Source organism: Streptococcus sp. SP1 (genome assembly GCF_030440005.1).
Classification (GTDB): domain Bacteria; phylum Bacillota; class Bacilli; order Lactobacillales; family Streptococcaceae; genus Streptococcus; species Streptococcus parasanguinis.
This window is the reverse complement of sequence record NZ_JAQFJJ010000008.1, coordinates 57,672-104,519: the sequence shown is the minus strand read 5'-3', so window position 1 is coordinate 104,519 and position 46,848 is coordinate 57,672. Positions and strand designations below refer to the sequence as shown.

Genomic DNA, 46,848 nt, shown 5'->3' with positions numbered 1-46,848 from the left:
TGTATTAGGCACGCCGCCAGCGTTCATCCTGAGCCAGGATCAAACTCTCATTAAAATAATTGTTTGTCTTAAACTCATTCTGTCACTGACAGATTTATTGTTTTTTATTGTTCAGTTACTACAACTTTCATTGTAGCGCCCTGCACATTGGTTCGTCTTGTTCAGTTTTCAAAGGTCTTTGTCGCTCTCTCGCGACAACTATATTAGTATATCATGACCTCTCTTTACTGTCAACACTTTTTTTAATTTTTTTTTATTTTTTTTGAAAGTTTTTTACTTCCCAATTGTCAAGTCAAGTACAACAAAGGTGTCCCTCTGATTAAGTGAGTTTTTCTCAAGCTGTTTGATTTAGCTCAAACAGCTTTTTTGCAGACTGATAACCAAGGATTCGTCTCGGTCTTTCATTGATGCCCTTTGAAATGAACTCTCTTAGTAGTCCATTGAAATGTTCATTTGTACCTTGGTCATAAGATGAATAGGCATGAGCAAAATAAACATCTAAGCCCTCTATCTCACCCAATGAAGAAAATTTGTTTCCATTATCCTTAATGATGGACTTAATCGGGTAAAGCTTCATAGACTCTAATACGGCTTGATTGACATACTCTGTCTTCTTCTCTACGAGTTTCTTTGTGATAGCATAACGTGTTTGTCATTCTACCAAGGTCAGAATAGAAGGTTCTCCTACTGTCTTCCCCCCCAGAACAGAATCGATTTACCAATCTCCAAAACGGGAACGATTATTGATTTCTTCTGGTCTTTCTTTAATTGACTTTCCTAGATGTTTCTTGGTAAAGGGGCGCTTGCTAAATTTCTTACGGATCCGCACTGCTCTTGGCAAATCAATAACCATAATCTCTAACAATCCATGATGGATATAGATATAGAGCGTCTTGGTTGAAGGTACAACTACATCTACATGTTTTAATTTATAGGTGTGAACAAATGTATCCACGCTATGTATTCTTGGTTTCTCTTTCATAGCTTCTGTAAATTCTATCAGAAAGTCGTCTGAAACACGATCCAGTTTCAGATAATAACTGGCTTCTCTAGCATAACGATAACGATTTTGGACAGCATCTGCATAACAGTGTTGATAGTAAACCTTCTGCCCATTTACTTTTTTCACTTGTGTTATGGAACCTTTATTAATTTCACAAGTAATAGTAGAGCGATTTTTCCCCAGTCGACGAGCAATTTCCGCAGGTTTGATTCCTGAGCATAAATAAGCCTCAATTTTTCCTCGTTCAGCTTCAGATAAGTGTTTGTAGGCTTGATTTGTGGTAGAATAATTTGTGGACACGTTCATTTTCCTTTATACTGTTTTTCGCAACTCTAGTATGTCAGATGAACATGTCTTTTTTGTTGCACTTCATTTTACAACAGGGCAAGTTTTTTTAACTCTTTTAACTTTTTGTTTTTAAATAGAATTTTTAAAATCTTTTAGATAGTTTTCTAATTTCTTTTTCATTTTTGTTTTTCCTAGACACCTTCTGTTTGTTAGTAATGCTTCATATTGTTCTTTTTCTTTTACTGTTAATTTTTCTTTAAAACGTTTTAAAGAATCTCTTAGTACAACCAACTCATCTAAATATATTTCTCTTGATGAAATTCTGTGGCTAATTTCTCCTATTTCAACATAGGGAAGTCTATTTATTTTTCTTTTATCACTTTCCTGTTGTCTTATTTTATCTTTAATATGATTTCTAAATTTCGTTTTAAAGTATTTATAAAGTAATTCTTCATTTGTTTCAATTTCAGGATTTTTTTGATAAAGTTCAAAGAGAGTTAGCTGTCCTTCTTGTTCCCAATCATCCTTTTCCCATAACTGAATATAATATTCCTTTTCACATTTTCTTACGATATATTTTACTTTTTGATACATTTTATTAAATTCCATAAGCTCTCCTTTACTTTTATCTGTATTTTATAAAAATAAAGAAGCCCAATGGACTTTTTTTCTATTCTGCACGTTTTTTCAACTATTTGGTCATTATTTTAACTATTTTGTCCAAATACAAAGAAAAACTGCCACTTGGTGACAGTTTTTCAATAGTCCGTACGGGATTCGAACCCGTGTTACCGCCGTGAAAAGGCGGTGTCTTAACCCCTTGACCAACGGACCATTTTTACAACATATTCTATTATACAGAATATTTTTACTCTGTCAACACTTTTTTAATAAAAAAGAAGGAAAAGTCCATTTTGGACGATTTTCTTCAGTCTTTTTTAAAAAATAGAGAAAGTAAAAAACTCTTAAGAATAGCGCGATATCAGCATTCCTAAGAGTTTTCACTATATGGTACCCAACCTACAAAATAGCAATGTTTCTATTGCTGGTAGGGTTTGTCTACGTTCTGAAAGAAGGAAATATTTTCCTTCTATTAAATTAGTTGTTTTCTTCTAATTTTGACTTAATCTCATCATATGATAGAGGTTTTGCTTCTTCTTCTAATTCATGCTCTGAATTTTCAGGCATTTTTCCTGTTTCATATAATGATTTAATTTGAACACTATCCAAGGTTTCATATTTTAATAGAGCTTCAGCAATCAGTTTGTGTGTTTCTCGATTTCCTTGAATAATTTCCGCAGCTTTATTACGGGCTTCATTCAACAGATTACGAACTTCTTCATCAATTTCGTAAGCTGTTCTTTCTGAAATCATTTTTTGTGGGCTTTGGGCACCAAACATCGCATGATTTCCTTCATATTGAACAGGTCCAAGTTTTTCACTCATACCATATTCTGTCACCATTGCACGCGCCATTTGGGTTGCTTGTTCAAAGTCATTTGAAGCACCTGTTGTTTGCGAATTGAAAATAATTTCTTCGGCAACACGTCCTCCCATGAGCCCTGCTAATTGTTCTTTCATGTCCTCTTTAGAAAGTAACATTTGATCTTCTTTTGGAAGGGCAATCATGTAACCACCTGCGCGACCACGTGGAACAATGGTAACTTTATGAACCACACGAGCATTTGATAAGACCAAACCAACAATTGTATGACCAGCTTCGTGATAAGCAACCATTTCTCGTTCTTTTTGTGAAATCGTCCGATCTTTCTTAGATGGACCTGCAATAACACGATCTTCTGCTTCATCGATGTCAGCAGCATCAATTACTTTTTTATTTCGACGAGCTGCAACCAAGGCTGCTTCATTCAAAACATTTTCGAGATCAGCACCGACAAATCCTGGTGTCTGTTGAGCAACCAATTTTAAGTCCACATCTTGAGCAAGTGGCTTATTCTTAGCATGAACACGAAGAATTGCCTCACGACCCTTCACATCTGGACGTCCAACTAATACTTTACGGTCAAAACGGCCAGGACGAAGAAGGGCAGGGTCAAGGACATCAGAACGGTTAGTTGCTGCGATAACAATGATTCCTTCGTTGCCTTCAAAACCATCCATCTCAATCAAAAGTTGGTTGAGGGTTTGTTCACGTTCATCATTTCCGCCACCAAGACCTACACCACGTTGGCGCCCAACAGCATCAATTTCATCGATAAAGATAATGGCTGGTGCTGCTTTTTTAGCATCTTCAAAAAGTGAACGAACCCGGCTAGCACCGACTCCGACAAACATTTCAACGAAGTCAGAACCAGAGATACTGAAGAATGGCACCCCAGCTTCACCAGCTACTGCTTTTGCTAAAAGGGTTTTACCAGTTCCCGGAGGGCCTTCAAGAAGAACACCTGCTGGAATCCTTGCTCCCAATTTAGTAAAGCGTTTTGGATCTTTCAAAAACTCAACTACTTCAACAAGTTCTTGTTTTTCTTCTTCAGCTCCTGCCACATCTGAAAAACGAACTTTAATATCTTCTTTATTAGCAGCACGGGCTTTATTGCGACCAAAGTTCATTGCGCCTCTGGCACCTCCGCCACCGCCTTGGTTCATCATAGAGAAGAAGAAGAACATGACGATAACAAATGGAACAATTGAAGTGAGAATTGTTATCCACATGCCACTTGAGCTCTCACGCTTGATGGTGATTTCTGCTTTGTGGTCAGCTGCTAATTTTTGTAATTCATTGACGGTGATATCAGATGGAAGGATGACACTAGTAAAGCGAGATACTTTTTGAACACTTGGGGTAAAAAATTGAATTCCTGTATCTTCTTTTGATTCTTTTGCTTTATTATAGGTCCCTGCAATTTCAATCACACTACCATTCGGTTGGTAACTAATCGTCTTTACATTGTCATTTTTAATTTCCTTGACCAATTCTGTGTAGTTGATTTGCTGACTTTGACCAACTCCATTACCCGCAAAAAAGTACTGGAATCCTGTCACAGCCGCTACAATAATCAACAAATACAGAAAAGGATTTCGAACAAAACCGTTGTTTTTTCTGTTATTCATCTAGTCTCCTCTATTTTGAGTACACTTCTTCTTTTAATACACCAACATATGGTAAGTTACGATAATTTTCATCATAGTCTAAACCATATCCGACAACAAACTCATTTGGAATCGTAAAGCAAGTGTAATCTGCTTCAATCTCAACCAAACGTCCCTCAGGTTTATCCAGTAAGGTAGCAATCTTTACAGATGCTGCATTTCGTTCTTCAAAGAGTTCTTTCAAACTCTTGAGGGTTTTGCCTGTATCGATAATATCTTCTACAAATAAAATATCTCTACCAGTAATATCTTGGTCGATATCCTTGATAATATTAATAATACCTGAGCTTGCTGTACCACCATGATAACTTGAAACCAGCATAAAATCCAATTCAATATGTGTATCTACGTGGTTGATCAACTCTGCCATAAATGGAACAGAGCCTTTCAAAATTCCAACAAAAATTGGATTTTTTCCTTGGTACTCTTTTGTTAGGGTTTCACCCAATTTCTTTGCTGCTTCTACAATTTCATCATGTGAAACCAATACTTTTTTTATATCTTTTTCTAACATGTTTTTACCTATCTATTTTTTGAATATAAAGACTATCTTTCATTATACCACTTTTTGAGGGCTGACTCAAATCACTCGTTACCAATCCCACTACAGAAAGAATATTATGATTTTGTTCTATAATGAGAGCCTTTTGCCGAAGAGAAATTGGAATTTTATGGTTGATGAACCACCGTCTTAATTTTTGATGGTGGCCATTAACAAGCAGCTGATCTCCTTCCTTTCTCCTTCTAATTAAGATGGGAGTTTCGCGTGAAACAGAAAGAATTTCTACATTTTCCCCTACTAATGGTTGTCCAAAAGATAGTTTATAATTTGCAATTTCAAAGATATTCCCAAATTCTAACAAAAATGGGAGGGGGTGGTCATCCGACTTTTGACTGATTTTTTGTATTTTAAAGAAATCATATTCTTGATGTAGTTCATAATTCGACTTTAAATAATGAACGCAATTTCTTTTTTTTCGCAGTAAATCTAATAATTCTTGAAACTGTACCCTACCAAGTTGCAAATCTGGAAATTGTGCCAGATACTCTTCTAATAAGAATGATTGTACAGAATGAGAATACGTTCTAAAAGAAGATAAATCTTGAATGGTTAACTCGCTAGTCAATTCTTTCAGTGCTTGGTGCCAATGAGTCACTTCCTCTGCTAAATAACGAAGACTTACTTGCATTTGGGGATTTTCTTTTTCAAATTCAGGAAGGTATTGATGGCGTACACGATTTCGAAAATAATCCTGTGAGTCATTGCTACTGTCTTCAAAGTGAGGGATTTCCATCAACTCATCTTTGGTAAAAGTTAACAAAGGACGGATTAACTCACCCTTGCCAAATGGTTGGCGTACAGAAATACCACTTAAATGGCGTAATTTTGTTCCTCGTATCAAGCGCATGAAAGTTGTTTCAGCTTGATCATTTGCATGATGACCCGTTACTAAAGCGGTGCAATCCTCTTTCTCCATAATCTGTTTAAAAAAATCATAACGAAAGGTACGAGCTTTTGCTTCCGTAAAATCACCCGAATAGTGAGCCACATGAATACGTGTCTCTCGCCTATCAGCTAGCGTTCGAAGTTCCCTTTCTTCTAAATCCGATTCTGGTCTTTGTCCATGATTGACATGAGCGAGTACCAGATGGATTTTCAATCGTTCTTTATTCTTATATAAAAGTTCATACAGATTCATTGAATCCAATCCACCAGATAAGGCAACCAAAACACGGCGATGGGGAGTAAATAGATCTTGTTTTTCACAAAACTCTAAAAATCGCTTTTCCATTATTTCAATACCTCATAGATATCTTTTGAAATGTTGGAAATCGTATCATAATTCGAATGATCTGTAAAAATGGCTATTACATAGGGTGAATTTGTGTATACAATCGCAACATCATGTCTAAAATCATAGGCATCTCCAATTTTATGAGCAACCTTTACTGGAAGGTCACGCGCAATCCGTTGATCATCATATTTTGTAGAGGAGAGCGCATCAATAATAGGGCCATTCTGTTGATAAACAGCTTCCATGACATTGCCAGCCATTTCAGCGGATGCTTCTCTTTTTTCAACATCCCAATGTTTTTTTGCAATTTTATCCAAAGTTTTTTGGAAATCTTGATCTGATTGATGAGTGACATAATAATTCAAGATATTATGTCCAACATTATCTGATTCTTTTGCAATTTTATCTACCAACTCTTGAACACTATATTCTTTTCCATCTGGTGTTTTTGAAAGACTACCACTTCCTTCTGGTTCATAGCCTCCTTTGAAATCATTTACTTCTGGAATATACTTGTAGGTTGTAGATGGAGAAATGGCTTTTTTATTGAGTTGTTCTTGGACGTAGTACAAGTATGGTAATTTCGTTACACTGGCAGAATACATTTCTTTTTGCGGATTGATTCCAGCAGTATTTCCAGTCTCTAATTGTTTCACATAGATTCCATACGCAGAAGAATTGTATTTACTATTTAACAAGTTCTGGACTTTTTCCATTCGATTATCTTTTTCAGTGACGAATGCTTTGTTCACCCAGCCCTGACCTTCAATCTCCACAAACTCATCTCGTAAAGTCTTAGCTGTACGTAAGACTGTCACTTTTGTATAAGGAGAAAGAGGTGTATTTTTTTCTTGTGCACCATTTATTAAGGGTCGGTCGTACACTTTAAAACCAGGTTTTAGCCACATGGCTTGTTTTTTTTCTTGTGTTTCTTGTACAACATCAGAAAAAATGACAGAAGAATCTGCTAATACATATCCTTTATCTGCTATTTTAAATACAGCTTTCCTTTCATCATTTACAAAGAGTTGTTCGATTGTAAACGGTGTGTTGGGAAGAATTTCTCCTTTTGCTTTTTTCAACTGAGGATCAGAAAAAACAGAAATTTTGCGATAGACATTAGGGTTCGCTGGAATTGAAGAAAAATAAATTTCTGATGGATGAGCCATTGTCTGAGAAGACTCAGACTGCTCTACACTCGCTGCTTGAGACCCAATAAATAAAATTGGAACTAACAATAGGAGCAGAAATCGTTTAGACACTTGTATTCCTTTCCTTTTCATCCTTTTGAAGTTTGACCATTTGATTTTTCTTTTTTAATTCCTCTAATTTTTCATCCGAAAATTCAAGAAATTGTTTAACTGTTTGTAAGATATTTTCCATCGGTTATTGGGGGAGTAAATCTGGGATGGTATAAACATATTCACCATCTTTTGAAAAAGAATACTTTGCGCGTGCATATTTTGTTGCATAATCATCGTCTTTTAATTTTTTAGCGATGTCTTGTTGGTATTCTTTTTGTTCACTTGTTTCTTTATACTCTTTTTCCAACTGTTTATATTGTTCTTTTTTATCTTGTAGCGATTGATAGCTCTGGGCTAAATTATAAGTTGGAAGAATAAATAATAACATGACCAATATCAAAACGATCCCTAGAAAACGATTACGTTTTTTTCTTTCTTCTTCTAAAAAACGTTTTCGCTGACTTTCGTCTTTGATATATTTATTGTTCATTTGAACGATATTTTTAGGCATCTTCTTCTATCCTTGTTTCACTAATTATTTCGTACATTTTGGATGCATCTTCTTTTTTTGTACTATCCAACATTTCCAAGACTTTAACCGTCAATACTTTATTTCCAAAACGAACTTCAATTTGATCATTCACTTTCAAATCCGTTGAACTTTTAGCTAATACTCCATTGACTTTGATTCGCCCTTTATCTGCAACTTCCTTTGCAACAGGACGACGCTTAATAATGCGAGAAACTTTTAAATATTTATCTAATCTCATACTGTCACCTCTAACATAGTATTGTATCATTTTTTATACATAAAATGCGAAAAATGAGCTAAGAACTGCTAGTCCTTTTCTTTTTCCTGTTTAATTTCCAATAAGGTTTGACCAAATTGCTTCAGAGCTTCTAAAATTTCAAAATCTTTCTTATTTCGAATATCGAAGATCACTTCAATCAATCCCTTTTCTTCTGCAATCTGTGCCTTCAACTGTGTCATTGACAGAGCTTTGAAATAATCCTGTGTTAAAAACAGTTGTTTGGCAATAGGTTCAAATTTCACTGTCACTTTTTGTTGTTTTCTCTCAACAAGACGGACAAAGACTTGATCCAAGTATGCTTTCACTAAACCAATTTCAAGTAGGTAGGCCACAACATCTGGGTATTCTCCAAAACGATCGATCAATTCATCTTGCAAATATTCATAGTCCGTCGCAGAATTCATTTCACGAATTTGTTTGTAAATTTCAATTTTTTGACGTTGATCTGAAATATATTCATTAGGTAAATACGCATCTATTTGAAGGTTCAACTCTGCATTACTCTTTTGCCTGCGATGCTCTTGGCCTTGTTTTTTAGCAATAGCTTCTTCTAACAATTGGGAATACATTTCAAAACCAACTGAATCGATGAAACCAGATTGAGAAGCTCCAAGGATATTCCCTGCTCCACGGATCGATAGATCTCGCATAGCAATTTTAAATCCAGACCCCAACTCAGTAAAACCCTTAATAGCTTCTAAACGTTTTTCAGACACTTCTGTAAGAGATTTGTCTGGACGATACATCAAATAAGCATAAGCAATTCGATTGCTTCGTCCCACACGACCTCTTAGTTGATAAAGAGTCGAAAGTCCCATATGATCCGCATTTTCAATAAAGAGTGTATTGGCATTTGGAATATCCACACCTGTCTCAATAATGGTTGTCGTCACTAAGACATCGTATTCGCCATTAATGAAATCCAACAGGGTATTTTCTAAGCGAATTTCACTCATCTGACCATGAACAAAGCCAATCGAAGCCTCTGGAATCAACTCTTTTAATTCAGACACCTTTTGTTCAATTGTATCTACCTTATTGTAAAGATAATAGGCCTGTCCTCCACGATCCATCTCCCGCAACACAGCATCTCGAATAATGGTTGGATTGGTCTCTAATACAAAAGTTTGCACAGGATACCGATTGGTCGGAGGTGTTTCGATGACAGACAAATCTCGAATTCCTAGCATAGACATATGAAGAGTTCGAGGTATAGGGGTAGCTGTCAAGGTAAGCACATCCACCTTTTTTTTCAATTCTTTCAAGGTTTCTTTGTGCTTCACTCCAAAACGTTGTTCTTCATCGATCACGATTAAGCCTAAGTCTGAAAAAACAACATCTTTGGACAAGAGCCGGTGAGTTCCAATAATAATATCCACTCGTCCTTTTTTCAACTTTTCAAGCGTTTCTTTCTGCTCTGCCTTACTCTGGAAACGACTTAAAACAGCAACCTCTACTGCAAAAGATTCAAAACGTTCCTTAAAATTGGCATAATGTTGTTGGGCAAGCACAGTGGTAGGAACCAGCACTGCTACTTGTTTATGATCATTTACTGCCTTAAAGGCTGCTCGCATAGCGACCTCTGTTTTCCCAAAACCGACGTCTCCAACCAGCAATCGGTCCATCGGACGATTCGATTCCATATCTTTTTTGATTTCTTCAATGGAACGTAATTGATCATCTGTTTCAATATATGGAAAATCTTGTTCAAAAGCCTCTTGATTTTCATCATCTTTGGAATAGGCAAATCCTTCTAATTGACTACGCTCAGCATAAAGTTTTATCAAATCATCTGCAATGTCCTCCACCTGGGTCTGAACCTTTTGCTTCGTTTTTTGGAAACGCCCATCATTTAACTTGTTAATTTTTGGCGCTTTTCCATCACTTGCAACGTATTTGGACAACATCTGAATCTGATCGACAGGAATCGAGATGCGATCTCCATTTTGATATTGAATTGAAACATAATCACGATGGACACCCGAAATTTCAATCGTTTCAATTCCCAAATATTGACCAATACCATGAACTTGGTGAACAACATAGTCCCCTTTTTCTAATTCATTATAATTTTTTAGGCGTTCTGCATTGGAAATATTTTGCCTGCGAATCTTTCGTTTGATCTTTTTCTGATAAATCTCTGATTCTGTAATGTAGACAATTTTTTCATCAACAAATTGAAAACCGTGAGCTAATTCTCCAACGACTAATTGACTAGCTTGAGGAATGATCGTATCCCCATCAATATAATCTAATCGAATCCCATACTCTTCTAAATTTTTATGGAGCTGTTGAAGATTGTGATGAGAAGTTGCTTGGACAATAACAGTATAGTTTGATTTTCGATACCGTTCAATTTCCTCTTTTAGTAAATCAAATTGTCCAAAAAACTCCTGCATGGGATATTGATTGAATTGATACAAATGATCAAACTTCAGATTTCCCAATCCTTTTTGAAAGTTTGAAAAATAAGTTGCAGGCGTATATTTTCGTAATGTTGTACTGGTGTCTGCAAAATACACTTGGCGAGAAGAAGCTCTATTTTTATGTAAATCTTCCGTCAAGAGATTAGCTGTATCTAGTTCAAATCTCGCTATTTGATCTGCTATTTTTTGATAATCATCCAGAAAGACTGGAGTATGTTTAGGGAGATAATCGAATAGGGTATATTGCTTCTCGTAAAAGAAACTAATAAATTTTCTAAGATCCGGATGGAGTTTCCTTTGAGAAATATCTCCCAGAATTTCTGCTAGATAAGATTTAAATTCTTCATTCGCGCTCTGTTCTTGCAATTGTTCTATTTGCTTCTGACCACGGATAAAATCTTCCTCTTGCAACAATAGATCACTCACTGCCTTCAGTTGAACTTCTTCAACATTTTCAACAGAACGCTGACTTTCTGGGTCAAAGATTCGGATTCCATCAATCTCATCTCCGAAAAATTCAATCCGATAGGGTTGGAGTTGTTCGATCTCAAAGATATCTAAAATATCTCCTCGTAGACTGAACTCTCCCTGCTGCAAAACTTGGCTCACCTTTTGATAGCCAATTTTCTGTAATGTTTCACTCAGAGTAGTTAAGTCTATTTCTTGACCAACCTTCAATTGAAAAATATTAGATGAAAAAACTTTAGGAGAAGGTAATAGTAGTTTTATACCACTCACATTTGTCACAAGGATGCCTTGACGATCTTCTTGACATAAAAAGTTCAAAGCCTCTAATCGTGCAAATTGCCTTTCTTGTGAAGCAAAAACAAATTCTGCTAAAGGGTTATCATCTCCCAAAAATGTATGGACTTTGTCTTCTCCAAGTAAGGCAATAAAATCACTGGCCAATCGTTCTGCTTCGTTATAACTGGAAGTGATGAGGACTGCTTTTTCAATAGAATCAAAGGCTGAAGCCATTACAATAGCCTTTGTGGTCGCAGACAATCCTAAGATCAATTCCCTATTATTTTTTTGCAAACCTTGTTGCCAGGATAGAAGGTTGGAGTTTTGACTCACTAAATCAATTACATTCATCTACTTACCCGTTGTATTTCTGCATGCTTCTTTCAAAATTTTCTTCTACCAAGTAATCGTTAACCGCTTCTTCTACTCGATCGATTGTTTGTAGAATGGTGATGTAATCGTCTTTATCAAATTTTCCTAAGACATGATGAACAACTGTCCTGCCCGGCTTAGGTCTTCCAATTCCAATCTTAATTCGATAAAAAGTCTGAGTTCCAATATGATTAATAATCGATTTAATTCCGTTATGACCTCCAGCTGATCCTTTAGCTCGAAGACGAATCTTGCCAACTTCCATATCTAAATCATCGTAAATAACCAAAAGATCTTCAATATCCAGACCATAATAAGTCAGAAGGGCATGAACTGCTTTTCCACTATCATTCATAAAAGTGGTTGGCTTTACAAAATAGACCTTTTCTCTATTCAAAAATGTTGAGGCGATATCAGCTTGAAAAATCTTATCATGGGAGAAAGTAAGATTTAAAGACTTTGCCATTTGATCAACTAACATAAAGCCTACATTGTGTTTCGTTTCAAAATACTTATCACCTGGATTTCCCAATCCAACAATTAATTTCGTCATCTCTTTCCTTTCAAAACACTAAAAGGGTTGGAAATATTTTTTCCAACCTTTACATTTTTTTAACTCTCTTATACATTAAAACGGAATTCCATGATGTCCCCATCTTGGACAACATATTCTTTTCCTTCTTCGCGCAAGCGTCCTGCTTCTTTAACAGCCTTTTCAGAACCGTATTTGACCAAATCATCATAGGACATGGTCACGGCACGAATAAATCCTTTTTCAAAATCAGAGTGGATGATTCCAGCTGCTTGAGGAGCTTTCATGCCACGTTTGAAGGTCCAAGCACGCACTTCTTTTTCACCAGCTGTGAAATAAGTGCCAAGTCCCAACAAGTGATAAGCTGCACGCGTAAGTTTATCAACTCCAGACTCTGTTAGGCCAATCGCCTCTAAAAATTCTTGTTTATCTGCATCATCTAGCTCAGAAATTTCTTCCTCAGCACGCGCAGAAATCACCACTACTTCCGCATTCTCTGTTGCCGCAAAGTCACGAATTTGCTTCACATAGTCAATAGAGTCTGGATCTGCAACAACATCTTCATCCACATTTGCTACATAAAGAACTGGTTTGGTAGTCAAAAGGAAAAGTCCTTTCACCACTTTTTGTTCTTCCTCCGTGAATTCAATGGTCCGAGCTGATTTTCCATCTTCAAGAACTGGTTTGATTTTTTGTAGAACATTAAATTCCGCAACAGAATCCTTATCTTTTTGTGTGCGAGCAATTTTTTCTACACGCGCATAGCGTTTATTGACAGACTCTAAGTCGGCTAAAATTAATTCTAAATTGATGGTATCAATATCTGCCAGTGGATCGACAAAGGCATCTTCACGACCTTGCTCCCGCATGACATTTTCATCATCAAAAGCACGTACCACATGGACAATGGCATCTACTTCACGGATGTTAGCCAAGAATTTATTACCAAGTCCTTCTCCTTTAGAAGCCCCTTTAACGATCCCCGCAATATCTGTAAATTCAAATGTTGTAGGAACCGTCTTCTTAGGAGTAATCATTTCAGTTAATTTTTGAAGTCGTTCATCTGGAACTTCTACCATCCCGACATTAGGATCAATAGTTGCAAAGGGATAGTTTGCGGCCTCTGCTCCTGCTTTTGTAATTGCGTTAAATAGGGTTGATTTACCAACATTTGGTAAGCCAACGATACCTGCTGTTAATGCCATTTTTCTTTTTTCTCCGTTCAAATTTCAATCTCTTTCATTATAACATAATTCAAAAGACAAGTGATGAAAAATGAAATATTTCATGACCTTTGAAACTAGATTTTTCATCAAACTGTAACGTTCTAAAAAGATAAATATGGTATACTCTATTTAACAATGAACAAAGGAGTTTTTCAGATGAAAAAACAAACATGGAAATCTATTTTTCTTTCTTTAATTGCTATCTTTACTCTCTTTCTTCTTGGAGCTTGTGGACAACAATCTGTTCAAAAATCCTATCTTCAGGGAATCAGCCAAGAAAAGAAAACAGATGTTCGTATTACAATAGAACATAAAGGAGATAAAGCGATCAGTAACCAAACCACCACTACTATTTATTACAAAGAAGCGGGAGTTACGAAAGATCAATTAAAGGAAATGATCGATAAATATGATGAAGAATACAAGGATGTCAAAGGATTCACACATTCTGCTGAATACAAAGACGATTATATGGTTGAAAAAACAACACTAAATTATGAAAAGGCAGACTTAGATCAACTAATTGAAAAGAAATTAGTAACAACACAACAAGATAAAAAAGTCGACTATATCAGCTACAAATCAACTGTAGATCTGATGAAACAAAGTGGTTTCAAAGAAGTTAAAAATGGAAAATTTGAAGAATTAAAATAATCGAAAAGGTTCGGTCACATAAGTGACCGAACCTTTCATAATACTCTCTTCATTTTCTGTTCAAAATCATGGCGACTCATCATGACCACATGATCACAATTGCTACACTTAATTTTTATGTCTGCACCAAGTCGCGTAATTTCCCAACGATTTGCCTTCTTGCCTGTTTCTTTTATCACACAAGCGTGTGGCTTTTTCATTTCTACAAAATCACCTAACGTATACATGATTCACCTTTGTTAATTTGTGCGAACTGGCGTAATTAATTGAATGAACCCTTGTTCATTTCCTTCTGGAACCAATGTAAACGGTCTAACAGAAGAAATAAAGCGAATAACAACTTGTTCACTGTCAATAGCTTTGAGCGCCTCAATCAAATAAGTTGGATTAAAGCTAATGGACAAATCCTCTCCTGAAACGGCGCTAGTATCGATCTCTTCATTTACTCGTCCAACTTCTGGTGAATGAACATGGGAAGAAACCACCCCATTTTTGAATTCTAATTTAACCGTTCCGTTTTGAGTCGCATTTGAAAGAAGACGAGCACGCTCCATTGCAAATCGAAGGTTAGCCACATTGAAGGTTGCCTCTGTATTGAACTCTGTTGGAATCAGACGGTCTGTGTCAGGGTAATTTCCTTCTAGCAAACGGGTATAGAAACTAATGTGTTCACTTCTAAAGAGAATTTGATTGTTAGCAAAGAAAACTTCAACTGTTTCAATATCATCAGAAAAGACAGAGGTGAATTCACGAAGAGAACGACTTGGGATGACAACATCAAAGTTGTCTCCATTTTTCTCCAGTGTAATCACTTTTTGACTCATACGGTGAGAATCAGTTGCCACTGTTTTTAAATCTTTATTATCTGATAAAACAAAGTGAACACCTGTCAAAATTGGACGACTTTCTTGTACACTTGCTGCAAATGCCGTTTCATTAATTAATTGTTTTAATAATTTTGTTTCCAAAACTAATGGATTACTTGCAACAATTTCTTGAATACGTGGATATTGATCTGCATCTTTTCCTTTAAGTGTAATTTCTGATTTTCCACTTGTTAAAAGAACCTGTTTTTGTTCAATCTCTTTAAAATCTAAAGTAACATCTGGTAAACTTGAAACCACATTAATAAAGAAAGTTGCTTCCAATAAAATAGAACCTGGAGAAGTCACCAATAAACCAGCATTTTCATCTTTGATAGAAATAAAGTTTTCAATCGAAATTTGGCCATTCGATCCAGATAAGGCAACTCCTTCTGGAGTTACATCAATTTTAATCGTGGAGAGGATTGGAATAGCATTTTTTGAACTGATAGCTCTTTTTGTAGTATTTAGTGCTTGTAAAAATAAAGTTTTATTAATAGAGAAATTTATCATGGTCTTTCCTTTTTATTATTTTATTATTAGTAAGTTAATAGTAATAGTAGGTTGTGTGAAAATTGTGGAAAACTCTCGGAACCCTATATACGAATTGAATAGTTACTTGTTAAAAAAATGTGAATAACCCCTAGAGGTTTAGAGAAAGTTATCCACAGATTAATTTAATTTTTTCTTGATACTTTGGATTTCAAGTCGTAGATTATCATCCGTGTCTACCATACTTTTAATTTTTTCATAGGCATGAATCACAGTTGTGTGGTCTTTTCCTCCAAATTCTTTTCCGATTCGAGGAAGTGAGTTGTCCGTCATCTCTCTTGAAAGATACATGGCTACTTGTCGTGCTAGGACAATATTCTGAACTCTTCGAGAACCTTTGATTTCTTTTACACTGACTCCATAGAAAGCCCCTACAGCTTCTTGAATTTTTTCAATGGGGATGACAAGCATCTGGCTACTGTCGTTTTTACGAGCTCGAATAGCTTCAGCTGCAACATCGATCGTAATTTCTTTTAGTTTTTTCACCTTTGCCATTAAGGAAATATCATTTAAGGCACCCTCTAAGTCTCGGACATTTGAATCAAACTGACCAGCTAGATATTCAAGTGTGTCATTAGGAAAAATATAGTCTAGATCTTCAATTTTATTCCGTAAGATGGCAATTCGAGTTTCAAAATCAGGTGGTGTTATATTTTGCGTTAATCCCCATTTGAAACGAGTAACCAACCGCTCTTCGAGACTATCTAAATGATCTGGACTTCGATCGCTTGTTAGAACAATCTGTTTGTTGTCGCTATGGAGGGCATTAAAAGTATTAAAGAATTCCTCTTGAGTGGTTACTTTTTTCCCACCAAGTGACTGGATATCATCGATTAATAAAAGATCAAGACTTCGATAGGTATTCTTGAAAGTCTTCATTTCTCCTAATCGAAGGTGCTCTAAAAATTCATTAATAAAGGTTTCTGCTGGGACATACTTGACCCGTGCATTGGGAATATTTTCTAGGATTTGATTTCCAATTGCATTCAGTAAGTGAGTCTTTCCAAGCCCTGGTCCACCATAGATAAAGAGAGGGTTGTAAGTTGTTGCAAGATTTTCAGAAACTGCAAGCGCTGCTGCTTTAGCCCAAATATTTCCATCTCCTTGCACAAAATTATCAAAGGTATACTTCGATTTCAGACCTGTATCAATTTTAGGCAACGGTTCGGTTGTCAAGCTACCTGAAGATAGTCTCCTATTCTCACTGCTATGACTGTTAGGAAGTTCTTCGAGATCTTCAAAAATAAACTGGAATTTTAAATCTGTATTGTAGACTTCAAAACTGGCTGTGATCAAAGCGTTTTTTAGATTTGTTTCCCAAAATAATTCTTTATAATTACCATCAAGATAAATGGTAGCTGTCTCTCCATCGATTTTAACTAATTTTGAATCGGCGACAAAAAAGTCATACGCACTATCTTTTAGTTGTAATTGGGCTAATTCTAAAAAACGAGTCCAAAATTGCTCTTCTTGTGACACTATAAGACTCCCCTCCTTTTCTGGAATTGTATCAAATCGTACTTACTCCTATTCTACCACAAACGAAAATAGTTTTCCACAGGCTAAATTTTTAGGAAGTAAATTATATTTTAAAACTTTTCCACAAGTTGTGGATTTGAATTCACATTGTTTTTAAAAGTTATCCACAAAGTGGGGATAACTAGAGAATATCCCTGTTCTTCTACTATTTGTAAAAGATTTTTATGGTGGAAAAGCTTGTCGATACAAAAATAAAAATAACAGCCTTATTTGAGGCTGTTGATAATTCGTTGGTATTCATCAAGACTTGAAAAAGAAATTTGGATAGTTCCTTTATTTTGAGAAGAGGAGTGTATCGTCACATCTGTTCCTAATATTTTTTTCAATCGTTGTTCCTCTTCTAGTAGGAAGTTTTCTTTTACTCTTTTATTTTTCTGTTTTCTTTTTGAACTGATCTTGTTTTCTAATGTTCGAACATTTAAATGATCCTGTTTGATTCGCTCCAACCAAAAGCATTGCTCTTTTTCATCAAGAGGAACAAGAACACGAGCGTGAGCCGAAGAAATATCATTTTGAATGACTGCTTCTTGAACAGAGGGAGCTAGATGTAACAAGCGAAGCATATTGCTGATATAGGGTCTAGATTTTCCCATAAATTGAGCGATTTGGTCGTGCTTATAGCCATGATCAACTAGTTTCTGGTAGGATATAGCTTCTTCGATTGGATTGAGATCTTCTCGTTGAAGATTTTCGATAATGGCTTGTCGCATCATTTCTTGATCCGTTAACTCTTTAATAATCGCAGGAACAAGCTCTAATCCAGCAATTTTTGAAGCTCTAAAACGTCTTTCACCTGCAAGCAATTCAAAACCAATTATTGGAGATTTTCTGACAATAATGGGTTGAATTAAGCCATTTTCTTTGATTGACTGAGCCAGTTCTTCTAATTTTTCTTGATCAAATACTTTTCTTGGTTGGAAAGGATTAGTTCGAATGTCCTTTACCGCTATCTTTTCTAATTTTTCCATCTTATGAATAGAATAACACACCTTTACAAATTCGTAAAGGTGTGTTTACAAGTATGTCAAGAGGATAAGAATTACTCACTAAGATCCTCAGTTGATTTTGTTAACTTGATAGAAGTTGTTTGTTGTTTTCCATCACGATAGAATGTGACCTTGATCGTATCATTGATTTGGTGAGAATAGAGGGCAGATTGTAAATCTGCAGTTGACTCGATATCTGTATCGTCGATCTTTGTGATCACATCGTAGCGTTGCAATTTATCTGAAGCAGGCATATTTTCAAGTGTTGAACGAACCAGTACTCCTCCAGAGATTTTTTCAGGTAGTTTTAATTGGCTTAAATCAGAAGTTGAAAGGTTGGATAAATCCATCATTTGGATTCCAAGAGCTGGTCGAACTACTTTTCCTTTTTCTTCTAGTTGCTTGATAATATTGACAACATCATTTGCAGGAATTGCAAATCCCATTCCTTCTACTGAAGTTTGTCCGTTATTTGAAATTTTACTTGAGGTAATCCCAATGACTTGTCCTTGAATATTGATTAATGGACCTCCAGAGTTTCCTGGGTTGATGGCTGCGTCTGTTTGTAGGGCGCGTGTAGAGATATTTTGTCCATTATCGGCTTTCAATTTCACATTGCGGCCTTGGCTGGAAATAATTCCTTGGGTAACAGAATTAGCATAATCTGTTCCAAGAGGGCTACCAATTGCAATTGCAGTCTCACCGACTGTTAATTGGTTTGAATCTCCGAATTCAGCTACTGCTTTTGCTTTATCCGCACTAATACGAACGACTGCAATATCAGAATAGACATCTGACCCAACTACTTCTCCGGGGACTTTATTCCCATCTGCTAAAAGAATATCTACTTTTTTAGCACCATTGATTACATGGGTGTTGGTAACAAGGTAGGCATATTTTCCTTCTTTTTTATAAATGACCCCAGAACCTTCACTAGAAATTTGTGAATCAGAGTTTTCTTCTTTTTCAAATAACCCTTGATTCGAAGAATCAGAATAAGTAATCACAGAAACTACAGCATTTTTCACCTTATCGACGGCCTCACTAGTTGAGGTTGTGTTTTTATAAGCTGTTTTAACAGTGGTTGAGTGGACTTGCTTACTTTCAGTATTTGAAGTAGAAGAATGAGATGTTTTTAAGGTTAAAAAGGTTCCAAGAATCCCACCTAGAAAACCTACAACAAAAATGAGGGCTATGTTCCCAACTTTTTTCAGTAAATTAGATGAAGATTTCATATTTTCCTCCTAAGGCTATCAAATTGTCTAAAGTATAGACAAACTTTCTTAATTATATCTTAAATAACTAAAGTTATCCACAATTTGTGGATAACTTGTAGAAATTAGTTGAGAAATGGCTTTAAAAAGGACTTTATAGAATAGATTTCCTTTCTATAGCTGTGGATTATTTGTGGAATTGAAGAATTATGCTACAATAGGGGAATGAAAATAAAATTGATAACCGTTGGAAAATTAAAAGAAAAATACTTAAAAGATGGGATCGCGGAGTATATTAAAAGGCTTGGTCGATTTGCAAAAGTAGAACAGGTTGAGTTAGTTGATGAAAAAACTCCAGATCGTGCTAGTCAACTCGAAAATCAACAAATTCTTGAAAAAGAGGGGGAACGAATTCTCTCTAAAATTTCAGATAAGGAATATGTGATTGTATTGGCCATCGAAGGAAAACAATTTCCTTCAGAGAAATTTAGTCAAACGATTGACCAGATTATGACATCTGGTTATTCAAACCTTACTTTTGTTATTGGAGGCAGTCTTGGTCTGTCTCCTGAAGTGAAAAAAAGAGGAAATCTATTAATGAGCTTTGGTCAATTAACTCTTCCTCATCAGTTGATGAAATTAGTGTTGGTGGAACAAATCTATCGTGCTTTCATGATTCAACAGGGGAGTCCTTACCATAAATAACCTTGACGCTCCTTCCTTTTTCTGCTAAAATGAAGTAAGTTCGGTCTCATAGCTCAGCTGGATAGAGCATTCGCCTTCTAAGCGAACGGTCGCAGGTTCGAATCCTGCTGGGATCAAATAAAAAACGTGGTTTGTACTACGTTTTTTTTTTACAAAATGTATATTATTTCATCATTGCTTATTTTTTGTAAAAATGGAATAGAAAGATAAAAATTTTTAAAAAAACAAGTCATAATTTTCTTAAAAATAGTTAAAATCCCTAGATAGTAATGATTTTAAATTATAAAAATCATGTAAAGTAGTTTTCAATCGTGTAACAAATTCATTAAAAACATTACAATTTCATCTGATCCCTTTAATTTTATTCTATTTTATATTATAATTTTTGTATATAAAAATTTATTTTTTTATAATAATACCAGAGTATAATAAAATAGAAAAACAGAGTGGGAGAGTTTGTGTGTTTCAGTCATTAGTCTTGTCCTTTATTTTAGGGGGGATCATTGTTCTGACGTTTGCATTAGTAGACGAAAAAATATATCAAGAACATCGATTTCCGTATATCTTTCTTCTGAGTACCTTTGTTTTACTCTTTGAGAGCCTTTTAGTATTTTTAGACATGACTTTATTTTCAAATATTCAACTTTCCGATTTGAATATGCTCTTGTGGCCGGTTTATTTATACCCTTATTATCATTATGCAAATCGAACGAATCGTTTGTGTTCTATTTTTTATTCTTTTTTTACTTATTTAGCGGTTGAAGGAACAGCAACATTTCTGACGATTATTGTCTCTTCAGTAATAGGAGATGCTTTTGTAGCAGCTCATTCGATTGTTTATAATATGTTTATTCGTTTGGTTTCTTTAGGAATCATTTTGAAGTTAATTGACTTATTTGAATTTGATTTCACTCCTTTTTATGAAGAAGAATTTGAAAAGTATTTAAAGATATTGATTTCTGTCTATTTTGCTATATTTGTAGTGATCAATTTTGCTTTATGGATTAGTGAACAAGCGCAATTTAAAAATTTTGGAAGTATGTTGGCAACGATTTGTTTTTTCACTTTTGTAGTCAGCCTATTCCACATGAAAATTGAGCGAGATCAGTATCGAAAAAATTTGGAACTGGAGTATAAAGAATTTTCTGAGCAACAAATGAGTCGTTATATGGCTGAGATTCAAAGTCTCTATTCTATTGTAAGGGGTTTTCGTCATGATTTAGGAAATTTAGTTATTTCTATGTCACTAGCCATTGAGGAAGAAAATATTCCAGAAATTCGAAGAATCCATAGAGAAGTATTGGAAAAAAGTTATAAAAAAATTAACGCAGAAGAATTATCAGGATTTAATTTAGTCAATATAAGAGATTCTGCTTTACGAAGTATTTTGATTCGAGGTTGGTTGGATGCAAGAGATGCTGGGGTAGAAATGACCTTTGAAACAAGTGAACCAATTGAGCAACTACCAGTCGATTTATTGGATATCGTGAGAATTGTTGGGATTCTAGTGACGAATGCTTTGGAAGCTTCAAAAGAAGCAGAAGAAAAGAAGGTTCATATTGCTATTTTCTCCATTTCAAAAATTGTTTACTTAGTGATTCATAATACGACAAACGAAATCACTTTTGATATAAGAAAAATATATGAAGAAGGGTATTCGACAAAAGGAGAAAACAGAGGACTAGGATTAAATAATGTGAGAAAAATCTTAGCAAATTATGGAACGATGTTTTTAGAAACGGAATTGCAAGGAAATCGTTTTTTACAAGTTTTGAAGATTGGAGGATATGAACAAGAATGAAGATTTTTTTATTAGAAGATGAGCTCTCTCAACAGATACGGGTAGAAAAACATATTGCAGAAATTGCTAAGGAATTAGAAATTAAACTTGAAGTGATTTCTACCGGTAAAATTACGGAATTTGAAAATTATATCCAGCATTCTGAGATCCACCAATTATATTTTCTAGATATTCACATCCAAGACAATGAGTATTGTGGGCTAGAAATTGCTCAAAAAATACGAGAAGCAAATCCTTATGCCATTATTGTTTTTATTACTACAAAATCGGAATTTGCTTCTATTACCTATCGTTATAAAGTATCTGCCTTGGATTTTATTGATAAAAATTTGAATGAAGATTTATTTAGATTAAAAATTAAGGAGTGTATTGAGTACTTGACAACTATTCAAATTGGAAATGATGATTTGACAGATTATTTCGAGTATGATTTTAAAGATAAAAAAATTAAAATTCCATTTAAGGATATTCTTTATATCGAAACGGTTGGTTCAGCTTATAAATTAAACTTAGTTGGGAAAAATTTTCAAAAAGAAATTGCAGGAAGTTTATCAGATGTCTTGGAGAAGGATGTGGAGGAGAGATATTTTAGTCCTCATCAATCTTTTATCGTAAATAGAAGTATGATCATTGGAATGGATAAGAAAAAGAAACAGCTGCTGTTGAAAGAAGGGTATTCTTGTCCAATTTCAAGAAGTAATATCAAACGTGTCAAAAAATTAATTGAAGAGCAAAATTTAGAATTTAGTGCTTGACAATTAGTTATATTCTGATATAATGAGATATGTTCTGTTAATGAATATATGGTCCGTTGGTCAAGGGGTTAAGACACCGCCTTTTCACGGCGGTAACACGGGTTCGAATCCCGTACGGACTATATCTCATTCCGCCATAGCTCAGTTGGTAGTAGCGCATGACTGTTAATCATGATGTCGTAGGTTCGAGTCCTACTGGCGGAGCTAGTATAGCACCCATTTGGGTGTTTTTTTATTTTGAAAAAGCTAGGATAATTGCTATCCTAGCCTTTTATTTATAAGTGAACGATGGTTAGATTCCTTAGCTTTTTCGTCTTTTTATTTGTCTCCATTCGTAGAGGAAAAAGAGAATGATTCCAACGAAAAAGGCAATGAGTCCTTCAATGAATCCTTGGGGAACAAATGTTAAGGTGACTGTTCCGGATCCTTTTGAAACACGAACTCCCATCAATCCTTTCTGGATGCGATGAATTTGGATAGGCTTTCCATTTTGTTTAGCTGACCAGCCTTTATCATAAGGAAGTGTAAAAATAAGGGTAGTATCTCTATCTGCGTTATAGGCTGCTACTACTTTATTTTTATTTTTGTGAATGGCAACTTCTTGTTGATGAATGGTGGTGATAGCCTGTGTATATTGGTCAAGATCCAGAGCAAAAAATTCTGGTGTATCAAAGGAGACTGTCGAATTTTCTGGAAAACTCATACGAATAGTAGCTGTTTCCCCTGTGTCAAAATGGCCAATCGAAAAGAATGGAAAGGCGTTATCAATAGTATAGCGTTGGTTCTGTCCATTGTAGCTGATTTCAATCTCTTTCCGATCATCATTTGAAAATTGTAAATTTGGAACATTGACATATAGTTGGCTATGGGCAGGAACCATTACTTCATATTGAATACTTGCGTAGGATAGATGACTATCTTCTTCAATTTTTGCAGTTTGCAACGAAGATGTAGTATTTTGTGAAGTATGCGACAGAATATTTAATTTCTTATAAAATTTATATTTTTCATCCGTGATTTGATGGATGAATCGTGTTTGATTATCCAGTGTTAAATTTGCAAAGGAAGCATTTTTATAAGTTTTTGCTGACAAAAAGGCGATTGGTAAGGCATATTCGTTCTCTGAAAGTGAGACTCCATTTTTGGTTGCAATCTCTTTAAATCCAAATTTTTGAACAGGTTGTTGGCTCAAATTATAGCGAACACCAAATAGACTATCCATTAAAATAGAATTATTTTGGTACCTAAGATTGAGATTGGTTCCTTCAGATTTAAATCCAAGTTTGTCCAATGTCGAGCTCGCATCCGTATTTCGTACAGATGAAAATTGAGAAATTCCATTATAACCATACTTCATACTATCATTGCCCGTTTGTGGCTGTAGAATCTCAGTCCGATAATTTGAGTCTGTCTTCCTTCTTACTAAGGATTGGATGGCTTTTAAGTCGCGTTCGTAGGATGACCGAGAAGCAAAGACCCATTCATTCGCAATTCCTTCCATTTGATAATAACTATTCACCGATAATTCAAAGATGGAGAAAAAAAGGATCGAAAGATAGAAAAGTCTAGGCGGTATTTTTTTTAGGATAAATCCTAAACAGACCAAATAGAAAGCAATTAAAAATTCAAAAGTAACAATGAAATTGACTGCATCTAAAAATTTATAGTGATTGCTGTAAAGGACAGTTGCTCCAAATCCTAGAATGAGGAGGAAATTAGCAAAACTAAAACGAATCCAAGTGATCTCCTCTATTCGATTTAGTACTTCTCCTGCCATTAGAATAATCGTCAAAGAAAAGATCCAAGAGTATCGATGAAGAAACATATTTGGCGCGTGCATACCTTGCCAAAGGAGATCTAATAATTGAAAACGAAAACTCAAAATAAGAATGGTCAAGAGTATAATGTAAGAAAGTTTCACGTGAAACTTGATCGACTTTACAAAGAAAAAGGTGATCGCTAATAGAAGTGGAAATAATCCCACGTAGATCATTGGAATTGATCCATATTTAGTAGTGTCAAAACTTCCAATGAAATTTTTTGCAAATACATCAAGATACCAACTTTTTTCTGTAAAGATACTGTCAACCTTTGAAAAACTTTCTCCATGAGTGCGTAAATCTAAGAAGGTAGGATATAACATCACAAGACTTGTTATAACTGATAAAAGAGATACAATCACAAAATGAAAGAACCGTTTTCCAATTTTTTTGATGTTCCATGACAGTTGTGTCAAGTACCATAAAATGAGAAAAATAGACATCATAAATCCAAAATAATAATTTTGGATAAACAAGCTGGTTAAGCTGATAAAGTAGAGAACCTCTCCCTCATTGTAAATTAGTTTTTTGAATCCATAAAGAATTAATGGTGCCAAGATAAAAACGTCTAGCCAAGTTTTGATTTCAATTTGACTGATGGCAAAGCTCATAAGAGCAAATGAGGTTGAAAGAGTAAGAACCAGGCATCTAGGGATTTTAGAAAAGATTCCATGTAGACTAATATAAGCGCTTAGCCCAATTGCTCCAAATTTAAGAAGAGTGATGAGGTAAACAGCATCCGGCATGGATTGTACATTAAAGAAGTATACAAGAGGAGAAAAGAAACTTCCTAGATAATAGCTACTGAGTGCATAGAAATTAATACCTAGTCCACTTTGAAAACTGTAAAATAGGCTATCTGTCCCATGTAAAATATTTCGAAGTGTAGTATCAAAAATGACATACTGATGATAACCATCTCCTAACAATGGGGATGTATCACTGTTCCAGTAGATTCCTTGTGAAAGGTAAATAAAGAACATTATGATAGCTGGAATCAGGAAAGAAGATACTATAAAAAGGGATGTTTTTAGCTTTGTTTTATTCATATATTTCTACTGAAAGAGCCTGAAATCATTATTCCAGGGCTCTTTATTTTTATTATTGACTCCAAAGTTCTTTCACTTTTGCTTGAACTTCTTCATTTTCAAGAAACTCATCATAGGTTTCATCAATGCGATCGATTACGCCGTTTTTTGAAAGAACGATAATATGGTTGGCGAGTGTTTGAATGAATTCGTGGTCATGGCTGGCAAAGATAATCGATTCTTTAAAATTCTTCAATCCATCATTCAAACTTGAAATAGACTCCAAATCCAAGTGATTGGTTGGATCATCCAGTACAAGAACATTTGACTTGAGGAGCATCAATTTAGACAACATGACACGAACTTTTTCTCCCCCTGACAAGACGTTGACAGACTTGTTAACTTCGTCACCCGAAAAGAGCATACGTCCTAAGAAACCACGAAGGAAAGTATTGTCATCTTCTTCTTTACTTGCAAATTGACGAAGCCAATCAAGAATACTTTCACCACCTGCAAAATCCCGGCTGTTGTCTTTTGGTAGATAAGATCGACTAGTTGTAACTCCCCACTTGACAGTTCCTTCATATTCAATATCATCCATCAATGCACGGATCAAAGCGGTTGTTTGAATATCGTTCTGTCCGATAAGGGCGGTTTTGTCACCAGGACGTAAGATAAAGCTGATATTGTCAAGGATGGTTTCTCCATCAATCTTGACAGAAAGATTTTCAACTGTCAAGAGATCGTTACCAATTTCACGTTCTGCTTTAAAGTTGATAAATGGGTACTTCCGACTAGATGGAACAATTTCTTCAAGTTCAATCTTGTCAAGCATTTTTTTACGCGAAGTTGCTTGTTTTGATTTTGAAGCGTTGGCTGAGAAACGTGCGACAAACTCTTGTAATTGTTTAATTTTTTCTTCAGCTTTTGCATTTCTATCTGCTTGTAATTTTGCTGCAAGTTCAGAAGATTCTTTCCAGAAATCATAGTTTCCGACGTAAAGTTTGATTTTTCCAAAGTCGAGATCCGCCATATGAGTGCAGACTTTATTCAAAAAGTGGCGGTCATGGGATACAACTATAACTGTATTTTCAAAATCAATCAGAAAATCTTCTAACCAGGTAATGGATTGGATATCCAATCCATTGGTCGGCTCGTCCAAAAGAAGAACATCTGGTTTACCAAAAAGTGCCTTAGCTAGGAGAACTTTCACTTTATCCCCATTGGCTAACTCGCTCATAGTTTGATAATGAAGGTCTTCTGAAATATTTAGATGTTGAAGCAATTGAGATGCTTCACTTTCTGCTTCCCATCCACCGAGTTCGGCAAATTCACCTTCAAGTTCAGCTGCACGGACACCATCTTCATCAGAGAAATCTTCTTTCATGTAGATAGCATCTTTCTCTTTCATAATGTTGTAGAGCTTTTCATTTCCCATAATCACAACATCAATGACCCGTTCGTCTTCGTAGTCAAAGTGATTTTGACGCAAAACGGACAAACGTTCATCAGGGCCAAGAGAAATATGACCAGTTGTTGGTTCAATATCTCCAGCTAAAATTTTTAAAAAGGTTGACTTTCCAGCACCATTGGCACCGATAAGACCGTATGTATTTCCTTCTGTAAAGTTGATATTGACATCGTCAAACAATTTTCGATCACTAAAACGTAGTGAGACGTCTGATACTGTAAGCAATGATTTTCTCCTCTTTCTATAATGTCTTAATTTTACTAGAAAATAGGGGAAAATTCAACTTTTTTAGTGTCAATTTATTTTTACAACCCTGTAAATTAAGTTGACAAAGTAGTAAACTTTTAATTCATTACAAACATAGAGGATAGACTAACATTTTGAACCAGAAAGTGCTATAATGATAGGGATAACGATTAAGGAGAAGAATATGACAAAACCCATCATTTTGACAGGAGATAGACCAACAGGAAAACTCCACATTGGCCACTATGTTGGTTCTTTAAAAAATCGGGTCTTGCTACAGAATAAAGACGAATATAATATGTTTGTTTTTTTGGCAGACCAGCAAGCTTTGACGGATCATGCAAAAGATCCAAAAACGATTGTGGAGTCTATTGGAAATGTCGCTTTGGACTATCTTGCAGCTGGACTAGATCCTGAAAAAGTAACGATTTTCATTCAAAGTCAGATTCCTGAATTGGCAGAATTGACCATGTACTACATGAATCTTGTATCTTTGGCACGACTTGAAAGAAACCCAACTGTAAAAACCGAGATTTCTCAAAAAGGTTTTGGTGAGAGTATACCTACAGGATTTTTGGTATACCCTATTTCGCAAGCAGCCGATATTACGGCATTTAAAGCGAATTATGTTCCGGTAGGAAATGACCAAAAGCCAATGATTGAACAAACTCGTGAGATTGTTCGTTCCTTTAACCATGCTTACAATACAGATACTTTGGTGGAGCCAGAAGGGATTTATCCTGAAAATGAAGCAGCAGGGCGCTTACCTGGTTTAGATGGAAATGCTAAAATGTCTAAATCGTTGAATAATGGCATTTACCTAGCTGATGATGCAGATACTTTAAAGAAAAAAGTGATGAGTATGTATACTGATCCTGATCATATTAAAGTAGAGGATCCAGGAAAAATTGAAGGTAATATGGTCTTTCATTACCTGGATGTATTTGGCCGTCCAGAAGATGTAGCTGAAATTGCAGAAATGAAAGAACATTATCAATGTGGTGGACTTGGTGATGTAAAGACCAAACGATATCTTTTAGAAATTTTAGATCGTGAATTAAGACCGATTCGTGAAAGACGTCTTGAGTTTGCAAAGGATATGGGCGAAGTCTACTCTATTCTTGAAAAAGGAAGTGAGCGCGCTCGAAATGTAGCAGCTCAAACACTGGATGAAGTAAAATCTGCGATGGGAATTACCTATTTTAAAAAATAAAACGACTTCATTAATAGCGAACATTTCTTTACTGCTCATTGATAATTTACCAATAAATGATTGACAAATTGCCATAGAATGGTATGATATTAACAATAAAAATTCGAGCCTTGCTCAAATAAAAAGAAAAGAGGATCCAGCTAATGTCTAATTGGGACACAAAGTTTTTAAAAAAAGGGTTTACATTCGATGACGTGCTTTTGATTCCAGCAGAAAGTCACGTATTGCCTAATGATGCAGATTTAAGTACACAATTAGCAAGTAATTTACGCTTGAATATCCCAATCATTACTGCTGCTATGGATACGGTGACTGAAAGTCAAATGGCAATTGCTATGGCACGTGCTGGTGGACTTGGTGTTATCCATAAAAACATGTCAATTGAGCAACAGGCAGATGAAGTACGCAAAGTAAAACGCTCTGAAAATGGGGTTATCATTGATCCGTTCTATTTGACTCCGTCTCATACAATTGCAGAAGCAGATGAGTTGATGGGACGATACCGAATCAGTGGTGTTCCTGTTGTTGAAACACTTGAAAATCGTAAATTAGTTGGTATCCTTACAAACCGGGATTTGCGTTTTATTTCTGATTACAATCAACCTATTTCAAATCATATGACAAGTGAAAATTTGGTGACTGCACCGGTTGGAACTGATTTGGAAACAGCTGAACGCATTCTACAAGAGCACCGTATTGAAAAATTACCATTGGTAGATGAAAATGGTCGTCTTTCTGGCTTGATTACAATCAAAGATATTGAAAAAGTTATCGAGTTCCCAAATGCGGCTAAGGATGAATTTGGTCGTTTGCTTGTGGCTGGTGCCGTAGGGGTTACTTCAGATACTTTTGAACGTGCAGAAGCTCTTTTTGAAGCTGGTGCAGACGCAATTGTCATTGATACTGCTCATGGACATTCTGCGGGTGTTCTTCGTAAGATTGCAGAAATTCGTGCTCACTTCCCAGATCGTACCTTGATTGCAGGAAATATTGCAACTGCTGAAGGTGCTCGTGCATTATTTGATGCAGGGGTAGATGTAGTTAAGGTCGGAATTGGTCCAGGATCAATCTGTACAACTCGTGTTGTTGCAGGGGTTGGTGTTCCTCAAGTGACTGCCATTTATGATGCAGCCGCTGTAGCTCGTGAATATGGAAAAACGATCATTGCTGATGGTGGTATCAAGTATTCAGGAGATATTGTCAAAGCACTCGCAGCTGGTGGAAATGCGGTTATGCTTGGCTCAATGCTTGCAGGTACAGATGAAGCACCAGGTGAAACAGAAATCTTCCAAGGTCGTAAATTTAAAACATACCGTGGTATGGGATCTATTGCAGCAATGAAGAAAGGTTCTAGCGACCGTTACTTCCAAGGATCTGTCAATGAAGCCAATAAATTGGTCCCTGAAGGAATTGAAGGACGCGTTGCTTATAAAGGATCTGTAGCAGATATGGTCTTCCAAATGATCGGTGGTATTCGTTCAGGTATGGGTTATGTTGGTGCAGCAACTATTCAAGATTTACATGATCATGCACAATTTGTCGAAATGAGTGGTGCCGGATTGAAAGAAAGCCATCCTCATGATGTGCAAATTACAAACGAGGCGCCTAACTACTCAGCACAATAAATTTACACATTTGTAAACAAAAATAACAGCATCTTGACGGTATTGTCAAGATGCTGTTTTGATATGACCGGCTTGAATAGTAAAAATTTTCAACTCCTCAGGCAGTTCTTTTAAATGATCAAGAGTTGTCGTTGTAATAAATGTTTGAATATTATTAGAGATAGTTTCAAGTAGTTGAAGTTGACGATAATTGTCAAGTTCGCTCATGACATCGTCAAGTAATAAAATAGGCTTTTCTCTTGTGATTTCTTCCATCAATTCGATTTCTGCTAATTTTAGAGAGAGAACAACACTTCGATGTTGGCCTTGACTACCAAAGGTAGCATTCATATTATTGATAAAAAATGCCAAATCATCCCTGTGGGGTCCAATGCTTGTTGTTTTTCTAAAAATATCCTTCTGACGGTTTTTTTCCAACATAGAGAGAAACTGCTCTTCTATATCATTTCCATCTTCAGAAAAAACAGTTGACTGATATTGAATCGATAGGTCTTCTTTGTTGTCAGAAAGTCGAGTGTGTTTTTCTTTTGCTTTAGCTTCTAATTTTTTAATAAACTCAAGCCGATGATAGATGACGCGACTTCCAAAACTAGCTAGTTGTGAATCTAAGACTTCCAAAAATGTAGCATCAATTTTTTCCGAATTTTTTAGGTAACTATTTCTTTGTTTCAGTACATGGTTGTATTGAGATAAGTCGGATAAATAGAGAGGTTTCATCTGACCTAATTCAATGTCAATAAATTTTCGACGTCCTGCAGGTGATCCTTTGATCAGTTGCAAATCTTCGGGTGCGAAAAGGACAACATTCATATGGCCAATATAGTTCGATAATTTGGCTTGTTTCAAATGATTTACCTTAGTTATCCGACCTTTTGGTGTCAAGGAGATTTCCAATGGAAGAGGACCAGTTTCTCTTTGTAATTGACCAGAAACTTTAAAATCTGTGGATTCAAAATAGATGAGATCTCTATCATTTCGTGTTCGATGACTTCTGGTTAAAGCTAGAAAATAAATTGATTCGAGAATATTGGTCTTTCCTTGAGCATTTTGACCTAGGAAAATATTTAATCCAGGATGAAACTCGACTTCAAGTTCTTGATAATTACGAAAATGTTGAATGGATAACTGTTTTAACCACATTAGGAGATACCAGGAAAGCGAATTGCTTTTTCTTTTTTGTTAGTCTTTGTCGGTTGTTTCTTTTGTTGTTGATTGAGTTGCTTGACAAGTTCAGCAACACGTTCCTTTTCTTCCTTCTCTTTAAGATGCTCTTCTATTTCCTCTTGAGAAGGTTCAAGAATGGTGATAGTCATGCTCAGTTCAGGAATGTTAATTTGATCGTTGACACGAAGTTTACGGCCTCTCCGTTGTTCTAATTCACCATTAACAAAGACTTCTTTTTCTTGAAGAAAGGCTTTGATTGCACCACCACTCTGTATAATACCGAGTTCTTTTAAGATTGCTTGCAATGTAATAAAGTCATCAAATAATTTGTAATTCATAGTTCACCTCTTTGCGTGTTATTATACCATATTTTTAGTTTATCTAGGGTAGAGAATGTTGAGTGATTTGAGAAGCTTTTTCACAGTTTGAATTAGGATTTTAGTGTGATTTCGTGTTATAATGAAAGTTACTATTGAGTAGAACGAGGATGAAAATGGAATTAGTAAAGGGCGTGAATCTTCACTTTCTTCAATCAAAAAAATTTAAAACCAATAAAATTAAGGTCCGTTTTTCATCGCCATTAGATGAAAATACCGTGGCTGCGCGTGTTTTGGCAGCTTGTATGATGGAAACTGCAAATCAAAAATATCCAACTTCACAATTATTCCGTGAAAAATTAGCGAGTCTATACGGGGTAGAATTGTCAACCTCAGTCTCTAAGAGGGGGCGTGTTCATTATGTTGATTTGAATATTTCCTTTGTGCGCGATGATTTTTTAAGCAAGAAAAATGTTCTTACTGATGAGGTTTTGGACATTATAGAAACCATCTTCTTTTTACCTTTGGTAGTAGAAGATCACTTTGACAGTGATACCTTTGACGTTGAAAAGAAAAATACAATTTCCGATTTGGAGTCGGAAATTGAAGAGCCTTATTATTATGCACATGGGCAATTGAATCAACTATTTTTTGAAGACGAAACAATCGGGATGTCAAGATTGGGGAAAGTTGATTTAGTGAGACAAGAGACAGCTCAAAGTTCTCTTGAACAGTTTCATCAGATGCTCCAATTAGATAACATTGACTTCTTTTTCATAGGCGATTTTAATGAGGTCGCTATTGTGGATCGAGTGAACCAGTTTGAATTCAAGCCACGTGATAACAATTTGTCTGTCAACTATCAACAACCTTTTACAAATGTTGTTAGAGAAAAGTTAGAGCAAAAACAAAATCAACAATCTATTTTAGAATTAGGTTATCATTTTTCTACCCAGTATGGAGAATCTCTCCATATCCCACTAGTTGTATTAAATGGGATGCTGGGAGCTTTCTCGCATTCAAGACTTTTTCAAGTAATTCGTGAGAAAGAAGGTCTTGCTTATACCATCTCTAGCCATTTTGATATTTTTACAGGCTTTATGAGAGTTTTTGCAGGCATTGATAAGGGATCTCGTACCAAAGTAATGACTTTGATTATGAAACAGTTGAATGATTTAAAACGAGGCAAGTTTACAGAGTCAGAGCTTCAATTGACAAAAGAAATGTTGATAAATACGACCTTATTAGCACAGGATAGACAAAATACCCTGATTGAAAGGGAATATCTGAAAACGATGCTTGGAAAGAAGGTTCTTTCTCTAGAAGAGTGGTTAGAATCTATCAATAAGGTTAGTAAAGAAGAAATTATTGAGACGGCAAAAACAATTAATTTACAGTCTGTTTATTTTATAGAAGGAAAGTAGTGTAAAGATTGAAAATTAAAGAAAAATACTATGAATCAGTAGGCGAGCAGGTCTACTTTACACGCTTGTCAAACGGATTGACCATTCATTTAATCCCAAAAGAAGATTATTATGAAACCTATGGAATGATTACAACCAAATTCGGTTCAGTGGACACACGAATTCTAGTGAATGGTGATGAAAGACAATATCCTGCAGGAATTGCTCATTTTCTAGAACACAAAGTATTTGAAGATGAAAAAGGTCAAGATTATCTAACAAAATTTGTTCATTTAGGATCGGAAAGTAATGCCTTTACAAGCTTTACAAAGACAAGTTATCTTTTTTCAACAACTTCAAAAGTCCCTGAAAATATTCAATTGTTATTGGAGATGGTTTCAAAGGCTTCCTTTACAGAAAAATCTGTATCTAAGGAAAGAGAAATCATTCAACAAGAGATTGGAATGTACCAAGATAGTCCAGACTATCGATTATTTTTTGGTGCTTTAGAAAATTTATATCCGGGAACACCGTTAGCAGATGATATTGCTGGGACAAGAGACTCAATTTCTGATATTACAATCGATAATCTCCATGAAAATTTTGATCTATTCTATCATCCCTCTCAAATGCACTTATTAGTGATAGGAAAATTCGATGTTGATCCGATATTACAAGTTTTAAAAGAATATGATCAAATTTCCCAACTTCCTTCGATCAAGATGGAACGTTTTCCTGTAGAAAAAAACGAAGTGAAACTGAATCAATCCTGCAGAATGGATGTGGCGACTCCTAAATTGGCAATTGGAATTCGGGGAAATGATGACATTAAAGAAGAGGAAAAATTTCGCTATAAATTAATGTTAAAATTACTATTTTCGATGATGTTTGGTTGGACTTCGCAACGGTTTCAAAGTTTATATGAAGCAGGGAAGATTGACAACTCATTGACACTCGAAGTCGAGGTTGAAGAATTATTTCATTTTGTTATTTTGACAATGGATACCAAAGAACCAGTCTCCTTATCTCATCAATTTAGGTCAGCTATCAAACAATTTGATAAGGATCCAGATGTGAATCAGGAACATTTGGATACGATTAAAAGCGAAATGTTTGGTGATTTCTTACAAGGTTTAAATTCGCTTGAGTATAGTGCAACTCAGTTTGATTATTTTTCAGACGGTAGCACATCTTATGATCTTCCAAAGATTTTACAAAGTATTAGTTTACAAGATATCATCAAATTAGGTCATAAATTCATTGATCAGGCTGAGATGGTTGACTATATGATTTTTCAAAAGTAGTAAACAATATATCAAGAAGGGAAAAAATGAAGAAGAGAACAATTGGTCAGGTATTAAGACTGTCAAGAGTAAATTTACATTTAAGTTTACAGGACGTGTCAAATAAGACAGCTATTGAAATTCCTTATATAGAAGCGTTGGAAAACGATGAGTTTGATCTACTACCAAGTCCGTTTTATGCCCAGATCTATCTAAAAAAGCTATCATGGGCTTTGGGGTTAGATGAGTCCATTCTATTGACAGCTTTTCGTGAAGGAAAAGAGTTGTTATTTGATGAAGAAATCCTTGTAGATGACGAAGAGCTTCATTCAAGGAAATTAAGACAGAAAGCAAGCTGGTTACCAATCTTGTATTATCTACTAATTAGCTTTGCTATTCTTGGTTTTGTGATTTATATCGTATATTTTTATGGATTTACAGCATCTGTAAAATAGATGGAAAGATAGTTTATTTTTTGGAGGAAGTATGAAAAAAGAAAATATTCCTAATGCATTGACATTAATTCGGGTTGTGATGATTCCTATTTTTATTGCTATTTTAAGTTTAAGTCATTCTTATCTAGGACATATTGTAGCAGCAGTTATTTTTGCAATTGCAAGTATTACAGATTATTTGGATGGCTTTCTTGCACGAAAATGGAATGTGGTTAGTAATTTTGGTAAATTTGCAGATCCAATGGCGGATAAATTATTGGTTATGTCAGCCTTTATCATGATGATTGAATTAAAAATGGTTCCTGCTTGGATTGCAGCCGTTATCATTTGTCGTGAGTTAGCTGTTACTGGTTTGCGTCTTCTACTTGTTGAGACAGGTGGTACAGTTCTTGCTGCAGCCATGCCAGGAAAAATTAAAACCTTTAGCCAAATGTTTGCCATTATCTTTTTGCTTTGCCATTGGACACTTCCAGGGCAAGTGTTGCTTTATATTGCATTGATTTTCACAATTTATTCTGGTTACGACTACTTTAAGGGAAGTAGCTATCTCTTTAAAGACACATTTAAATAAATGAAACAGATGATTGAGCTAAAAAATGTATCCTTTCGATACGATAAAACAGTAGAAGAGTATCAAATTGACACGGTTTCGTTTCACGTGAAACAAGGAGAGTGGCTTTCGATTGTTGGACACAATGGTAGTGGGAAATCTACAGTTGTACGCCTGATTGATGGCCTTTTGGAAGCTGAGTCTGGTGAGATTTACGTTGATGGAAAACAACTGACTCGTGAAACTATATGGGAAATTCGTAGTAAAATTGGGATTGTATTTCAGAACCCTGACAACCAATTTGTTGGTGCGACAGTAGAAGATGATGTTGCCTTTGGTTTAGAAAATCAAGGAATTCCACGGGAAGAAATGTTTCAACGTGTGGAGAAGGCTATTGAGCAAGTCGGTATGCTGGAATTTAAAGATCGCGAACCATCTCGTTTGTCAGGTGGTCAAAAGCAACGGGTGGCCATAGCAGGTATTATCGCCTTGAGACCAACTATTATTATCCTTGATGAAGCAACTAGTATGTTAGATCCAGAAGGCAGAGAGGATCTAATGGCGGTAATGAGAGAACTTCAGAAAAAATTTCAATTAACAATTATCTCCATTACCCATGATTTAACCGAAATTGCCTTAAGTGATCGAACACTCGTCTTTCAAAAAGGAAAATTAGAGTCTTCTATGACGCCGCGGGAATTGTTTTCAAGAAATGACCTTAATGAGATTGGACTAGATAAGCCTTTTAGTAAGCAGGTTCAAGAATCTCTCAGCTCGCATTTTCCGCTAAAACAGGATTATCTAACAGAAAGTGAGTTATTAGACCAACTATGGGAATCTCTTTAAAGAATGTCTATTATACTTATCAAGAGGGAAGTCCTTTTGAAGGGCAGGCGCTTTCTGATATTAGTTTGGAAATAAAAGATGGATCTTATACAGCCATCATCGGGCATACTGGTAGTGGCAAGTCTACTTTGTTGCAATTACTAAATGGTTTACTGCGTCCGACTACAGGAACGATTCAATTTGAAGATTTTGTTTTAGATAATCATTCTGAGCCAAAAGAAATGAAGTACCTGAGAAAAAAAGTCGGTTTGGTTTTTCAATTTCCAGAAAGTCAGCTATTTGCGGAAACTGTTCTAGCTGATGTAGCCTTTGGACCACAAAATTTTGGGGTACCTAAGGACAAAGCGGAGGAAATAGCCAAAGAAAAATTAGCGATCGTTGGTTTAGAAGAGTCTATCTATGATAAAAGTCCATTTGAACTATCTGGTGGACAAATGAGACGGGTTGCGATCGCGGGTATTTTAGCTATTGAACCAGAGATTTTAGTATTGGACGAGCCAACAGCAGGGCTAGATCCTGCTGGAAGAAAGGAATTGATGGCGCTGTTTGAAACATTACATAAAAATGGGATGACCCTAGTTCTGGTAACTCATACGATGGATGATGTAGCAAATTTTGCTGATACCGTATTTGCTTTGGAAGCGGGAAAACTTGTCCTAAACGGATCCCCAAGGGAAGTGTTTCAACAGGTTGAGTATTTACAAAAGCTTCAATTAGGAGTCCCACAAATTACGAATTTTGCTCTTCAATTGAAACGAAGAGGACTTCCTCTGGACAGACTACCAATCAAAATTGAGGAACTAAAGGAGCTGTTACTTCATGAATAATATGATTTTAGGAAGGTATATTCCTGGAAACTCCATTATCCACCAACTAGATCCTCGTGGGAAGTTGCTCTCAATGTTTTTATTCATATTTCTTCTGTTTTGGGCAAATAATATCCAGACAAATGTTCTTCTCTTTGGTTTTATTTTTGTTTTAATGTATCTAACGAGGATTTCGGTTAGTTTTTATGTCAAAGGCTTAAAATCAATGATTTTTATCATTGCTTTTACAACTATTTTCCAATTATTTGCGACCTCTCAAGGAACAATTTTGTATCAATGGTGGTTTTTAAAATTAACCGATCAAGGATTGATGCAAGCTGCTATCATATTTTGTAGGTTTATTTTAATCATTTTTTATTCGACGATTTTAACAGTGACGACGACACCATTAAGTTTAGCAGATGCTGTTGAAAAGATCCTCACACCGCTAAAATTGATTAAGGTTCCAGCACATGAAATTGGGTTAATGCTATCTATGAGTTTGCGCTTTGTTCCAACTTTAGTGGATGATACGAATCGAATCATGAATGCTCAAAGGGCGCGTGGTGTAGATTTTGGAGAAGGAAATCTATTAAAAAGGATTCGTTCCTTTATTCCTATCCTCATTCCTCTATTTGCTTCTAGTTTTAAACGTGCAGATGCACTTGCGATTGCGATGGAAGCGAGAGGCTACAAAGGAGGGGAAGGAAGGACGCGCTATCGGAGTTTACAGTGGAGATTAAAAGATACCTTAGCATTACTAGTTATTCTATGCCTGATGTTATTCGTTTTTTATCTAAAAAATGGATAAAGGGAGCCATTTTGATTCAAAAATAAAGAAAAAGCGCTATATATGGCGCTTTTTACATTAAATTCTCATATTCTTGTAACATTTGTAATATATTTTATAACGAATTGTAACATTTTGTGTGTATTATAGAATTATGTTCGAAAGGAGAATAGGATTCATGAACAGTAAAAAGTTCCAATGGACAGTTACTTCCCTAATTTCAGCAGCATCACTTTTCATTTCTGGTATTGCTACAGTGAATGCTGAAACTTACGAAGTGAAGTCTGGAGATACTCTATCAAAAATTGCACTTGAAAATAACACTTCATTAGAAAATATTATTTCAACTAACAACCTTACCAATGAAGATTTAATTTATGCAGGACAAATTATTGAATTAGGTGAGCGTTCTAAATCAATGGTTGATAAGGTTGCTCCGCAAGAGCAGGCAAAACCTGCTGAAAGTGCACCTACAGCAACTGCAACAGCACAAACTGCTCAAAAACAAACAACTTATGCAGCAAATGCTACAGTGACTTCTGCACAATCAACAAATGGTGGAATTGTTCTATCAAATGGTAATACTGCTGGTGAGCAAGGAGCATATGCAGCTTCTCGCATGGCTGAGATGACAGGTGTACCTGCCTCTACTTGGGAAGCAATCATTGCCCGTGAATCAAATGGTCAGGTGAATGCAGCAAATGCTTCTGGTGCAAGTGGTTTATTCCAAACAATGCCAGGTTGGGGTTCAACTGCAACAGTTGATGATCAAATCCAGGCAGCATATAATGCATACAACTCACAAGGTTTGTCAGCTTGGGGTTATTAAAAAATGATAGTGGGACAGAAATCGGTAATTCGTTAGAATTCGATTTCGTCGTCCCACCTCCGCACAGTTGAGTAGGGCTGTAAAAGCTGATGAAATCAGCGTAGTAGAGCCCACTCAACCACTGCGTCTTGCTCGACAATCCAAAAATAATTGAGAGGCTAGGACTTTTGTCCCAGCCTCATTTTTTTAATTCCTCAAGGATATCAAGTGGAGAATGACAAATAAAATCTGGTGAGTAAAGAAGTAGTTCTTCAAGATCTCCAAAACCCCAAGTGACAGCCATGGTTTTTATACCAACTGTTTGACCCCCAATGAGGTCAAATTTTGTGTCTCCAATAATCACTGTTTCCTCTTTTGGAAGGTCATTGATTGACAAGGCGTATCGAATGACATCGGCTTTGTGGGTACGATCAGAACTTGATCCATAAATTCCTTTAAAGTATTTAGAGATACCTAAATCTTGACACATCTGTAAAGCAACTGGTTCATGTTTTGAAGTAGTTATATAAAGGGGAATGCTTTCATCTTGTATTGCTTTCAAAGCTTCAACTATTTGAGGAAATAGAGTTGATTTGTATTGCCCTTTTTCATGATAATACTGGCGATAGATAGTCACTGCTTGATCTACCAAAGCTTCAGGAAGAGTAGCTTCAAAACTAGAAATCAAAGGTGGTCCCATAAAACTACGGATGGTTTTGAGATCGGGTTGAGGAACCTTCAAAGTATCGAATGTATGTTGAAAGCTCTCTGTAATTCCCTTGGAACTGTCAACTAATGTTCCATCTAAGTCAAAAAATAAGGCTTGCATATTATTCCCCAAATATCTCTTTTTGTAATCTACGTCCGGTTGGTGTTGCTGCCAATCCTCCTTCAGCTGTTTCTCTAAAGGCAGTTGGAAGACTAGAACCAACTTGGTACATGGCGTCAATAACTTCATCAACAGGTATTTTTGATTCAATGCCTGCTAAGGCCATATCAGCAGCAATAAAGGCATAGCTGGCTCCCATTGCGTTCCGTTTGACACATGGAACTTCCACGAGTCCTGCCACTGGATCACAAATGAGCCCAAGCATGTTTTTGATGACAAAACAGACTGCCTGACTCGCTTGATAAGGAGTTCCCCCAGCAGCTAGTGTCAATGCTGCCGCACTCATAGCTGAAGCAGAACCAACTTCTGCTTGACAACCACCTTCTGCACCTGAAATAGAAGCATTATTGGCGATGACTAAACCAAAAGCCCCAGCTGTCAGTAAAAAATCTAATTGTTGCTGACGGTTTAACCCTAATTTTTGGGTTGCTGCAGTGAGAACTGCGGGAAGGCAGCCAGCAGATCCTGCAGTGGGTGTTGCACAGACCAGTCCCATTTTAGCATTGTGTTCGTTGACAGCAATAGCATTCTTTGCTGCGGTTAGGACGGTCAAGTCAGATAACGTTTTTCCTGATTTGATATAGCGATCTAATTTTGCGGCATCCCCACCGGTTAACCCACTACGAGAGTGGTTTTCATTTAACCCTAACTTTACAGAATCAATCATCACTTCTAAATTACGGGTCATTAATCGTAGGACTTCTTCTCGTTCACGACCAGTTAGTTCAAATTCAGTTGCAATCATTAACTCTGCAACGTTTCCTTCGTATTGCGTGCTTGCTTGTTCTACGAGGTCTACAATTGAATAAAACATATGAACTCCTTATTTGAAAAAGTTGACATTATGAAGATGAGGAATTTTACGGATATCGTCGATCGCTGCTTCACAACTCCTTGAGTCAACTTCTATAATCATAATCGCTTTTTCTCCAGCTTTTTCCCGCGTCACATTCATTTGTGCAATATTAATATCATAGCGAGAAAGAGCTTCTGTGACATGGGCGATCATCCCAGGGACGTCCTGGTGAACAATGATAATGGTTGGAGTATTCATATTTAGCGAGATGGCAAAGCCATTTAACTCAGTAACCTGTATGTTCCCACCACCAATTGAGATTCCAGTGACAGAAATCGTTTTATGATCATTTTTAACAGTAATGGTTGTTGTGTTTGGGTGAGGAGCATTGCTCTCTTTTTGAATAGACCAAACAATCCGAATGCCTCGTTCATGTGCAATTTTTAGACTATCTGGGATTCTAGGATCATCTGTGTCCATTCCTAAGATGCCTGCTACTAAGGCTAAATCTGTTCCATGACCACGATAGGTTTTAGCGAAGGAATTAAATAATTGGAACTCAACTTCTTTTGGCTCCTCTCCAAAGATAGAAGAAACAATTTTACCAATTCGAACAGCACCTGCAGTATGACTACTGGATGGGCCAATCATCACAGGTCCAATAATATCAAAAACTGATTGGAATTTTAAAGAGTTCATGCTCTGCTCCTTTGTGATCACTTTACTTCATTATATCAGATATGGCTGATGATTTCTTCTATTTTTCCCGAAATATCTGAGAAATCTTAAAGGGGGCTTAAAGCATTTATATTATCCTGGATTTTTAGTATTTCTAACATCTGACTGAAATATTTGACATATAATTTCAATAAATATGAAATATTTCTTGTGTAGTATAGAGGTATACCAATAAAGGAGTACATAATAATGAATAAAAAACAAATGATGAAACGAATTATTGGACTTAGTTTACTTGCAGGACTTTTCCTTCCAATTGTAGCGAATGCAGATTCTTATACTGTAAAATCAGGTGATACTTTATCAGCTATTGCTAAAGAGAAAAACACAACGGTTGATGCGATTGCTAAGAAAAATAAGATTAGTAACGTGAATCTCATCTCAGTTGGACAAGTTCTTGAGATTGAAGATGCAAATACAACGCAGAAAACTACGGAGCAAGCTACTACTAGTAAAACTGATACTACACAAGTAACAACTACTGTCTCTGCTTCAGATGGCTTGAGTGCGGAAGATGCAGCTGCTAAGGAATGGATTGCCCAAAAAGAGTCAAGTGGTAGTTATACAGCACAAAATGGCCAATATTATGGTCGTTACCAATTGACTATCACTTATTTGAATGGTGATTTATCACCTGCAAACCAAGAAAAAGTGGCCAATCAATATGTTGTCAACCGTTATGGATCATGGTCAGCAGCTAAAAATTTCTGGTTAGCAAATGGCTGGTATTAAATTCGTTTGAAAAGAGTTCTTTAATAGGACTCTTTTTAAATTTACAGACTTGTAAACCCATCGATCAAGATCAACAAAAAGAATAGTAAGATGCTTGTTTTCTAATATAAAGCGTGTTAAAATGGTAACTGCTCAAAACGACCTTCAATCGTTGAAGCAAATCACGACCTTCAATCGTGAGAAACGAAAAGATGGGAGAAATCTATGAGTGATAACTCGAAAACACGTGTTGTTGTTGGTATGAGTGGTGGTGTGGATTCATCTGTAACAGCTTTATTATTAAAGCAACAGGGTTACGATGTCATCGGCATCTTCATGAAAAACTGGGACGACACAGACGAAAATGGCGTCTGTACAGCTACAGAAGATTACAAAGATGTAGCAGCGGTTGCAGACCAAATTGGCATTCCTTACTATTCTGTCAACTTTGAAAAAGAATACTGGGATCGTGTCTTTGAATATTTCCTTGCCGAATACCGAGCTGGTCGAACACCAAATCCGGATGTCATGTGTAATAAGGAAATCAAATTTAAGGCCTTTCTAGATTATGCTATGACACTCGGTGCCGATTATGTAGCCACAGGGCACTATGCGCGCGTGTCGCGTGATGAGGATGGCATTGTCCATATGTTACGTGGCGTTGACAACGGGAAGGATCAAACTTATTTCTTAAGCCAACTGTCACAAGAACAACTTCAAAAAACCATGTTCCCATTGGGACATTTGGAAAAGCCTGAGGTTCGCCGTCTAGCTGAAGAAGCTGGATTGGCAACAGCTAAAAAGAAAGACTCAACTGGGATTTGCTTTATTGGAGAAAAGAATTTCAAAGAATTTCTAGGGAACTACCTTCCTGCCCAACCAGGTCAAATGATGACCATCGATGGACGAGATATGGGTGAACATGCAGGTTTGATGTATTACACAATCGGTCAACGGGGTGGACTTGGAATTGGGGGCCAACAAGGTGGAGACAATGCTCCATGGTTTGTAGTTGGTAAAGACCTCAGTCAAAATATTCTTTATGTCGGTCAAGGCTTCTATCATGAAGCATTGATGTCAACAAGTTTACAGGCTAGTCAAGTTCACTTTACAAGAAATATGCCAGAAGAGTTTACATTAGAGTGTACAGCTAAGTTCCGCTATCGTCAGCCTGACTCAAAGGTGACTGTACACGTTAAAGGTGACAAGGCAGAAGTGATTTTCGCCGAACCTCAACGAGCCATTACACCAGGACAAGCTGTTGTCTTTTACGACGGTGAAGAGTGTCTAGGTGGTGGCTTGATTGACAATGCTTATCGGGATGGAAAAGTTTGTCAGTATATTTAAATTGACAAATTTTCTCAATTTGCTACAATAATAAAAGCAATAGAAATGATGGTCAAAGCTCATGGATGTTGTAGGCTTTTTTGTCCTGCACTTCTCAGAGTTTTGACTATTTTTGTGTGATTTCGAAAGGAAGTAAAATGAGGCAAAAGGATTTTCGGACGAAAATAGGTTCTACTGTTTTTGGTGTGAGAGCGACTGCTTTGATTGTAAAAGATAATCGCTTGTTCGTCATAGAAGATGAGGACGGCTGTTATACAATTGGAGGTGCTATTCAAGTCAATGAAACTACAGAAGATGCGGTAGTTCGGGAAGTCAAAGAGGAACTTGGTGTCACATCTACAGCAGGTCCGTTAGCTTTCGTGGTTGAAAATCACTTTGAACAAGCTGGAATCCACTACCATAACATTGAATTTCATTATTTGGTGGACTTGCTAGAAGATGCACCTTTGGTCATGCAGGAAGATACAAAGCAATTACCTTGCCGTTGGATTGCTTTAGATGATTTACACACTGTTGACCTGAAACCAGCCTTTTTAAAATCAGCCCTACCAGAATGGGACGGAAAATTACGACACATCCATCTTGAGAAATAGGAGAAAAAATGACATATAATTTTATTGAAGAATACGATATCATTGTAATCGGTGCGGGGCATGCGGGAGTAGAAGCTTCTCTAGCTGCTAGCCGTATGGGTTGTAAGGTCTTACTTGCGACTATTAACATTGAAATGCTGGCTTTTATGCCTTGTAATCCCTCTATTGGTGGTTCTGCTAAGGGGATTGTCGTGCGTGAAGTCGATGCCCTCGGTGGAGAAATGGCAAAGAACATCGACAAGACCTACATTCAAATGAAAATGCTCAATACTGGTAAAGGTCCTGCAGTTCGTGCACTTCGGGCTCAAGCAGACAAAGAACTTTACTCAAAAGAAATGCGGAAAACGGTTGAAAACCAAGAAAATTTAACTCTTCGCCAAACCATGATTGATGAGATTTTGGTGGAGAATGGTAAGGTTGTTGGTGTAAGGACTGCGACTCACCAAGAGTATGGGGCAAAGGCTGTTATTGTCACTACTGGGACAGCTTTACGCGGGGAAATTATCATTGGAGATCTCAAGTATTCGTCAGGGCCTAATCATAGTCTAGCTTCTATCAATTTAGCCGATAATCTCAAACAGCTAGGATTAGAAATTGGACGTTTCAAAACAGGGACACCACCTCGTGTAAAGGCGTCGTCAATTAACTATGACGAAACGGAAATTCAACCTGGAGATGAAGCTCCAAATCATTTTTCTTATACATCGCGTGATGAAGATTATGTAAAGGATCAGGTTCCATGTTGGTTGACTTATACGAATGGGCATAGCCATGAAATTATCCAGAATAATTTACACCGGGCACCTATGTTTACAGGGGTTGTAAAGGGAGTGGGTCCTCGCTATTGTCCGTCCATTGAGGATAAAATTGTCCGTTTTGCAGACAAAGAGCGTCATCAACTATTCTTAGAACCAGAGGGACGAAATACAGAAGAAGTCTATGTTCAGGGGCTGTCAACGAGTTTACCAGAAGATGTTCAGCGGGATCTCGTTCATTCTATTAAGGGACTTGAGAAGGCAGAAATGATGCGAACGGGTTATGCGATTGAGTATGATATGGTTTTGCCTCATCAATTGCGCGCAACTTTGGAAACCAAGAAAATTTCAGGTCTCTTTACAGCTGGCCAAACCAACGGAACGTCTGGTTATGAAGAGGCCGCTGGTCAAGGGATTATTGCAGGGATCAATGCTGCTCTAAAAATCCAAGGAAAACCAGAACTCATTTTGAAACGTAGTGATGGCTATATTGGGGTTATGATCGATGACTTGGTAACAAAGGGAACGATCGAACCGTATCGTTTGTTAACAAGTCGTGCAGAATACCGTTTGATTTTGCGTCATGATAATGCAGATATGCGCTTGACAGAAATGGGACGAGCAATTGGATTGGTAGATGATGAACGTTGGCAACGTTTCGAAACTAAGAAGTATCAGTTTGAAAATGAGATGAAGCGTTTGGATAGCATTAAGTTAAAGCCTGTAAAGGAAACCAATGAGAAGGTCGCTGCAATGGGCTTTAAACCATTGACAGATGCTGTCACTGCTAAAGAATTCTTGAGACGACCAGAAGTCTCTTACCAAGATGTGGTAGAATTTATCGGTCCTGCAGCTGAAGAACTGGATGATAAAATCATTGAATTGATTGAAACTGAAATTAAATACGAAGGTTATATTTCAAAAGCAATGGACCAAGTCGAAAAAATGAAGCGTATGGAAGAAAAACGAATCCCTGCGAATATTGACTGGGATGATATTGACTCTATTGCAACCGAAGCGCGTCAAAAATTTAAATTAATTAATCCAGAAACGATTGGTCAAGCAAGTCGTATCTCAGGTGTCAATCCAGCGGATATCTCTATTTTAATGGTTTACTTAGAAGGTAAATCTCGGAGCATCTCCAAAAACAAAGCAAACCACTAATAAAATGGGGCTGAGATGATGTTTCAGCCTCAATTTTATGGATTGAAATCTTTTGTTGCTATTTACACATCTGTAAACGATGTTTACAAAGTAGTGAAGCATAGAGAGAGCTTTTTACGGGTCAATCTTCTCTGTAATATAGAGAGAAACCTCGCTTTTTACCTCTATTTATGGTATAATTCCGAGAAGAGGTTTATGATGAAAAAATTTCGTTTATCGTTCATCCATTATGTGTTAATTGGTTTTATTTCATTTGCAATTTTAGCAATTTTTTTAAGAATCTTTGGCAAAGGCTATGTAACTCTCATTGCAATTTTTTTAGTCTTAGCTGGATTGATTGCTTTATTTGAATACCAGTTACAAATTTCAGAGTTAGATGAATTAGAACAAATACAATATGTTAACCATCAGGCAGAAAGCGGATTAGCATCCCTCCTTGATAAAATGCCTGTTGGAGTTATCAAAATTAATGAAGAATCAAATGAAGTAGAGTGGTTCAACCCTTATGCTGAATTGATTTTTTCAACAGATGATGGGGACTTTGATGTTGAATCATTGAAAAAGTTACTCAACACTCTGTTTGAGGATAAAGGTCATTATGTCACTGTAGCCGATAAGAAATATTCCGTTTACTTTGATCAGACATCTAGTGTTGTTTACTTTTTTGATGTTTCCAGTGAGTATGAAGCAACTGTGGGATTGGTGACAACTCGTCCCGTTATCGGTATTATTTCTGTTGATAACTATGATGATCTAGAGGATGTCATTTCAGACTCTGATATTAGCAATATCAATAGTTTTATTGCCAACTTTGTAGAAGAGTTTACAGCTCATTACCATATGTTTTACAGACGCGTGGGGATGGATCGTTTCTATTTGTTTACTGACTACACGGTCTTAGAACAGTTGATGGAATCAAAATTTTCAGTCATCGATCAATTCCGTGAAGAAGCTAAAAATCGTGAGCTACCTATTACCTTAAGTATGGGATTCTCGTACGGTGATGGGGAGCATGATGAAATTGGTAAAGTGGCTCTCTTGAACCTAAACCTTGCGGAAGTTCGTGGTGGGGATCAAGCGGTTGTCAAGGAAATTGATGAACAGAAAAACCCAATTTTCTTTGGTGGGGGAACTGCTTCGGCTGTGAAGCGGACTCGGACTCGTACACGCGCTATGATGACAGCTATTTCGGATAAGATTAAATCCGTTGATCAAGTCTTCATTGTTGGACATAGAAACTTGGATATGGATGCTTTAGGAGCGTCTGTGGGAATGCAGTTTTTCTCAAGCAATATTTTGTCTTCCTCTTATGTGGTCTATGACCCGCATGCAATGGCTAGTGATATTTCAAGAGCGATTGCAAAACTAGAGGATGAGCAGGTTACAAAACTCCTTACTGTAGAGGAA

The 46,848-nt window shown here is 36.3% G+C and carries 42 protein-coding genes, 4 tRNA genes and 1 pseudogene (1 of these 47 cut by a window edge); 22 read left to right on the top strand and 25 right to left on the bottom strand.

Annotated features, from left to right (window positions below; all coding sequences use genetic code 11):
- Positions 1–334: 334 nt before the first annotated feature.
- The 13 genes and pseudogenes from PCY07_RS05875 to ychF all read right to left on the bottom strand — a co-directional run bounded on the left by PCY07_RS05875 (position 335) and on the right by ychF (position 13,533).
- Positions 335–1,309: pseudogene (locus tag PCY07_RS05875) on the bottom strand (IS30 family transposase).
- Positions 1,310–1,420: 111 nt separating this feature from the next.
- Positions 1,421–1,900, bottom strand: a complete 480-nt coding sequence (locus PCY07_RS05870; protein WP_013904374.1) for a hypothetical protein — start codon at positions 1,898–1,900, stop codon at positions 1,421–1,423.
- 153 nt (positions 1,901–2,053) lie between these two features.
- A tRNA-Glu gene (locus tag PCY07_RS05865) sits at positions 2,054–2,125 on the bottom strand.
- 264 nt (positions 2,126–2,389) lie between these two features.
- Positions 2,390–4,363 carry an ATP-dependent zinc metalloprotease FtsH gene (ftsH, locus tag PCY07_RS05860; protein ID WP_301355504.1) on the bottom strand — a complete coding sequence of 658 codons (1,974 nt, stop codon included), beginning with the start codon at positions 4,361–4,363 and terminating at the stop codon, positions 2,390–2,392.
- A 10-nt stretch (positions 4,364–4,373) separates the two neighbouring features.
- The gene (gene hpt, locus PCY07_RS05855) at positions 4,374–4,916 is read right to left on the bottom strand and encodes a hypoxanthine phosphoribosyltransferase (RefSeq protein ID WP_003018402.1); all 543 of its coding nucleotides are present in this window, start codon (positions 4,914–4,916) and stop codon (positions 4,374–4,376) included.
- A gap of 4 nt (positions 4,917–4,920) precedes the next feature.
- Positions 4,921–6,195, bottom strand: a complete 1,275-nt coding sequence (gene tilS / locus PCY07_RS05850) for a tRNA lysidine(34) synthetase TilS (RefSeq protein WP_301355507.1) — start codon at positions 6,193–6,195, stop codon at positions 4,921–4,923.
- Positions 6,195–7,460 carry a serine hydrolase gene (locus tag PCY07_RS05845; protein WP_003018427.1) on the bottom strand — a complete coding sequence of 422 codons (1,266 nt, stop codon included), beginning with the start codon at positions 7,458–7,460 and terminating at the stop codon, positions 6,195–6,197. Before PCY07_RS05845 ends, tilS begins: the two co-directional genes overlap by 1 nt.
- Positions 7,453–7,581, bottom strand: coding sequence for an SP_0009 family protein (locus PCY07_RS05840; protein WP_003018429.1), 129 nt, complete (start codon positions 7,579–7,581; stop codon positions 7,453–7,455). Before PCY07_RS05840 ends, PCY07_RS05845 begins: the two co-directional genes overlap by 8 nt.
- A gap of 3 nt (positions 7,582–7,584) precedes the next feature.
- Positions 7,585–7,953, bottom strand: a complete 369-nt coding sequence (locus PCY07_RS05835) for a septum formation initiator family protein (protein ID WP_003018410.1) — start codon at positions 7,951–7,953, stop codon at positions 7,585–7,587.
- Positions 7,946–8,212, bottom strand: coding sequence for an RNA-binding S4 domain-containing protein (locus PCY07_RS05830; RefSeq protein WP_003002258.1), 267 nt, complete (start codon positions 8,210–8,212; stop codon positions 7,946–7,948). Before PCY07_RS05830 ends, PCY07_RS05835 begins: the two co-directional genes overlap by 8 nt.
- A 68-nt stretch (positions 8,213–8,280) precedes the next feature.
- On the bottom strand, positions 8,281–11,775 hold the full coding sequence (gene mfd, locus PCY07_RS05825) for a transcription-repair coupling factor (RefSeq protein ID WP_301355510.1): 3,495 nt from the start codon (positions 11,773–11,775) through the stop codon (positions 8,281–8,283).
- Between the two features lie 4 nt (positions 11,776–11,779).
- Entirely contained in the window at positions 11,780–12,349 is a 570-nt protein-coding gene (gene pth, locus PCY07_RS05820; RefSeq protein WP_301355511.1) for an aminoacyl-tRNA hydrolase, read from the bottom strand.
- Between the two features lie 68 nt (positions 12,350–12,417).
- The gene (gene ychF / locus PCY07_RS05815; protein WP_003009244.1) at positions 12,418–13,533 is read right to left on the bottom strand and encodes a redox-regulated ATPase YchF; all 1,116 of its coding nucleotides are present in this window, start codon (positions 13,531–13,533) and stop codon (positions 12,418–12,420) included.
- A 177-nt stretch (positions 13,534–13,710) separates the two neighbouring features.
- On the opposite strand from ychF, the gene PCY07_RS05810 reads away from it, so the two are divergent.
- Entirely contained in the window at positions 13,711–14,208 is a 498-nt protein-coding gene (locus PCY07_RS05810) for a DUF1307 domain-containing protein (RefSeq protein ID WP_003018398.1), read from the top strand.
- Positions 14,209–14,243: 35 nt separating this feature from the next.
- On the opposite strand, the gene PCY07_RS05805 is transcribed toward PCY07_RS05810, so the two are convergent.
- The 5 genes from PCY07_RS05805 to PCY07_RS05785 all read right to left on the bottom strand — a co-directional run bounded on the left by PCY07_RS05805 (position 14,244) and on the right by PCY07_RS05785 (position 19,383).
- The gene (locus PCY07_RS05805; protein ID WP_003018426.1) at positions 14,244–14,435 is read right to left on the bottom strand and encodes a DUF951 domain-containing protein; all 192 of its coding nucleotides are present in this window, start codon (positions 14,433–14,435) and stop codon (positions 14,244–14,246) included.
- A gap of 12 nt (positions 14,436–14,447) precedes the next feature.
- Positions 14,448–15,584, bottom strand: coding sequence for a DNA polymerase III subunit beta (gene dnaN, locus PCY07_RS05800; protein WP_013904369.1), 1,137 nt, complete (start codon positions 15,582–15,584; stop codon positions 14,448–14,450).
- A 159-nt stretch (positions 15,585–15,743) separates the two neighbouring features.
- Complete coding sequence (gene dnaA / locus PCY07_RS05795; protein WP_003018430.1) at positions 15,744–17,102, bottom strand: chromosomal replication initiator protein DnaA; 1,359 nt, start codon at positions 17,100–17,102, stop codon at positions 15,744–15,746.
- Positions 17,103–17,368: 266 nt separating this feature from the next.
- Positions 17,369–18,130, bottom strand: coding sequence for a ParB/RepB/Spo0J family partition protein (locus PCY07_RS05790; protein ID WP_013904368.1), 762 nt, complete (start codon positions 18,128–18,130; stop codon positions 17,369–17,371).
- A gap of 71 nt (positions 18,131–18,201) precedes the next feature.
- The gene (locus PCY07_RS05785) at positions 18,202–19,383 is read right to left on the bottom strand and encodes a S1C family serine protease (RefSeq protein ID WP_301355513.1); all 1,182 of its coding nucleotides are present in this window, start codon (positions 19,381–19,383) and stop codon (positions 18,202–18,204) included.
- A gap of 204 nt (positions 19,384–19,587) precedes the next feature.
- Here PCY07_RS05785 and rlmH point away from each other — a divergent pair, with 204 nt between their 5' ends.
- From rlmH to PCY07_RS05755, 6 genes are all read left to right on the top strand, one after another.
- Positions 19,588–20,067: a 23S rRNA (pseudouridine(1915)-N(3))-methyltransferase RlmH gene (gene rlmH, locus PCY07_RS05780; protein ID WP_003009233.1), complete on the top strand. Its 480-nt coding sequence runs from the start codon at positions 19,588–19,590 to the stop codon at positions 20,065–20,067.
- 42 nt (positions 20,068–20,109) lie between these two features.
- Positions 20,110–20,183, top strand: a tRNA-Arg gene (locus PCY07_RS05775).
- A gap of 344 nt (positions 20,184–20,527) precedes the next feature.
- Positions 20,528–21,868, top strand: coding sequence for a GHKL domain-containing protein (locus PCY07_RS05770; RefSeq protein ID WP_003018423.1), 1,341 nt, complete (start codon positions 20,528–20,530; stop codon positions 21,866–21,868).
- A complete protein-coding gene (locus PCY07_RS05765) occupies positions 21,865–22,623 on the top strand; it encodes a response regulator transcription factor (RefSeq protein WP_003018434.1) in 759 nt (252 codons plus the stop codon). The genes PCY07_RS05770 and PCY07_RS05765 overlap by 4 nt, the downstream gene beginning before the upstream one ends.
- A gap of 50 nt (positions 22,624–22,673) precedes the next feature.
- Positions 22,674–22,745, top strand: a tRNA-Glu gene (locus PCY07_RS05760).
- An 8-nt stretch (positions 22,746–22,753) separates the two neighbouring features.
- Positions 22,754–22,827: transfer RNA gene (locus tag PCY07_RS05755), tRNA-Asn, on the top strand.
- Between the two features lie 97 nt (positions 22,828–22,924).
- On the opposite strand, the gene PCY07_RS05750 is transcribed toward PCY07_RS05755, so the two are convergent.
- Positions 22,925–25,492, bottom strand: coding sequence for a YfhO family protein (locus PCY07_RS05750; protein WP_301355514.1), 2,568 nt, complete (start codon positions 25,490–25,492; stop codon positions 22,925–22,927).
- A 52-nt stretch (positions 25,493–25,544) separates the two neighbouring features.
- The gene (locus PCY07_RS05745) at positions 25,545–27,167 is read right to left on the bottom strand and encodes an ATP-binding cassette domain-containing protein (RefSeq protein ID WP_013904364.1); all 1,623 of its coding nucleotides are present in this window, start codon (positions 27,165–27,167) and stop codon (positions 25,545–25,547) included.
- A gap of 205 nt (positions 27,168–27,372) precedes the next feature.
- On the opposite strand from PCY07_RS05745, the gene trpS reads away from it, so the two are divergent.
- Together trpS and guaB are read left to right on the top strand one after the other, a co-directional pair.
- Positions 27,373–28,401, top strand: a complete 1,029-nt coding sequence (gene trpS, locus PCY07_RS05740) for a tryptophan--tRNA ligase (protein WP_195227664.1) — start codon at positions 27,373–27,375, stop codon at positions 28,399–28,401.
- A 143-nt stretch (positions 28,402–28,544) separates the two neighbouring features.
- Positions 28,545–30,026: an IMP dehydrogenase gene (gene guaB / locus PCY07_RS05735; protein ID WP_003009220.1), complete on the top strand. Its 1,482-nt coding sequence runs from the start codon at positions 28,545–28,547 to the stop codon at positions 30,024–30,026.
- Positions 30,027–30,071: 45 nt separating this feature from the next.
- Here guaB and recF read toward each other — a convergent pair whose 3' ends face one another.
- Complete coding sequence (gene recF / locus PCY07_RS05730) at positions 30,072–31,166, bottom strand: DNA replication/repair protein RecF (RefSeq protein ID WP_013904362.1); 1,095 nt, start codon at positions 31,164–31,166, stop codon at positions 30,072–30,074.
- Entirely contained in the window at positions 31,166–31,528 is a 363-nt protein-coding gene (gene yaaA, locus PCY07_RS05725) for a S4 domain-containing protein YaaA (protein ID WP_003018408.1), read from the bottom strand. The genes recF and yaaA overlap by 1 nt, the downstream gene beginning before the upstream one ends.
- Positions 31,529–31,683: 155 nt before the next feature.
- Between yaaA and PCY07_RS05720 the strand changes: the two genes are divergently transcribed.
- The 8 genes from PCY07_RS05720 (at position 31,684) to PCY07_RS05685 (ending at position 38,469) form a co-directional block, all read left to right on the top strand.
- Positions 31,684–32,931, top strand: coding sequence for a pitrilysin family protein (locus tag PCY07_RS05720; protein WP_156671781.1), 1,248 nt, complete (start codon positions 31,684–31,686; stop codon positions 32,929–32,931).
- A gap of 8 nt (positions 32,932–32,939) precedes the next feature.
- Positions 32,940–34,214: a pitrilysin family protein gene (locus PCY07_RS05715; protein ID WP_003018391.1), complete on the top strand. Its 1,275-nt coding sequence runs from the start codon at positions 32,940–32,942 to the stop codon at positions 34,212–34,214.
- Between the two features lie 26 nt (positions 34,215–34,240).
- A complete protein-coding gene (locus tag PCY07_RS05710; protein ID WP_013904360.1) occupies positions 34,241–34,648 on the top strand; it encodes a helix-turn-helix domain-containing protein in 408 nt (135 codons plus the stop codon).
- Positions 34,649–34,679: 31 nt separating this feature from the next.
- A complete protein-coding gene (gene pgsA, locus PCY07_RS05705) occupies positions 34,680–35,219 on the top strand; it encodes a CDP-diacylglycerol--glycerol-3-phosphate 3-phosphatidyltransferase (protein ID WP_003009208.1) in 540 nt (179 codons plus the stop codon).
- On the top strand, positions 35,220–36,044 hold the full coding sequence (locus PCY07_RS05700) for an energy-coupling factor ABC transporter ATP-binding protein (RefSeq protein ID WP_070587638.1): 825 nt from the start codon (positions 35,220–35,222) through the stop codon (positions 36,042–36,044).
- Positions 36,029–36,871, top strand: coding sequence for an energy-coupling factor transporter ATPase (locus PCY07_RS05695; RefSeq protein ID WP_049489115.1), 843 nt, complete (start codon positions 36,029–36,031; stop codon positions 36,869–36,871). Before PCY07_RS05700 ends, PCY07_RS05695 begins: the two co-directional genes overlap by 16 nt.
- On the top strand, positions 36,864–37,661 hold the full coding sequence (locus PCY07_RS05690; protein ID WP_049489116.1) for an energy-coupling factor transporter transmembrane protein EcfT: 798 nt from the start codon (positions 36,864–36,866) through the stop codon (positions 37,659–37,661). Before PCY07_RS05695 ends, PCY07_RS05690 begins: the two co-directional genes overlap by 8 nt.
- A gap of 157 nt (positions 37,662–37,818) precedes the next feature.
- Positions 37,819–38,469, top strand: a complete 651-nt coding sequence (locus PCY07_RS05685; RefSeq protein WP_049499136.1) for a LysM peptidoglycan-binding domain-containing protein — start codon at positions 37,819–37,821, stop codon at positions 38,467–38,469.
- A 178-nt stretch (positions 38,470–38,647) separates the two neighbouring features.
- Here PCY07_RS05685 and PCY07_RS05680 read toward each other — a convergent pair whose 3' ends face one another.
- Genes PCY07_RS05680 through sdaAB form a run of 3 tightly spaced genes read right to left on the bottom strand, consistent with a single transcriptional unit; the run spans position 38,648 to position 40,832 of the window.
- Positions 38,648–39,277: an HAD hydrolase-like protein gene (locus PCY07_RS05680; protein ID WP_041826509.1), complete on the bottom strand. Its 630-nt coding sequence runs from the start codon at positions 39,275–39,277 to the stop codon at positions 38,648–38,650.
- Between the two features lies 1 nt (position 39,278).
- Positions 39,279–40,151, bottom strand: a complete 873-nt coding sequence (sdaAA, locus tag PCY07_RS05675; RefSeq protein ID WP_003002222.1) for an L-serine ammonia-lyase, iron-sulfur-dependent, subunit alpha — start codon at positions 40,149–40,151, stop codon at positions 39,279–39,281.
- Between the two features lie 9 nt (positions 40,152–40,160).
- The gene (sdaAB, locus tag PCY07_RS05670; protein WP_023919982.1) at positions 40,161–40,832 is read right to left on the bottom strand and encodes an L-serine ammonia-lyase, iron-sulfur-dependent subunit beta; all 672 of its coding nucleotides are present in this window, start codon (positions 40,830–40,832) and stop codon (positions 40,161–40,163) included.
- A gap of 228 nt (positions 40,833–41,060) precedes the next feature.
- On the opposite strand from sdaAB, the gene PCY07_RS05665 reads away from it, so the two are divergent.
- From PCY07_RS05665 to PCY07_RS05645, 5 genes are all read left to right on the top strand, one after another.
- Positions 41,061–41,603, top strand: a complete 543-nt coding sequence (locus PCY07_RS05665; protein WP_013904355.1) for a LysM peptidoglycan-binding domain-containing protein — start codon at positions 41,061–41,063, stop codon at positions 41,601–41,603.
- Between the two features lie 204 nt (positions 41,604–41,807).
- Positions 41,808–42,929, top strand: coding sequence for a tRNA 2-thiouridine(34) synthase MnmA (gene mnmA, locus PCY07_RS05660; protein WP_156671780.1), 1,122 nt, complete (start codon positions 41,808–41,810; stop codon positions 42,927–42,929).
- Positions 42,930–43,066: 137 nt separating this feature from the next.
- Positions 43,067–43,522 carry an NUDIX hydrolase gene (locus PCY07_RS05655; protein ID WP_156671779.1) on the top strand — a complete coding sequence of 152 codons (456 nt, stop codon included), beginning with the start codon at positions 43,067–43,069 and terminating at the stop codon, positions 43,520–43,522.
- 8 nt (positions 43,523–43,530) lie between these two features.
- A complete protein-coding gene (gene mnmG / locus PCY07_RS05650; protein WP_061455868.1) occupies positions 43,531–45,441 on the top strand; it encodes a tRNA uridine-5-carboxymethylaminomethyl(34) synthesis enzyme MnmG in 1,911 nt (636 codons plus the stop codon).
- 195 nt (positions 45,442–45,636) lie between these two features.
- Positions 45,637–46,848 carry the 5' portion of a DHH family phosphoesterase gene (locus PCY07_RS05645; RefSeq protein WP_049489123.1) on the top strand. 768 nt of this gene lie beyond the right edge of the window, so only the first 1,212 of its 1,980 coding nucleotides appear in the window; its start codon is at positions 45,637–45,639; the stop codon falls past the right edge of the window.

Excerpts from the sequence above, each read along its gene's own strand:
- PCY07_RS05810 (WP_003018398.1), top strand. The coding sequence starts at position 13,711 with ATGAAAAAACAAACATGGAAATCTATTTTTCTTTCTTTAATTGCTATC.
- PCY07_RS05835 (WP_003018410.1), bottom strand. The coding sequence starts at position 7,953 with ATGCCTAAAAATATCGTTCAAATGAACAATAAATATATCAAAGACGAA.
- PCY07_RS05685 (WP_049499136.1), top strand. The coding sequence starts at position 37,819 with ATGAACAGTAAAAAGTTCCAATGGACAGTTACTTCCCTAATTTCAGCA.
- PCY07_RS05665 (WP_013904355.1), top strand. The coding sequence starts at position 41,061 with ATGAATAAAAAACAAATGATGAAACGAATTATTGGACTTAGTTTACTT.
- PCY07_RS05680 (WP_041826509.1), bottom strand. The coding sequence starts at position 39,277 with ATGCAAGCCTTATTTTTTGACTTAGATGGAACATTAGTTGACAGTTCC.
- PCY07_RS05785 (WP_301355513.1), bottom strand. The coding sequence starts at position 19,383 with ATGAAATCTTCATCTAATTTACTGAAAAAAGTTGGGAACATAGCCCTC.
- yaaA (WP_003018408.1), bottom strand. The coding sequence starts at position 31,528 with ATGAATTACAAATTATTTGATGACTTTATTACATTGCAAGCAATCTTA.
- ychF (WP_003009244.1), bottom strand. The coding sequence starts at position 13,533 with ATGGCATTAACAGCAGGTATCGTTGGCTTACCAAATGTTGGTAAATCA.
- PCY07_RS05655 (WP_156671779.1), top strand. The coding sequence starts at position 43,067 with ATGAGGCAAAAGGATTTTCGGACGAAAATAGGTTCTACTGTTTTTGGT.
- PCY07_RS05690 (WP_049489116.1), top strand. The coding sequence starts at position 36,864 with ATGAATAATATGATTTTAGGAAGGTATATTCCTGGAAACTCCATTATC.
- rlmH (WP_003009233.1), top strand. The coding sequence starts at position 19,588 with ATGAAAATAAAATTGATAACCGTTGGAAAATTAAAAGAAAAATACTTA.
- trpS (WP_195227664.1), top strand. The coding sequence starts at position 27,373 with ATGACAAAACCCATCATTTTGACAGGAGATAGACCAACAGGAAAACTC.
- pth (WP_301355511.1), bottom strand. The coding sequence starts at position 12,349 with ATGACGAAATTAATTGTTGGATTGGGAAATCCAGGTGATAAGTATTTT.
- ftsH (WP_301355504.1), bottom strand. The coding sequence starts at position 4,363 with ATGAATAACAGAAAAAACAACGGTTTTGTTCGAAATCCTTTTCTGTAT.
- PCY07_RS05710 (WP_013904360.1), top strand. The coding sequence starts at position 34,241 with ATGAAGAAGAGAACAATTGGTCAGGTATTAAGACTGTCAAGAGTAAAT.
- guaB (WP_003009220.1), top strand. The coding sequence starts at position 28,545 with ATGTCTAATTGGGACACAAAGTTTTTAAAAAAAGGGTTTACATTCGAT.
- PCY07_RS05830 (WP_003002258.1), bottom strand. The coding sequence starts at position 8,212 with ATGAGATTAGATAAATATTTAAAAGTTTCTCGCATTATTAAGCGTCGT.
- PCY07_RS05790 (WP_013904368.1), bottom strand. The coding sequence starts at position 18,130 with ATGGAAAAATTAGAAAAGATAGCGGTAAAGGACATTCGAACTAATCCT.
- PCY07_RS05700 (WP_070587638.1), top strand. The coding sequence starts at position 35,220 with ATGAAACAGATGATTGAGCTAAAAAATGTATCCTTTCGATACGATAAA.
- recF (WP_013904362.1), bottom strand. The coding sequence starts at position 31,166 with ATGTGGTTAAAACAGTTATCCATTCAACATTTTCGTAATTATCAAGAA.
- sdaAA (WP_003002222.1), bottom strand. The coding sequence starts at position 40,151 with ATGTTTTATTCAATTGTAGACCTCGTAGAACAAGCAAGCACGCAATAC.
- dnaN (WP_013904369.1), bottom strand. The coding sequence starts at position 15,584 with ATGATAAATTTCTCTATTAATAAAACTTTATTTTTACAAGCACTAAAT.
- PCY07_RS05720 (WP_156671781.1), top strand. The coding sequence starts at position 31,684 with ATGGAATTAGTAAAGGGCGTGAATCTTCACTTTCTTCAATCAAAAAAA.
- PCY07_RS05805 (WP_003018426.1), bottom strand. The coding sequence starts at position 14,435 with ATGTATACGTTAGGTGATTTTGTAGAAATGAAAAAGCCACACGCTTGT.
- PCY07_RS05870 (WP_013904374.1), bottom strand. The coding sequence starts at position 1,900 with ATGGAATTTAATAAAATGTATCAAAAAGTAAAATATATCGTAAGAAAA.
- hpt (WP_003018402.1), bottom strand. The coding sequence starts at position 4,916 with ATGTTAGAAAAAGATATAAAAAAAGTATTGGTTTCACATGATGAAATT.
- PCY07_RS05695 (WP_049489115.1), top strand. The coding sequence starts at position 36,029 with ATGGGAATCTCTTTAAAGAATGTCTATTATACTTATCAAGAGGGAAGT.
- PCY07_RS05765 (WP_003018434.1), top strand. The coding sequence starts at position 21,865 with ATGAAGATTTTTTTATTAGAAGATGAGCTCTCTCAACAGATACGGGTA.
- pgsA (WP_003009208.1), top strand. The coding sequence starts at position 34,680 with ATGAAAAAAGAAAATATTCCTAATGCATTGACATTAATTCGGGTTGTG.
- mnmG (WP_061455868.1), top strand. The coding sequence starts at position 43,531 with ATGACATATAATTTTATTGAAGAATACGATATCATTGTAATCGGTGCG.
- PCY07_RS05840 (WP_003018429.1), bottom strand. The coding sequence starts at position 7,581 with ATGGAAAATATCTTACAAACAGTTAAACAATTTCTTGAATTTTCGGAT.
- tilS (WP_301355507.1), bottom strand. The coding sequence starts at position 6,195 with ATGGAAAAGCGATTTTTAGAGTTTTGTGAAAAACAAGATCTATTTACT.
- mfd (WP_301355510.1), bottom strand. The coding sequence starts at position 11,775 with ATGAATGTAATTGATTTAGTGAGTCAAAACTCCAACCTTCTATCCTGG.
- PCY07_RS05750 (WP_301355514.1), bottom strand. The coding sequence starts at position 25,492 with ATGAATAAAACAAAGCTAAAAACATCCCTTTTTATAGTATCTTCTTTC.
- sdaAB (WP_023919982.1), bottom strand. The coding sequence starts at position 40,832 with ATGAACTCTTTAAAATTCCAATCAGTTTTTGATATTATTGGACCTGTG.
- mnmA (WP_156671780.1), top strand. The coding sequence starts at position 41,808 with ATGAGTGATAACTCGAAAACACGTGTTGTTGTTGGTATGAGTGGTGGT.